Origin of the sequence: Cupriavidus pauculus, from assembly GCF_022179805.1 — a bacterium.
Lineage (GTDB): Bacteria > Pseudomonadota > Gammaproteobacteria > Burkholderiales > Burkholderiaceae > Cupriavidus > Cupriavidus pauculus_E.
The window spans coordinates 55,992-111,366 of sequence record NZ_BPUO01000012.1; the positions used below are offsets into that span (position 1 = coordinate 55,992).

Sequence of the window (55,375 nt, forward strand, 5' to 3'; positions counted from 1 at the left end):
CAAGGGCAATATCGCCGTGGCCGTGGTGCAGGGCATACTGGGCGGCGGCATATTCACGGTGCTCGGCATCCAGGGCGCATTGCTGTGGGGCGTGGTCATGGCCTTCCTGTCGCTGCTGCCAGCGGTGGGTGCCGGGCTGATCTGGGCACCCGTGGCGGTCTACTTCCTGCTGACTGGCGATGTCATCAAGGGCGGCGTGCTGATTGGCTTCGGCGTGCTGGTCATCGGGCTGGTCGACAACGTGCTGCGCCCCATCCTGGTGGGCAAGGACACGCAGATGCCCGACTACGTGGTGCTGATCTCCACGCTGGGCGGCATGGCACTGTTCGGGCTGAACGGCTTTGTCATCGGGCCGCTGGTTGCCGCGCTGTTCATTGCCTGCTGGGACCTGAACAACGGCGAAGATCCGGTCGCCCACTGACGCCATGGACAGACTGCAGGCGATGAAGACCTACGTGGCCGTCGTGGAATGCGGCGGCTTCACCCCGGCGGCGCGCAAGCTCGATGCGTCGCTGAGCGTGGTCAGCCGGGTGGTCACCGATCTGGAAACCCATCTGGGCGTGCGCCTGCTTACGCGCACCACGCGCGTGGTGCGGCCCACCGCCACGGGCGCTGCCTACTACGAGAACTGCCGCCGCATCTTGGCCGAGATCGACGAGGCCGAACTGGCGGCCACCGGCACGCACGCGGCCCCGCGCGGGCGCCTGTCGATCACCGCGTCGGTGCTATTCGGCCGGCGCTTTGTCACGCCGATCGTCGTCGAATATCTGCGCCGCTATCCCGAGGTGGACGTCGATTGCCTGTTCATCGACCGCATCGTCAATTTCATCGACGAAGGCATCGACGTGGGCGTGCGCATCGGCGACCTACCCAGTTCGTCGCTGCAGGCCGTCACGGTGGGCCGGGTGCGCCGTGTGGTGTGCGCCTCGCCTGAATACCTGGCGCGGCACGGGACGCCGGCAACGCCCGACGATCTGGCCGCCCATGCGGTGATCCTGACCACGGGTATCTCCACGGTTCCAGAGTGGCGTTTTGCGCACAACGGTGAACCCATGCCGGTGCGCCTGACGCCGCGCATGGCCACCACCACCAATGATTCGGCGATTGCCACGGCGGTGGCCAACTTCGGGCTGACGCGCGTGCTGTCCTACCAGATTGCCGACGAGGTGCGCGACGGCAAGCTCCACATCGTGCTGGAAGACTACGAGCCGCCGGCGCTGCCAATCCAGATCATCCACCGCGAGGGCCGCCATGCCATGCACAAGGTGCGCGCCTTCATCGACCTGGCCGTGGAAGTGCTGCGGTCCAACACCTTCCTGAACGGGACCAACCCGGACTGATTCTCCCGGAATCCGAAAGAGTCTCTTCGACCGGCGGCCATTTTTCTGCGATTGCCGGGTGTCTATAGTCGATCCGTAAGCAGCGTTTGCACTGAACGCCGCAACAATCGACCAAGGACACCCACCATGAAACTGTACGGCCTCCGACTTTCCGGACACTCGCACCGCGCTTGGCTCTTTTTGTCGCTGCTGGGCCAGCCTGCCGAGTGGATCGACGTGGATCTGGCGGCCCGCGCCCACAAGACCCCAGAATTCCTAGCCCTGAATCCGTTTGGACAGGTGCCGGTGCTGGTCGATGACGGCGTGGTGATCAGCGACTCCAATGCCATCCTGGTCTACTTGAGCAAGAAGCTCGGCCGCACCGACTGGCTGCCCGAGACCCCCGTGGAAGCGGCCGCCGTACAGCGCTGGCTCTCGGTAGCGGCCGGCGACCTGGCCTTCGGCCCGGCCCGGGCGCGCCTGGTCACGGTCTTCAAGGCGCAGGTCGACGGCAAGGACGCCATCGAACGTGCGCACGTCTTGCTCAAGCGGATGGACGACGCGCTGGCCGCCAGCCCGTGGATTGCCGCCAATCACCCGACGATTGCCGACGTGGCGCTGTACAGCTACACCGCTAGCGCGCCGGAAGGCTTTGTCGACCTGGCCGGCTACACCAATGTGCGCCAGTGGCTGGCACGCGTGGAAGCGCTGCCCGGCTTCACGCCGTTCCAGGCCACGGCGGTCGGCCTGGCCGCCTGACGTTCCCACCCACGCACCACACTCGCCCAGGAGCCCGTCATGACCCCGCAATCCGCCATCCACGTGGAAACCCTGCCCGGTACGCCCTGGCATACGGGCGAGCGCGTGCTGCAGGCCAGTATCGGCGTCGACGAACGCCTGGCCGAGGTGGGTTCGCGCGTGGTGCGCGACTACATGCCCGACCAGCATCGCGATTTCTTCGCCATGCTGCCCTCGGTCGTGATCGGCACGGTGGCCCCCGACGGGCGCCCCTGGGCCACGGTGCGCGCGGGCCATCCGGGCTTCATGCATTCGCCCGAGCCGCACCAGCTCGACGTGACGCTGGTGCGCGAAGCCAGCGATCCCGCCGATGCGGGCATGGAAGACGGCAACGCCATCGGGTTGTTGGGCATCCAGCCGGCCACGCGCCGCCGCAATCGCATGAACGGCACGATTCATCGCGACGGTTCGCCGACGTTCCAGGTGGCCGTGGGCCAGAGCTTCGGCAACTGCCCGCAGTACATCCAGAAGCGCGAGCCGGTGATGATGCGCGACCCGGCCGAGCCGGGCAGCGTGCCGCCCGTGCTGCTGGACGGGCTCGACGACCGCGCCCGCAAGCTCATTGGCCGCGCGGATTCGTTCTTCGTGGCGACCTACGTGGACCTGCCCGGCGGGCAGCGCCAGGTGGACGTGTCGCATCGCGGCGGCCGGCCCGGGTTTGTGCGCGTGGATGCCGACGGCGGCCTGACGATCCCGGACTTCCAGGGCAACATGTTCTTCAACACGCTTGGCAACATGCTAGTCAATCCGGTGGCCGGGCTGGTGTTCGTGAGCTACGCCACGGGTGACCTGCTGCAACTGAGCGGCCGCACCGAGGTGCTAATCAACTCACCGGACATCGCCCGTTTCGAAGGCGCGCTGCGGCTGTGGCGCTTCATGCCGGAAGTCATCGTGCGCCGCGACTTCGCGTTGCCGCTGCGCTGGGACATCGACCCCGACGGCGCGTCGCCGCAGGCGCTGGCCACGGGTACTTGGGGCGCCTGAGCGGAATTTTCATCGGGGTGACCGGGGGCTGTGCCACAATCGCGCCAGTTTTTGGCCCGACCGGATGCTGCCCATGTCCCTGGAAGCCCTGCAGAACATCAATCCACAGTCCCTGCTCGATACCGCCATCAGCCTTGCCTCCGCCTTTGTGCTGGGCGGGATGATCGGCTTCGAGCGGCAGTACCGCCAGCGCACCGCCGGCCTGCGCACCAATGTGCTGGTGGCCGTGGGCGCAGCGATCTTCGTCGACCTGGCCAACCATATCGCCGGGCACGATGGCGCGGTGCGGGTGATTGCGTACGTGGTATCGGGTATCGGCTTTTTGGGCGCCGGCGTGATCATGCGCGAGGAAGGCAACGTGCGCGGGCTCAACACGGCCGCCACGCTATGGTGTTCGGCCGCCGTGGGCGCGTGCGCCGGGGCCGACATGATCGCCGAAGCCGCCATCGCGGCACTGTTCATCCTGGCGGCCAACACGCTGCTGCGCCCCGTGGTGGACCGCATCAACCGCCAGCCGCTGGACACCACGGCCGTGGAAGTCACGCACACCGTGCACGTGATCACCACGCGCGACCACCAGAAGACCGCAATGCGCCTGCTGGAAGAAGCACTGGAAGCCGCGCAATATCCCACGCGCGACCTGGAGGTGCGTGCATTCGGGGAACAGGATGTGGATATCGAGGCGGCACTGGCGGCCACGTCGGTAGACGGCGACGTGCTGGATGAGATCGTCGCGCGGCTGGGTGGGATCAGCGTGGTGGGGCAGGCGTTCTGGAGTGCGAGTACGAGGGAGTAGTGGGACGTTGGCTCTCCCTGCTCGGTTTCCCCCTCTCCCGCGTTGCGGGAGAGGGGAGCAAAACAGAGCGGGAACGCAGACGCCTCAGCCTCAACCTCGAACCCCAGCCCGCCCCAGCCTCAACCTTCGCTCAATTCCCTCACCGCCCCCACCGCAAACTGCCCCAGCACCCGCAACGCCGTAATATCCTCGGCCGTCCACGTATCCACCCCAGCCAGGTAGTTGAACGTACCGATCACGCGCCCGCCATGACACAGCGGCACGTTGACCACGCCGTTCAACCCCAGGCCGCGAATCGTGGCGATGTCGTCGAACACGGCGGTCAGCGCCGCATCGCCCTCGCCCACGAAGACTTCGCCGCGTTCCAGCAACTGGCGGGTCCAGGCGGTATCGCCCTTCACCTTCTTGCCGCCTACCGGATAAGCCGCCAGGTCCGACGACCAGAGCCGACGGATCTCGCGGCTGGGCGCATGCCAGGCGTTGATCGTCAGCAGACCCGGCCCGACGATGTTCAGCGTGGCCGCGCCAATCGCGTCCAGCACCACCCGCGGCGTGGCGGCGGCGCGCAGGTGGTCGAACAGTGGATGCAGGTGGGTCTGCCAGTGGCCCAGCGTGTCGACGCTTGCCATCGTCATTCCCCGTGGATGCCCAGGTCCTTGATCAGCTTGCCGTAGCGGTCGGCGTCGCGGCGCAGGATCTTGCCGAATTCCTGCGGCGTCGAGGTAGCCGTTTCCACGCCGATCGAATCCATCTTGGCCTTCACTTCCGGCAGCGACATCACGCGGTTGATTTCCTTGTTCAGACGCGCCACCAGGTCGGCCGGCATGTTCTTCGGGCCGAACGCGCCATACCAGACCGACAGCTCATAACCAGGAATGGTCTCGCCGACGGTGGGCACATTGGGCAGCAGCGGCGAGCGCTTGGCCTCGGTCACCGCCAGCAGCTTGAGCTTGCCGGCCTTCACGTGCGGCAGCGTCTGCGTGCCGGCCGAGAACAGCAGTTGCGTCTGGCCCGCGACGGTATCCACCACAGCCGGGGCACCGCCCTTGTACGGCACGTGCAGCATCTGCACGCCGGCCATCTTCTCGAACAGCACGGCGCTCAGGTGGTTGGTGGAGCCAGGGCCGGCGCTGGCGTAGGCCAGCTTGCCCGGATTCGCCTTGGCGTAGGCGATCAGTTCCTTGACGTTGTTGGCCGGCACCGACGGGTTCACCACCATCGTGTTGGTCACGTAGGCCAGCAGGCCCAGCGGCGTGAAGTCGTCCACACCCTTGAACGGCATGTTGGCCATCAGCGCCGGGTTCATCGCGTGCGTGCTCATCGAGCCGATCAGCAGCGTGTAGCCGTCGGGCTGGGCCCGTACGACCATCGCCGAACCAATGTTGCCCGACGCGCCGGGCTTGTTGTCGACGATCACGGGCTGGCCCAGCGACTTCGTCAGGTGTTCGGACAGCACGCGCGCCAGGATGTCGGTGGAACCGCCGGCCGCCCAGGGCACGATCAGCGTGACCGGCTTGGTCGGATAGGCGTCGGCAGCGTGGCCGGCGAACGACATGGCCAGTGCGGCGGCACCGCACAGCAGGCTTTTCAAAACGGACCTCATGATGCAACTCCCCTTCTGTCTTTGGACTGTCTGATGTGATCGGGCTTCAGCGGCCCACTGCGTAACCTTGCATGCCCCGCGCATTGGCGCCGGCGCGCAACACCAGGCGGCCACGTCCGTCACGCTCGCGCGTGCAGGCCGACATGCGGCCTTCGGACCAGTCTTCACCCACGCGAACTTCGTGCCCGCGTGCACGCAGCGCTTCGATGGTGGCAGCCGGAAAGCGCGATTCGACGGTGATGCGGTTGAGCGTGGTCTGGCGCGGCCAGAACGATTGCGGGAAATGGTCGATGTGCCATGCCGGTGCGTCGATGGCCTGCTGCAGGTTCATGCCATGCACCGCGTGGCGCATGAAGAACGCCAGCGACCACTGGTCCTGCTGGTCGCCACCGGGCGTGCCGAACACCATGTACGGCTCGCCATCGCGCATGCACAGCGACGGCGACAGTGTGGTGCACGGGCGCTTGCCCGGTGCCAGAGAATTGGGCAGGCCCGGCTCCAGCCACGTCATCTGCAACCGCGTGTTCAGCGCAAAGCCCAGCGACGGGATGGTGGGGCTCGACGACAGCCAGCCGCCCGACGGCGTGGCCGCCACCATGTTCCCGTGGCGGTCGATCACGTCGATATGGCAGGTATCGCCGACAAATACTTCGCGCTCGGCCCACTCGGATACCGGCGGCAGCGCGGCGAACGTGGGCTCGCCGATGCCGAAGCGCGTATCGGCCACGGACAGCGTGCGATCGGCCACGGACAGGTCCGGCATGCGCGGGGCGATGCCCTTGAGCGTGCCCGGCTGCATCGTGATGGACGCGTGGTCACCAATCATGGCGGCACGCGACGCCAGGTAGTGCGGATTCAGCAGCGCGCAGAGGTGGCTGTCCTCGAACAGCGGATCGCCATACCAGGCGGTGCGGTCGGCCATGGCCAGCTTGGCGGCCTCGGCAATCTTGTGGACGAACTCGGGCGAGGTCGGCGCGTGGGCTTCCAGTCCGGCATGACGCAGCATGCCAAGCTGCTGCAGGAACATCGGGCCCTGGCTCCAGATATCGCACTTGGCCACCGCGTAGCGGCCGAAGTCGAGCGTGACCGGCGCTTCCACCGTGGGCTGCCAGCCGGCCATGTCGTCATAGCGCAGCAGGCCCGTGTGCTTGTCGCCAGTGGTGTCACGTACCGGCGTGTTGCGGCAGTACTCGTCGATGGCCTCGGCCACGAAGCCGCGATACCAGCAGTACATGGCCGCGTCGATCTGGCCTTCGCGGCTGTCGCTCTTCGACTGCGCGGTCTCGACAATGCGTGTGTAGGTATCGGCCAGCACCGGCAGCGTATGCAGCGTGCCGGGGCGCGGCACGCGGCCATCGGGCAGCCAGGTATCGGCCGAGCTGTGCCATTCGTCGCGGAACAGTGCCTGCACGGCCAGGATGGCCTGCGAAATGCGCGGCACCAGCGGAAAGCCGTCGCGCGCATAGCCGATGGCCGGCGCCAGCACATCGGCCAGCGACCACGTGCCGTGATCGCGCAGCATGGTCAGCCACGCGCCAAACGCGCCGGGCACCGTGGCGGGCATCAGGCCGATGCCAGGCATCAGTTCCATGCCCTGCTTGCGCAAGGCCTCGGGGTCAGCCAGCGCCGGTGCCGGGCCTTGCCCGCACACCGAGCGCACCGCGCGGTCTTTTTCGCTCCAGAACAGGATCGGCACCTCGCCGCCGGGGCCGTTCAGGTGCGGCTCCACTACCTGCAGCACAAAGCCCGCCGCCACCGCCGCATCGAACGCATTGCCGCCACGCTCCAGCACGCCCATGGCGGTCTGGGTTGCAAGCCAGTGGGTGGAAGCAGCAACGCCGAACGTGCCGACGATCTCCGGGCGGGTCGTGAACATGGGGTAATGACTCCTTTTGCATGCATTTACCGTGTGAATTGAGTATAGGCAGATGGAATAACTGCCAAGATCGAATTTCTTATCGTTGTATTACCATTCGGTTATATCTCTCTGCCCACCCGAAACGCCATGCCGATTGCCACCGACAAGCTGCTGCACCAGATCGTGTCGCGCCTGCGCCTGCGCCACTTGCCGCTGCTGCTGGCGCTGGAGCGGCAGCGATCCGTCTCGCGCGTGGCGGCCGAGATGAACCTGTCGCAGCCGGCCGTGACCAAGGCGCTGCGCGAGATCGAGGACATCTTCCTGACCCCGCTGTTCACGCGCACCCGCAACGGCCTGGAGCCAACCGCCACCGGCGCCGCCGTGCTGAGCCACGCTCGCATGACGATGGCCGACGCCGAGGCGCTGGGGCGGCAACTGGCCGTGATCGAGGCGGGCAAGCGCGGACGGCTGCGGATCGGCGTGATTCCGTACACCGCGCGCGCGGTGCTGGACGCCGCGCTGGCCTACGGACTCAACCAGCAGCCACGCATCGCGGTGCTCGTGCGCGAAGGCACGACCGACGAACTGGTGGGCGCGCTGCGGCAACACGAACTCGATTGCGCGATTGCGCGGTCGTTCTACCTGGCCGGCGAGGACATCGCGCAGCAGCCGCTGTATCGGGAAGAGCCAGTGCTCGTGGTACCTTCGCGAGCCAAAGCACGCCTGTCACGCGGCGGGCTCGACTGGAAGCGTCTGGCCGAACTCGACTGGATTTTGCCGCCGCCGCATACGCCAGTACGCCGCACGATCAATACGATGTTCGCGGTGGCCGGCGTGGCGCCACCGCTGCCCATCGTCGAAACGTATTCGATCAAACCCATGGCCACGCTGCTGCGCAGCCAGCCCGACGTCATCACCATCGTGCCCCGCGCCGTGGCGGCCGAACTGGTGGAACTGGGCGATGCGGCGACGCTACCGTTCTCGCTGAGCTGGGATCTGCCACCGGTGTGCGTGATGTGGCGGCGGGAGACTGAGGAGAATGAATTGATTTTGCCGCTGGTGGGGGTGTTGAAGGCAGCGGCGGGGTGAGCAACCTCCACCGGTCTTTCGCACCCCTCTCCCGCAACGCGGGAGAGAGGTGAAACCAAGAGGTCATCAACCAAACAATGAAAACCGTAGCCCTTTACTTCCTGACCGCGCTAGCCGAAATCCTAGGCTGTTACCTGCCCTATCTCTGGCTACGCCAGAACGCCAACCCATGGGTCCTGATCCCCGGCGCCGCGTCGCTGGCCATCTTCGCCTGGCTGCTCACACTTCACCCTGACGCCTCGGGCCGGGTCTATGCCGCGTATGGCGGTATCTATATAGCAGTGGCCATCGCCTGGCTCTGGCTCGTTGACGGCGTGCGGCCAAGCGTCTGGGATATGACAGGTGTCACAATCGCAGTCGCCGGCATGGCTGTGATAGTGTTTCAGCCTCGCTAAAGTCAGAATTAAGGGCGATTTAAGCGCCACTTTCGCTGACAAAAACCGTCACTTTGTGCTTCTTTAGCCCTACCCTCCCAGAGTAGGGTGACAGGTTTTGGCAGATACATCTCGTTACAGGTGACAAGAAATCTCACATTTCTACGAAATTGGCCGGTTTACGGGCTGGCACACCTGTTGCTCTATATGCACCCGACAGCAACTGCTGTTCTCTATTAATTCAAAGGGGTCAATTCCATGAAAAAAGCACGGATGGGAATCCACCAACGGGTACAAAAGGGCTTCACGCTGATCGAACTGATGATCGTGGTCGCGATCATCGGTATCCTGGCTGCTATCGCGATTCCGCAATACCAGGCTTACGTGGCCAAGTCGCAGGTTAGCCGTATCGTCGGCGAAATGTCGGCGCTGCGTACCGCTGCCGAGGCATGCTTTAACGAAGGTCGTACGACGCTGGCCAAGGATGAAGCGGCTCCGGCAGCAGGCGAATGCGCAATGGGCCGTACGGTTTCGAGCCTGGTTGATGTTGCCGTGAACAAGGGCGGCTTCGCAGACGTCAACTTTGCAGCGGTCAACGGCACTATCACTGCCACGATGGGCAATACCGCCTCCAAGGCTGTGGCAGGTGCTGTGATCAATTGGAATCGCGACGCAAGCGGCAGCTGGACGTGCACCATCACGAAGAGCAAGGACGGCGGCTGGAAGGATACCTTTGCTCCGGGCGGTTGCGCGGTGAGCTAATCCGCTTCGGCGGTACAAAAACCCCTGGCCTTTCCCCAGGGGTTTTTTCTTTTCAGCACCACCAAAGCAGCACCGCCTTACTCCCCCCGCATCCCAATCTCCCCAATCAGCTTCCCATACCGCGCATCGTCCGCCGCCACCATCTGCGTGAACTGCGCCGGCGAATCGCTCTTCCTGATCTCCCCCGCATTCGCCTTCATCGTCGCATCGAGCTTGCCGCTGGCCTGCAACCTGGCCACCGCGTCGAACAGCCGCTTGGCGATGGGCGTCGGCAGCCCGGCCGGCGCGAACAGGCCGCTCCAGTTGTCGAGCACGAACCCTGGCGGCAGCGCTTCGGCCAGCGTCGGCACGTCCGGGAAGTAGACCGAGCGCGCGGCTGACGACACCGCCAGCGGGCGGATCTGGCCGTTGCGCAGGAACGGGGCCGCCGTGGACAGCACCGGCATGCCAAACTGCGTCTGACCGCTCAGCATCGCCGTCAGGATCTCGCTGGCGCCCTTGTACGGGATATGCACGGCCTTGGTATGGGTCTGGTGCAGCAGCGATTCCACCGCCAGGTGCGACACGCTGCCCTTGCCGCCCGAACCGTAGTTCATTGCGCCGGGCCGCTGCTTCATCGCGTCGATCAGGTCACGCGCGGTCTTGATTGGGGACGATGCCGGCACGGCCAGCACCACGGCGCTGCCCGACAGCGCGGTGATCGCCACGAAGTCCTTGGCCGCGTCGTAGGGCGGCTCCTTGTACAGGTGGACGTTGATCACGTGCTGGTTGGCCAGCACGCCCAGCGTATAGCCATCGGGCTCGGCACGCTTGAGCGCCCGCGCGCCAATGATGCCACCCGCGCCGCCGATGTTCTCCACCACCAGCGGCTGGCCCAGCACCGGCGCCAGCTCCGCTGAAATGGTGCGCGCAATCGAATCGGGCGAGGTGCCGGCGATAAACGGCACGATCAGCCGGATTGGGCGCGACGGATAGGGAGCGGCAGCCAGGGCCACGCGGCCCATCGTGCCGCCAAAGATGGTGACACCCGCAGCAGCGCCCGCAGCGGAGCCCGCCCTGGCAAGCCATTGACGTCGATTCATGTTGTCTCCTTGTCTTTTTCTAATGGGTCACGCACCGGCCGGATCGAGGATCGCCTTGGCGATGGTGTTGCGCTGGATCTCGCTGGTGCCGGTGAAGATGCGGAACATGCGCAGCTTGCGCCAGGTCTGCTCCACCGGATGTCCGCGCGTGACGCCCAGATTGCCGTGGATCTGCACGGCCTTGTCGGCCACCTCGAAGCAGCGTTCCGAGACGAAGAGCTTGCACGCCGCCGCCTTCATGCGCAGGTCGGCGCCCGCGTCGGCCTGCAGCGCGGTCTGCGCGATCATCGACTCGCACGCCCAGAGCGCGGCCGCCATATCGGCCAGCATATGCTGGATGGCCTGGAAGCGCGCAATCGGGCCGCCGAACTGCCGTCGCTGGCCCGCGTATTCGAGCGACGCCTGATACGCGCGCGTGGCCAGCCCCAGCATCGACGGGCAATGCAGCAGCCGGTTCACGTTGATGCGCGACATCCCCAGCTTGAAGCCCCTGCCCTCGCCGCCAAAGATGTTGGCGCGCGGCACGCGCACGTTGTCGAAGCGGATGTCGGCGTCGATATGCTGACCCGACATCGGCACGTATTCCGTGCTGACCGTCACGCCCGGCAAATCGAGGTCCACCAGCACGGCCGTGATCGACGGCGGCGACGTGGTGGCATCGGTCACGCACATGACGATCGCAAAATCCGCGAACGGCGCGCCGCTGATGTAGTGCTTCTCGCCGTTGATTACCAGGTCGTCGCCATCAGCCACGGCGCTTGTGCGGATGCTCATCGCATCAGAGCCCGAATGCGGCTCGGTCAGCGCGAAGCAGGTGGACTTCTCGCCGCGGATCACGGGCTGGAAGTAGTGGTGCAGTTGGTCTGGCGTGGCGTACTTGAGCATGTTGCCCACACGCGGCGGGCCGCCCAGGTCGCCCAGCACGTGCGGCGCCAGCACCGCGCCGCTGGCGGCCAGATCGGCCTTGAGCGCGCACTGCTCGGCGATATTGAGGCCCTTGCCGCCCAGTTCCACGGGCAGGCAGGCCGCGTACAGCCCGAGTTCGCTGGAGCGGCGCCAGACGTTGCGCAGCACCTCGCGCGGCCAGGCGTCCTCGCTGCCCAGGCCTAGCTCGCGTTCCAGCGGCCGCAGTTCTTCATCGATGAACCGCTGCACGGCAGCGCGCGTTTCGATCAGCACAGGATTGGTCAGGTGGTCGAACATGTTGGCTCCCGGATCAGTTCACACGGCGGCTGGCGCCCAGCCAGTACTGCTCGCGCACGAGCTTGCGGGCCAGCTTGCCGCTGGCGTTCTTGGGCAGTTCGGCCACGAAATCGACCGAGCGTGGCGACTTGTAGTCGGCAATGCGCGCGCGGCAATGGCCGATCAGCTCGGCCGCACTGGCCTGCCGGCCCGGCCACAGCGCCACTACGGCCTTGACGCTTTCGCCCCAGGTGTCGTCGGGCACGCTGATCACGCACGCCTCCATCACATCGGGATGTTGGTACAGCGTGGCCTCCACCTCGTTCGGGTACACGTTGAAGCCACCCGAGATGATCATGTCCTTCTTGCGGTCGACCAGATACAGATAGCCCTCGGCATCCACGCGCGCTAGGTCGCCGGTGCGCAGCCAGCCATCCACCAGCACTTCGCGCGTCAGTTCGGGCTCGCCCCAGTAGCCTTGGAACACGTCGGCGCCACGGATCACCAGTTCGCCAACCTCGTCGCCACTGACTTCCTCGCCGCGCTCGTTGACCACGCGCACCTCGGTTTCGCCAAGCGCTCGGCCGCAGGACGCCAGCCGCTCGGGGTGCTTGTCGATGGCCAGCGCATGGTCGGCCGTCGACAGCCGCGTGACGCCCGACGTCGACTCACTGGCGCCGTAGCCCTGCGACAGGATAGGACCAATCCGCTGCCACGCCTCGCGGATGCGCGCGGGCGCCATCGGTGCGGCGCCGTAGGCCAGCGTCTTGAGGCTGCTCAGGTCCGCGGTGGCCAGCGTCGGCTCGGCCAGCAGCATGTTGATCATGGCGGGCACCATGAACACGTGCGTGAGCTGCAGCCGCGCCACATCGGCCAGGAAGGCGGCTGGTTCGAATTTCTCGAACAGCACGAGCGCGGCGCCCAGGAACAGGTAGGGCTGCATCAGCATGCCCGACGCATGCGTGATCGGGCCGATCAGCGCCAGCCGGTCGCCGGGGCGCGCGGGACGGTCCATGGTCAGGATCATCTTGCGCATCGACGCCAGCCGGTTGCCATAGGTCTGCATGGCCGCCTTGATCTTGCCGGTGGAGCCCGACGAGAAATGCAGCACGGCTAGGTCGTCCGGTTGCGGCACGTAGTCGATGGCGGCATGCGCGCCGCGCTCGACCAGCGACTCGTAGGCGTCATACCCGCCCGGCGCCGGGCCGGCAATCGCGAAGAAATGCTCTACGCAGCCAAAGCCGCGCGTCTCGGGCGTATAGCCCGCGTAGCCCGGCCCCGCGATCATCACGCGCGGCGTGCAGTTTTCCACCACGTCGGATGCCTCGTTGGCCGTGAAGCGTGGGTTCAGCGCGGCCTTGACCAGCCCAGCCTTGTACAGCGCACATTCGATCTCGACGATCTCGGGGCAGTTGCGCGACTGGATTGCCACGCGGTCGCCCTTCTGCAGCCCCAGCGCCAGCAGCGCGTTGGCCAGGCGCGTGGAGCGCTCGTCGAGCTGGCGGTAGGTCAGCACGCGATCGCGGTACAGCACGGCGGGGTTGTCACCCCAATAGCGTGCCGCGCGCCTGAGGAAGTAGGCGAATGTCATCGGTGTCTCCGTTGTTGGTGTGATGGGCCCAAGTCTGTAAGATGCCGGGCATCACCACAATGCCTCAACTGGAATCAAGTCATAACAAACAGGAATGAGCGATGGAGACACGCGATCTGGAATATGTGCTGGCTGTGGGCGCGCACGGCGGCATTGGCCGCGCGGCCGAGGCGCTGGGCATGACGCAGCCGGCGCTGACCAAGGCCATCCAGCGGGTGGAGGCCCAGCTGGGCGTGCCGCTGTTCGAGCGCACGACGCTGGGCATGCGCGTAACCCAGGCCGGCACGGTGTTCCTGGAGCGGGCGCAGCGCATCCGGCTGGAATACGACGATGCGATCAAGGAGATGCGTGGCATCCAGACTGGCGAGCAGGGCCTGCTGCGGCTGGGTTACTCGCCGTCGATGCCCAACGCGCTGGTGCTGGGCGCCTGCCAGCAACTGCTGCGCGAGCGGCCCGTGGCGCGCCTGCGCATGACGATGCGGGTGGCGCGCGAACTGATGGACATGGTGCAGGCCGGCGAGCTTGACCTGGCCGTGGCACCGCTGCCGCGCCAGTCAAACCCGGCGCTGGCCACCCGCGAGCTGTTCACCGACCGGTTGGCCGTGGTGGCCGACGAGAACCATCCGCTGCAGCGCCGCCGCAACCTGACGCTCGAAGACCTGGTGGGCCAGCAATGGCTGTTGCCGACCACACACGTGCTAATCCGCCAGCAAATCGACACCGCGTTTGCCAGCATCGGCCTGCCCGCGCCGATCCTGCGCGTGGAGACCGATTTCGGCAGCGCCACGCTGTTCGACCTGGTACGCGGCACCGACATGCTCTGCATTGCGGGCTCCACCACCAACAGCAAGCGCATGGGCCTGCGGCCGATTGCGCTGCGCGCCGATGCGCTGGACCTGGGCCGCCGCGTGGGCGTGATCACGCGCGCGGGCGCCTACCTGTCGCCGCTGGCGCAGCGCATGATCGACATCCTCGAAGCCCACATGGAGTAACGGCTACTGGTAGTTGCGCAGGTAGGCCAGCAGGTCGTCGATCTGCCGCGCGTTGCTCATGCCCCAGAAGCGCATTTTCGTGCCGGGCACGACCTTGGCCGGCGACTGCAAGAAGGCGCGCAGCGTGTCGCCGGTCCACACCACGGTGGACAACTTCATGGCGTCCGAATACCGGAAGTCGTCGGTGCCGCCGGCCTTGCGTCCGAACACGGCGTTGAGCTGCGGCCCGAATGCGCCGCGCGCCGTTGGGCCCACCTGATGGCACGAGGCGCAGCGCGTGGTGAAGATATCCTTGCCGGACTGGACATCTCCGGCGTGGGCATTGGTCGCGCCGAGCAGCGCCAATGCCGTCAATACTGCGTATTTCATTGCAAATCGGATATCAGATAGTCAGTCGTTGCCCGCCGGATAGCTCGCCACTTCAATCAGGTTGCCATCGGGATCGCGGCAATATACCGAACTGATCGGGCCCAGCGCTCCGGTACGCTGCGCCGGCCCGGCTTCCACCGCTACCCTGTGTGCCAGGAAATGTGCCACCACTTCCTGTGGCGGCATCTTCGTGATGAAGCACAGGTCGTCGCTGCCGGACGTGGGATGCACGCCCGTGAACCACGCCACGGTATCTTCACCGACAGGCCGCAGGTTGATCTTCTGCTGCCCGAATTTCACCGACACACGCTTGCCCGTACGCGATTCAAAGTCTTCGCGCCGCATGCCCAGCACCTGTTCGTACCAGGCCGCGCTGGCCTCCACATCCTTCACGTTGAGCACGATATGGTCGAAGCGTTCGATCGCGAGCGTCATGGCGGTCCTTTGTGATCCAGAGGGGTACGTTTTATGTAACAGCATGTGTAGCTGTGCAGTGCAAGGCGTAATGTACACCGGCCCATCGGCGGGCCGCTTTTATACTGCGCGGCCGGTCAACCACCGCGCCCCCCGTCATGCGCCGAATCTTCTGGCTCGTCATGAGCCTGGTCATCGCGGCCCTGTTCCAGGTGTCCGCCGTATCCGCAGCCGAATCGGCTTCGCAGGCCGAAGCCCAGCAAATCCCGGTGCTCACGCACGCCGAAGCCGTCGCCGAACTCAAGCGTCTGCAATCCGAGCAGGATCGCGTGAAGCAGCAGGCGTCCAGCGCCTCTGGCAACGTCAAGACTGGCGACCTCAATGACGCGCTCAAGCAGCTCGACGAGGACGTCGACAAGCTCACCGCATCGCTCACGCCGCAGCGCGCCCAGTTGCAAGCACAGGTCGACCTGCTGGGGCCCCCGCCCGATAACAGCAAGTCGACGACTACCGCCAAGGAGGCGCCAGCCGTTGTGAAGCAGCGCGCCGAACTCAACGCGCGCAAGGGCCAGCTCGACGACGAACTGAAGCAGGCCGCCGACAGCAAGGACAACATCGCCCATCTGCAGGACCAGCTCGCCAAGCTCCAGCGCAGCCGGCTGAAGGATCAACTCGCGCTGCGTTCGGACAGCATCCTGAACCCAGCGTTCTGGACGCCACTGTTCAAGGTGTCCGAGGAAGACCGCGAACGACTGGGCAACTTCACCGACGACATCGGTCCGATGATCCGCCTGGCGTGGGAGCCGTCGCAACGAGGCAAGACCATCATCCTGCTGGCCGTGGCGCTGGCGGTGTGGTCGCTGGGCCGCCGCCTGCTGGAGCGCGGGCTGGCGTGGTTCTGCCTGACCCAGTTGCCCGAGACCCGCCTGCGCCGCAGCGCGCTGGCGCTGGCCACCGCGCTGACCACGGTGGTCACCACGGCGCTCGCGGTGCGCATCGTCTATGCGGCATTCACAGGCGGCGACGAGATCTCGCCCGCACTGCAAGACCTGATGAGCGAGATCGCCAAGCTGACCATGACCAGCGCGCTGATCGCCGGCCTGGGGCGCGCGCTGCTTTGCACGCGGCATCCAAGCTGGCGGCTGCCCGCGCTGGCCGATCCGGTGGCGCTGGCGATGCGGCCGTTCCCGACCGTGCTGGCCGGGATGTTGCTGCTGGCGGGCACGCTGGAGCAGCTCAACCGCATGGCCGACACCACGGTGCAGGTGACGCTGCTGGGCCGTGGCCTGGTGTCGCTGGTGGTGGTGCTGACCATCGGCGCGGCGCTGCTACGCGCCAACCGGGTGCGCAGCGAGCTGGTGGCCGCAGGCGAGCGCCCCGAGGAACGGGCCACGCTGGCGGGCCTAATCCACGCGGCCGTGACGATCATCGTGACGGTGTCTTTCGGCGCGCTGCTGATCGGCTATATCAGCTTTGCGCGCTTCCTGACCTACGAACTGGTGTGGTTCGACATCGTGCTGTGCAGCCTGTACCTGCTGACGCAACTCACCCGCGATATCTGCGAGGCGCTGTTTTCGGCGAATCACCGCAGCGGACGCGTGATCAAGCAGTTGTTTGGCGTAGGCGACTCGCACCTGGAGCAGGTATCCACCGTGCTGTCGGGCATCGGCGCCAGCGTGCTGCTGCTGTTGGCTGTGCTGGCATTGCTGACGGGCGGCTTCGGCACCACGCCGGCCGACCTGCTCAACAGCCTGCTGACCGTGCTGGGCGGCGAGCGGCTGCGCAGCATGAACATCATGCCGGAGCGCATCCTGAACGCGTTGATCGCGCTGACCGTGGGCATCTGGCTGCTGCGCTCGGTGCGCCGCTGGCTCGACGCCGAACTGCTGCCGAAGCTGTGTTCCGAGCCCGGCCTGCGCGCGTCGCTGATCACGCTGTTCAGCAACGTCGGCTACGTGCTGCTGGTGCTCCTGACGCTGTCGCTGCTGGGCGTGAAATGGGAAAACCTGGCGTGGATCGTCAGCGCGCTGTCGGTGGGTATCGGTTTCGGCCTGCAGGAGATCGTCAAGAACTTCGTGTCGGGCCTGATCCTGCTGACCGAGCGCCCCGTCAAGGTGGGCGACATGGTCAGCCTGGCCGGCGTGGAAGGCGATATCCGACGCATCAACGTGCGCGCCACCGAGATCCAGCTTGGCGACCGCTCCACGGTGATCGTGCCCAACTCTCAGTTGATCTCGCAGAACGTGCGCAACGTGACGATGAGCAACAGCACGCAGGGCGTGGCCACGCTGCAACTGACCTTCCCGCTCAACACCGACCCCGAACAGGTACGCGACCTGCTGCTGGACGTCTACCGCGAGAACGAGAACATCCTGGACATTCCGGCGCCGTCAGTCACGTTCAGCCAACTGGCGCCGAACGGCATCACGCTGAGCGTGACCGGCTACGTGAGCAGCCCCCGCATCGCGGCCGGCACCAAGAGCGACCTGCTGTTCGAGATCCTGAAACGGCTGCGCGCCGAGAACATCTCGCTTTCCGAACCGCAGACACTACGCGTGGAAAACATGGCGGCGGCGCTGGGCACCTGACCGGTGGGTCATCAGACCTTGCCCGGGTCGTGGCTGCTCCAGTAGTCGGCACCATCATCGTGCGTGGACAGAACGATCCTTTGCCGGCAGTGCTGGCATGTGTAGACGAAGATGTGATGGCCGGCGTGCATCTGCGTATCTCCTGACCGCATCAAGCGCGGATGAGGCGGAACGTAACCGGGACGACCCAGCAGGCTCTTGCAAAGTTCGCAAGGAACCATCGTGCTCTCCCAAGTCTGACTTCAGGCCCTGCAACAACCATGTCCGCTTGTCTTGCAGACATTGCTGCAACGCAACAGAGCCAGTATAGGCGCACGATCGTTCGATCGCCACGGGCTTTCCGGTGGATAGCCAGAGGCTACCTTCCTGCAGCAAAGCGGTCCGTGGCGTTCAGCAACTGGTCCATGATGCCGGGCTCGGTCCAGGCATGGCCGGCGCCCTCGATCAGGTGGAATTCGGCGTCGGGCCAGGCCTGGTGCAGCGCCCAGGCATAGCGCGCCGGGCACGGCATGTCATAGCGGCCGTGCACGATCACGCCGGGAATGCCCGCGAGCTTGTGGGCATCGCGCAGCAGCTGACCGTCTTCGAGCCAGCCGGCGTGGGTGAAGTAATGGTTCTCGATGCGGGCGAAGGCCAGCGCGAAATGGCCCTCGTCATGCTTCGTTGCAATATCGGGATTGGGCAGCAGCGTGATGGTCTCCGCCTCCCACACGCTCCACGCGCGCGCGGCCTCGATCTGCTTGTCGCGGTCGGCGCCGGTCAGCAGCTTGCGATACGCCGCCATCATGTCGCCGCGTTCCGCCTCGGGCACCGGCGCCTGGAAGCGCGCCCACTTGTCCGGGAACATCTCCGAGACACCGAACTGGTAGTACCAGTCGAGTTCAGCCTGCGACACCGTGTACACGCCGCGCAGCACCAGCTCGCTCACGCGCGCCGGATGCGTCTGCGCATAGGCCAGCGCCAGCGTCGAGCCCCAGGACCCGCCAAAGACCAGCCATTGGTCCACGCCGATCAACTGGCGCAGCCGTTCGATATCGTCGACCAGATGCCACGTGGTATTGGCCTCCAGCGATGCATGCGGGGTTGATTGCCCGCAGCCGCGCTGGTCGAACAGCAGCACGTCGTAGCGCGCGGGATCGAACAGCCGGCGATGGTCGGCCGAGATGCCGCCGCCCGGGCCGCCGTGCAGGAACACGGCCGGCTTGGCGCCGCGCGTGCCCACGCGTTCGTAGTACAGGACATGACCATCGCCCACGTCGAGCGTGCCGGTCTCGTAGGGTTCGATTTCTGGATAGAGCGTGCGGGTGCCGGTCATGAAATGTTTCGTATCGAGAACAAACGAAACAAAAGTGTAGCCCCGCGCGAGCCGAGTTGGCTTTAAGTTTCGTTTAAGTCTTCGGCCCTAGATTTGAGCCGTACCGCAACCGAACCCGAGAGGTGATGCCATGACCCCCCAAGACGTGCAAGCACTGGAAGCCTTCCTGAGCCAACTGACCCAGGCGCGCGTGGACACCAAGGACCCGCAGGCCGCGTCGATGATTGCCGAGGCCGCGGCGCGTCAACCGGATGCCGCCTACCTGCTGGTGCAGCGGACCATGCTGCAGGAACGCGCGCTGCTGAACGCGCAGACGCAGATCGCGTCGCTGCAGAACCAGCTCCAGGCTGCCCAAGCCGCGCAGACTGCCGCCGGCAACGGCGGGCGCGGCTTCATCGACGACAATGCCTGGGGCCAACACGCCGGGCGCGCGCCGCAGCCCGCCCCGACGCCGTACCAGCAGGCACCGCAGTATCCGGCTCCGCAATACCCATCGCCGCAATACCAGGCCGCTCCCCAGCAGCCCGTGCAACAGGCGGCACGCCCGGGCTTTCTGAGTGGCGGATTCGGCAGCACGCTGGGCACCATCGCCACCACCGCTGCGGGCGTGGCCGGCGGCGCGATGCTGTTCCAGGGCATCGAGAACCTGTTCCATCGCGGCGGCGGCAGCGGTTTCCTGGGCGGCGGGCAGCCGGCGGCCGGGTCTGAGACCGTGGTCAACAACTTCTACGGCGATGACAATGGCGCCGGCCAGCGCGACAACACGCTGCTGGCCGACAACGGCAGCCAGGACAACGGCAACCTCGACAACGGCCTGGACGACTACGTGAACGCCGACCAGGACGACGATTCGGCGTTCTTCTGATCCGCATGACGGTTCGCCGCTCCGGCCACACGGGAGCGGCGCCGGCCGTGTAGGACGACGACCGGTTGCAGGCGCTGGCACACCAAGGCAGGATCACCGAAACCGGGTCGGAGCCAGGCGCCATGAAGACGTTCCACTGCAATCGTTGCGAAAACCTCGTGTTCTTCGAGAACGTCGTCTGCGAACGCTGCCAGGCGACGCTGGGCTTCATCCCCGCGCTGTCGCAGGTGGCGGCGTTCGAGGGTGACGATGCCAACGGCTGGCGCAGCCTGCATCCCGACGCCCACGGCGCGTTGTTCCGCCGCTGCCACAACTACCAGGTGGAGGCCGTCTGCAACTGGATGGTGCCGGCTGAGGATCCCGGCACGCTATGCGACGCCTGCAAGCTCACACATACCATCCCGAACCTGGACACCCCCGAGAACCGCCTGTACTGGTACCGGCTGGAAACCGCCAAGCGGCGGTTGCTCTATACGCTGCTGTCGCTGGGGCTGCCGGTGGTGTCGCGCGACGACGATCCGGTATCGGGCCTGCAGTTCGACTTCCTGGCCGACACCGGCCCGCACGACCCCGCCATGACCGGCCATGACAATGGCCTCATCACCATCAACATCGCCGAAGCCGACGACGCGCACCGCGAAAAGACCCGCGCCGAGATGGGCGAGGCCTATCGCACGCTGCTGGGACACTTTCGGCATGAGGTGGGGCATTTCTACTTCAACCGGCTGATTGCCGGCACGCGGCGCATCGAACCGTTCCGCAAGCTGTTCGGCGACGAGAGCGTCGACTATGCGGCGGCGCTGCAGCGCCACTACGACCAGGGCGCGCCGGGCGACTGGCAGGCGTCGTATATCAGCAGCTACGCCACCATGCATCCTTGGGAAGACTGGGCCGAAACCTGGGCCCACTACCTGCATATGGTCGACACGCTGGACACGGCCGTGTCATGCGGGCTCGTACTCAAGCCGGACAGCCCGCAGGAGCCGACGCTGACCGACCAGACGCCGGTGGAGGACGCCAGCTTCCGCAGCCTGATGAACCGCTGGTTTCCGCTGACCTACGTGCTGAACAGCCTGAACCGCAGCCTGGGCGCGCCGGACAGCTATCCGTTCATGCTGTCGCCGGCCGTGGTGGCCAAGCTGGAGTTCGTGCATCGCGTGATTGATGCCGCGGCGCGCGAGCATGTGGAACCAGCGCCTGCGCCCACCCCTGCCCCCGCGCCGGCGGCGCCGGACATCAAGCCGTCACGGTAACGTCACGGCGCGGTACGCCGGCCAGCGACCACGCAAATACCACCAGGCCGCCAAGCGCCAGCAACGCGCCAACCCAGCCCGTGGACGTCCAGCCCATGCCGGCGGCGATGGTCACGCCGCCGAGCCAGGCGCCCAGCGCATTGGCCATGTTGAACGCAGAATGGTTGAGCGCGGCGGCCAGTGTCTGTGCATCGCCAGCCACGTCCATCAGGCGGATCTGCAGCGGCGGGCCCAGCGCCACGGCCGTGCCCACCAGCATCACGTTCAGCGACGCCAGCCACGCATGGTGCGCCGTGAACACGAACGCGCCCAGCACCAGCGCCGACCACACCAGCACGCCGCCCACGGTGGGCATCAGCGCGCGGTCGGCCAGCTTGGCGCCCGCCAGGTTGCCCGCCACCATGCCCACACCAAACAGCGCCAGCACCACCGGAATGCCGCTGGCCGGCATGTGCGCCACTTCGAGCATGGTCGGCTTGACGTAGCTGAACACGGCAAACATGCCGCCAAAGCCGATGGCACCGATGCCGAGCGTGAACCACACCTGCTTGCGCGCCAGCGCGGACAGCTCGCGCAGCGGGCTGGCATGGCGGTCCGCCGGCACGAACGGCACCCAGCGCCAGACCAGCAGTACGGTCAGCGCGCCGATAGCGCCCACGATCATGAACGCGGCACGCCAGCCCAGCCACGTACCGATACCGGCCGCGATCGGTACACCGACCAGCGTGGCAGAGGTCAGGCCCAGCATGACTAGCCCCACCGCCTGGGCGCGGCGCTCGCGCGCCACCAGGCTGGCGGCCACCAGCGCCGCCACACCAAAGTAGGTGCCGTGCGGAAAGCCGGTCAGCAACCGCAGCAGCAGCATCGAGGCGTAGCTCGGTGCCAGCGCGCTGGCGACATTGCCGATGGCAAAGAAGGCCATCAGCGCGATCAGCAGGTTGCGGCGCGGCCAACGCGCACCCAGCACCGCCAGCAGCGGCGCGCCCACCACCACGCCCAGCGCATAGGCGCTGATCAGGTGGCCGGCTTCGGGGATGGTGATTGCCAGATCGCGGGCGGCGTCGGGAAGCAGGCCCATGATGACGAACTCGCCAGTGCCGATGGCGAAGCTGCCCACGCCAAGCGCCAGCAGCGCGCGGCGGTCGGCTGCGCGGTTGCGGGGCGTGGTGGTGTGCGGGTCGGAGGCGAGTTCGGGAAGGTTGTCAAAATTTCCGGAAGGAGCGGTCATGAGCAGAGAAACGCGAGACTTTTTTATAACGATGCGCCGCGGCTGGCGGGCGGGATCTTGCGTCCGGCCTCGGGGGCTCCAGCGTGCTCCGGGTGCGGCGTGATGCGGCATGCAGCGAGTTTGTTGCCTGGGCTGCTTGGTGATCCTTGGCGATGCTTGGTATTGCGTACTACTACGCAACCGGTTGCCTTGAATGGCGGGTTGCGCGAGGACGCCATTGTGAAGCAAAACGGCGCAGCCTGCCGGGCACGCTGCAATGCCCCTTCGCGCCAGTCCTGTATCCGCTGGTATTCAATCGACTTCAAGGACGAACGGGCACTGTGGGATAGGGCACAACGAGCATTGCAGGCTATGCGGGCGCCGCCCTATGCTGAAGACATGCGGCGCCAGGGTACCGTACCCACGAAGCACGGCGCCGGTGCCGCGCGTATCGTCGTGTGGGAGGGGATATGTCCCTGCGTAATGCTCTGCTCTTTTCGGCCATCGGCCTGGCCTGGACACTGCCCGCCTACGGGCAAGGGTGCCAGCATGACATGCAGTGCAAGGGCGACCGAGTCTGCAACGCGGGTGTATGCATGCCGCCCGATGCCGACGGCACCGAGGCATCGGCCTCATCGCCTTCGAACAGCAAATCGCTGCCGACGCTCAAGCTGTCTCCGACCCCGCAGCCTCCGCAATCCTCCCCGCAGCCTTCGCCGCAATCCACGCCCCGTTCGACGCCGCGATCGGCGCCGCCGCCCCCACCCGAGCCGCTACAGCAGGATCAACCGCAGCAACAGCATGTCAGCGTGCCGCGCAATTGCTGCACGGTGGCCGGCAAGCTTCGGCTGGTGCCGCAGCAATCGGGCGATGCCGCGCTGATGGCTGGCGACGCCTGCCAGGGCCTGACGAATTCAGGCAAGCCCGTGCCGGGCACCGCGTGCAACTAGCCGGCGCATGGCCTACCACGTGTACTTGACGCCCAGGCGGCCAACCAGCGCGTGGTAGGACTGCGAGCCGAACTGGTAGCCCAGGTTGGTCCAGCCCGTCCATCCCTTGCCGCCCTGCACGCCCAGGCCGAGCTTGAACTCGTAGCGGTTTTGCGGATAGACGTCGCGCATCGACACGCCGTTGAACGCCATGGCGTTGCCGGTGCCGTCGTGCCACCAGTTGGCGGTCAGGTAGGGCTGGAAGCGGCGTCCTTTGCCATCGATTCAGGTCCGATGCACGCGTACGCCCAGCCGCGTGATGATGCCGTTGCCATTGGCGCTGTCCACGCGCGTGCCGGTGGCCGGCTTCGTGAAGGCACCCTGATAGCCGCGCACGTAGACCAGCTGCGCCGGCGGCTCCACCGCCCAGGCGCGCCTCGCGCACGTAGAAGGCGTAGCCGGTCTCGGCCGACAGCGCCAGCACCTGCGAGTCGTAGCACGCCCGGCGCAGCTGGCCGTTCACGTAGTTGGTATACCAGCCGTACTGCGCCCAGAGATCGGTGTACCAGCCCAGCCGCGTGGCGTCGTTCTGGAACCACGTGCCGTAGATGCCTACGTTCACGCCCTGCACGGCCCTATCGGTATGAAACGGGTTGCCGACGGCACGGCTGGTACTCGACCCCCAGCTATAGCCGAGGATGCCGCCCAGGTGCAGGCGGTCTTCGGGGCGGAAGACCGACCACTGCGCCACGTCGCCGCCGCCCTGCAGCATCCACGCCGTGCTGTCCACGCTGAACGTGCAGTCTCGGCTGTTCGATCCGATGTCCTTGCCCACCACGCGCAGCCAGCCTGACATGCGACGCTCGTTGTCGTTGTCGAACGTCTGATGCTCGGCCCACTGCGGCTCGCCCAGGCGGTCGTGCAGGCTGTGCACCAGAAGCCCGCTGGTTGGCCAGGTAAGCAGCTACTTCCGGTCGCAACAGCGGCTCGATGCCGTCGGGATTCGGTGTGGGTGGCCAGGCGGCCCAGGCGGCGTGGGCAGGTTGGGGTTGGGGTTGTCGCTTTCCGAGCGCAGATACCACGCCTGGTCGTTGCTGCCATCGCGCGCCCCACGATACTGGCGGTACTCGTAGATGCCCGCCACCGCGCGACCCGATTGCGTGAACGCATTCGCCGCCGTGGTCCCGCCATTGGTGGCGTCCACCACGAGGATGCCGTTCTGATTGGTCAACGCGTCGGCACCGTCGGCATTGACCACGGTGATGCCGGTGGAACCGCTGGCGCTGCCGCCGTTGACGACCAGCCGGTCCGATGCCGCGCGTCACCCGCCAGCACCGTGTTCACGCGCAGGATGCCGCCACGCCCTTGCTGCTATTGGCGCTGGTGCCGCTGCTGCCCGGCAGGCTGACGGTCAGCGCGTCCGGGCCGGTCACACCCTGAGTGGCATCCACGATCAACCCATTGCTGGCTTTGCCGTTCAGGTTCAGCGTTGTGCCTGTCGGCAGCGCAACCGTACCGCCGCGATGCATGTAGACGCCCACGTCGCTGACACCAGACGTGGTCACTGCTGGCGTGCCCGTCGCCGTCAGCGTGCTGCCCGCCTCCGAGGCGCCCAACGCAATGACGCGATGCCGGTTCACCGTAATGCTGCTGGCGCCGGCCAGACCGACGGTACCGCCGTTCTGCGCGACCACGCCATTGCCGAACTGCGCGCCTGCGCCACCGATGACCGTGACGTCCACGTCCGTGGCCTGGAGACTCCCCACGCTGAAAGCGGCCATGCCCGTGCCGTTGCCGGAGACGGCCACGCGCACGCCGCCCGGCAGCACGAAGATGCCGGTGCCCAGCGCGCCGCTGCCCGCCATCAGACCAATGCCGTTGACGGCGTTGACGACGATTTCACCGGGCGATGGCCCCGCGCTGGGATCCAGCGTCAGCGTGGACGAATAGGCGACGGCGCCGGGCGTGGTACCCGACGTAGTGATCGTGGTCCCGCCCACCACCACGGTGGGCGTACCAAACACGCCGACCGCCGGCACATTGCCTGGCCCCACCGTCGCCTGCGCCCACGCCGCGGACACATGCAGGGTGGCACATGCCGCCACGGCCAGTGCAGCCAACCGGCGCGCGGGAACAAGAGGTTGCTGCCGCGCCATGGTCCGGCCAGCACGTTCGCGGTAGATGAATCCGGCAATCATCGGGCCCCTTCACAGTTGATGCGCCCTGCCTCGCGATGCGGCGCCCGATCCACTGTAGAGGGCCATCCCGGTCAAGCATCCTGAATTGTTTTCCTACCAGATATGAACGATAGGCACAAATCATCACTGTTAGATTCGACAGTGACTCTACGTTTTCTGGCTCGATCTGACAGCGTCCGCACCCACGCCGATCGAAATCCGGGCCACCTCAGCCCGCCTTGGCTTTGGCAGCAATCAGCTCCCGCAGCCACCGGTGGGCCGAGTCGCGGTGCGACCGCTCGTGCCACAGCATCGACATCTCGTATCCGGGCACCTCCACGGGTGCCTCCACGGCCTGCAACGCGCCATTGCCCGCCACCAGGCGCGCCGGCAGCATCGCCACCAGATCGGTGCTGGCAACAACCGACGCAACGTAGAGAAAGTGGGGAACCGACAGCACCACGCGCCGCGTCAGGCCTACGGCGGCCAGCGCCTCATCCGTGACGCCGAAGAAGCCGCCGCCGTCGGGCGACACGATCACGTGCTCCAGCGCGCAGAATTGCGCGGGCGTGGGCTTGCGTTTCAGGCGCGGATGGCCGGCCCGGCCTACCAGCACGTAGCGCTCGGTGAACAACGCCATGCGGTGCAGCGCGTCAGGCGAGTCTTCGGTGATGTGGAACCCAAGATCGATATCGCCCTGCTCGGCCTGACGCGCCAGCCGGGGCGGCACCATTTCCACCACGGCCACACGCGTGCCGGGCGCGGCCTGCCGCAGCGCACCGAGGGCCGGCAGCAACACAGTTGATTCGCTGTAGTCGGTGGCGGCGATGCGCCAGGTGTGCGTCGCCATCGACGGATCGAAGGGTTGTTCGGGCGACACCGCCAGTTCCAGCGCGGCCAGCGCCTCGCGCAACGGTTCGCGCAGCGCCTCGGCACGGGCGGTCGGCCGCATGCCGCGCGGCCCCGGCAGCAGCAGCGGATCGTCGAAGATCTCGCGCAGCCGGGCCAGATGCACGCTGACCGACGGCTGCGAGTAATGCAGGCGCTCCGCCGCACGGGTCACGTTGTGCTCGGACAGCAGCACGTCCAGCGTGACCAGCAGGTTCAGGTCGAGGCTGCGTAGATTAGTCATGACAATACCTGGCATCTTGGATATTCATTTCCAATATACCGGAGCCGGTCCTATCCTGCCTTCATCGATGATGCTCAATCCAATGGACCGCGCCATGAACGTACTGATCGTCTACGCCCACCCCGAACCCATGTCGCTGAACGGATCGCTCAAGGAACTTGCCGTGCAACGGCTAGAAGCTGCCGGGCACCACGTGCAGGTTTCGGATCTCTATGCGATGCAATGGAAGGCGCCGCTCGACGCGGGCGACACGCTGGAGCGTCGCCCCGGTGGCGCGCCCTTCCATCCATCGCTTGACTCACGCCATGCTTTCGAGAACGGCTTTCAGAGCGCGGACATCGCGGCGGAGCAGAACAAGCTGCGCTGGGCCGATGCCGTGATCCTGCAGTTTCCGCTGTGGTGGTTCTCGATGCCGGCAATCCTGAAGGGCTGGGTCGAGCGTGTGTATGCCTACGGCTTCGCATACGGCGTGGGCGAGCACTCTGACGCGCGCTGGGGCGACCGCTACGGCGAAGGCAGCTTGACGGGCAAGCGCGCCATGTTGATGGTCACCACGGGAGGCTGGGAGTCGCACTACAGCCCGCGCGGCATCAACGGGCCGATCGAGGACATCCTGTTCCCGATCCACCACGGCATCCTGTACTACCCGGGCTTCGATGTGCTGCCACCGTTCTTGGTCTATCACACCAGCAAGATGGATGCGGCACGCTACCAGGCCACGGCCGACGCACTGGGCGCGCGCCTGGACCAGCTGTTCACGACCGAACCGATCGCGTTCCGACCCCAGAACAGCGGCGCCTACGAGATTCCGGCACTGACCTTGCGGGACGACATCTCGCCGGGCCAAACCGGCTTTGCCGCGCACGTGGATGCGGCGGCCTGAGCGCCTTTCCCGGAGCGCCTTGATTTGATGCAGGGGCTTTTCTGCACCCCTCTCCCGGAAGGAGCCCGGAAGGAGAGGGGTGCAAAAAAGGGATCGCAAGCCTCATCGATCAGCGATCACGGGTCAAGCTCACGCCGGCATCGACGGTGCCATAGGCGGTAACGCTCGACTGGCGCTCGCCGGTATCGGAGACCGTGGTGCATCCGTAGCCCGAAGTCAGCAGGAAAATAATGCCGAATGTGCTGAAAATGACGCGCATGGTGTTGCCCTGAATGGTATTGACTTGAGGCTTCGACGCCTGGGCGCGCCGGGAAGTTTCAGGCGCCCGGCGCGGCGCTACAATGCGCGCTGGCCATATTCTGGGGATCGCCGTCATGTTGCCGGACCACGACGCGCTGCTGCTGCTCGTCTCGCGCGAAATGCCTTTCGGCAAGCACAAGGGCACGCTGATTGCCGACCTGCCCGGCAACTACCTGAACTGGTTTGCCCGGGAGGGCTTTCCGCCGGGCGAGATCGGCCGGTTGCTGGCGCTGATGCACGAACTCGACCACAACGGGCTGTCCGACCTGCTGAAGCCACTGCGCGGCAAGGTACCCCGGCGCTGAGGCCGGGGCTCCTGAACTACTTCACGGCTTGCGCCGGCGTCGGCTGGTTGGCCGTGCCGGGCGGAATCTGGTAGCTCCAGGTTTCGCTGATGGGCTTGCCGTTCACAGTCAAAGCCTCACGCATTTCCACCACCTTGGCCGGGTCCTTAACCTTGATGCGCAGCGTCACGCGATAGCCCTTGGTCACCGGATTCGGCTGCAGCACATTCTCGATCACCTCGGCGTTGTCGCCCACGCTGAACGCGGCCTGCACCGGAGTGTTAGCCGGCAGGTTCGCCAGCGGGCCGCCCTCGAAGTCGATCACAAACCCGAGGCTGCCATCGAGATGGCGGATCAGGTTCTTCTGCGTGATTTCCCCGGCAGTACGCAGCGTCTGCTTGACCCATGCCTGGTCCTTCGCAAACAAGCCGCGCTCGTCCATGGTCCAGTGGATCGTGTAGTCGGCCTTGATCGGCGTGCCCTTGGGCGGCAGCGTGTCGGGCGTCCAGAACGACACGATGTTGTCGTTGGTCTCGTCGGGCGTGGGAATTTCCACCAACTCGACCTTGCCACGGCCCCAGTCGCCCTGCGGTTCGATCCACGCGCTCGGGCGCAGGTCGTAGCGATCCTTCAGGTCTTCATACGACGCAAAGTCGCGGCCACGCTGCATCAGGCCGAAGCCACGCGGATTGTTCACCTGGAACATGCTCAGCGCCACATAGCGCGGATTGTTCAGCGGACGCCAGAGCCATTCGCCGTCGCCGGTGTGGATCGACAGGCCGTTGGAGTCGTGCAGCGCCGGACGGAAGTTGTTGGCGTCGCGCATCTGCTGCGGCCCGAACAGGAACATGCTGGTCAGCGGCGCAATGCCCACCTTCTTGACCGGGCCGCGCATGAACACGCGTGCCTCGACCTTCAGTACGGCATCGGAGTCGGGACGCAATTCGAAGCGGTACGCGCCGGTGGCGTTCTTCGAATCCAGCAGTGCGAAGAAGACCAGGTGCTTGTCGCCCGGCTTCGGACGCTCGATCCAGAACTCGCGGAACGCCGGGAATTCCTCGGGCTCGGAAAGCCCGGTGTTGATCGCCAGCCCGCGCGCCGACAGGCCGTAGACCTGACCCTTGCCGATCACACGGAAGTAGCTGGCGCCCAGCACGCTCATCACCTCGTCGAGCTTGTCGGCGCGGTTGATCGGGTACAGCACGCGAAAGCCCGCGTAGCCCAGCTTGTTGGTGGCAGCCTTGTCGAGCTTCAGGTCGCCGAAATCAAAACGGCTCGGCTCGTACTTGATCTCGTGTACGCGGCTGTCGACGATCTCGTTGATGCGCACCGGCGTGCTGAAATGCATGCCCTGGTGATAGAAGCCCAGCTTGAACGGCGTGCTTTGATCCTGCCATTCCACGTGGTCCATCTTCGGCTGGATCTTGATGTAGTCGCCAAACTGCATCTGCGCGAAAACGGGCGGCAGGTTGCTGGCCGGCGCCGCGTAGGGCTGCTCCGACAGCTTCTTCGCACGTGCGGTGACGTCGTCGAGCGAAAACGCCTGGGCCGGCGCGGCGCCAATCAGGCAGCCGGCAAGCGCGATGCCCGGCAAGACAATTTGCATCCTGTTACGAAACGACGCGGCAAAAACGGCAAGCACCAATCGATCTCCAGAGTTCACATCGGGAAAAAGCCACAAAGCAGCCATTCTAAGCAGTGTAAGGCTGTAAACTTGCGGCGCAGTTCAGAAAAATAACCGATTTCGCCTGACGTGCCTGTCAGACACGCGGCGACAGCGGGCGAAGCGCTCTTGCCGCACCATGGCGGGCGACGATCCCGGCAGTCCGCCCATCCGAGACAACGAATAATGCGAATGCTTTCCACGCTGGCGCTTGCCGCCAGCCTTGCCTGCGCGCCCCTGTTTGCCGGCGCTGCAACTGCCGCACCCGCCGCTCCGGGCGCAGCCAACGTGACGCCGCCTGGTGCGCCAGCCGCCGACAAGCAGGCGTTCATCGCCAACCTGGTCGCCCGGATGACGCTGGACGAGAAGATCGGGCAGCTCCGCCTGATCAGCATCGGCCCGGAAATGCCTGCGCCCAAGCTGATGCAGGAACTGCAGGCGGGCCGCGTGGGCGGCACGTTCAACTCGATCACGCGCAAGGACAATCGCCCGTTGCAGGAGGCCGCCATGCGCAGCCGCCTGAAGATTCCGATGTTCTTCGCCTATGACGTGGTGCACGGCCATCGCACCGTGTTCCCGATCAGCCTGGGGCTGGCATCGAGCTGGGACATGGGCGTGGTGGAGAAAGCCGCGCGGATTTCGGCGCTGGAGGCGGCATCGGACAGCATCGATGCCACGTTCGCGCCGATGGTCGATATCTCGCGCGATCCGCGCTGGGGGCGCACGTCCGAGGGCTTCGGCGAAGACCCGCTCCTGGTGTCGCAATGCGCGCGTGCCAGCGTCAAGGGTTACCAGAGCGAGTCGGCGGCCAATCCGGACAGCCTGATGGCATTCGTCAAGCATTTCGCGCTCTACGGCGCCGTGGAAGGCGGACGCGACTACAACACCGTCGACATGAGCCCGCAGCGCATGTACAACGACTACCTGCCGCCCTACCGGGCCGGCCTGGAAGCCGGGGCGGGCGGCGTGATGATCGCGCTGAATTCCGTCAACGGGCAGCCCGCCACGTCGAACAAATGGCTGCTGCGCGACCTGCTGCGCAAGGAATGGGGCTTCAAGGGCGTGACCGTCAGCGATCACGGCGCCATCGACGAACTGCTGCGCCACGGTGTGGCCGGCAGCGGCCGTGACGCCGCGCGGCTGGCCATCGAGGCCGGCGTGGACATGAGCATGGCCGATACGCGCTACCTGGAACAGCTACCCTCGCTGGTCAAGTCTGGCGCGGTGCCGATGACCCTGATCGACGAAGCGGTGCGCGAGGTGCTGGGCGCCAAGTACGACATGGGCCTGTTTGCCGACCCGTTCCGCCGCATCGGCAAGGCCACCGACGATCCGGCCGATGTCAACGCCGAAAGCCGCCTGCACCGTGCTGAAGCACGCGAGGCCGCGCAGAAGTCGATGGTGCTGCTGGAAAACCGCAACCGCACGCTGCCGCTGAAGAAGAGCGGCACCGTCGCCGTGATCGGCCCGCTGGCCGACGCGAAGATCGACATGATGGGTAGCTGGTCCGCCGCGGGCGTGCCCAAGCAGTCCGTCACCGTGCTGCAGGGCATGCGCGATGCGCTGGCCGGCAAGGGCCAGGTGGTGCACGCGCGCGGCGCCAACATCACCGATGACAATCGCGTGGTGGACTATCTGAACTTCCTGAACTGGGACGACCCCGAAGTGGTGCAGGACAAGCGGTCCGACGGCGACATGATCGAGGAAGCCGTGCGCGTGGCGCGTGGTGCCGATGCGGTCGTGGTGGCGGTGGGCGAAACGCGCGGCATGTCGCACGAAGCATCGAGCCGGTCCAGCCTGGGGCTGCCCGGCAACCAGCTCGCGCTGCTGAAGGCGCTCAAGACCACGGGCAAGCCGCTGGTGGTGGTACTGCTGAACGGCCGTCCGCTGACGATCAACTGGGAAAAGGAAAACGCCGACGCCATCCTGGAAGCGTGGTATCCGGGCACCGAGGGCGGCCATGCCGTGGCTGACCTGCTGTTCGGCGATGCCAACCCGTCCGGCAAGCTGCCGCTCACGTTCCCGCGCTCGATCGGCCAGATCCCGTCCTACTACAACGCGCTGCGCATCGGCCGCCCATTCACGCCAGGCAAGGCGGCCAACTACACGTCGCAGTACTTCGAGGAAGAGTACGGTCCGCTGTACCCGTTCGGCTACGGGCTCAGCTACACCACGTTCAGCATGTCGGACGTGCGCTTGTCCGGCACGAAACTGGCGCGCAACGGCCAACTGACCGCCAGCGTGACGGTGCAGAACACCGGCGACCGCGCGGGCGAGGCCGTGGTGCAGCTATACCTGCAGGATGTGATGGCGTCGACCGTGCGGCCCGGCAAGGAGCTCAAGGATTTCCGCAAGGTCATGCTGGCGCCCGGCGAATCGCGCGAGATTGCGTTCCCGATAGGCGAGGACAAGCTGAAGTTCTACAACGCCAGGCTCGAATACGTGGCCGAGCCCGGCGACTTCAACGTCCAGGTGGGCTTTGACTCCGCCGCCGTGAAGGAAGCGAAGTTCACGCTGGAGTGATGCCGGAATGCGCTCGGGTACGTCAGCGGTTGCCGTCCAGCAGGTCGTTGAGCACCTCGTCGAAGGCGGCCTGGGCGTCTTCCAGCGCCTGCAGCGCGGCGTCGAAGGTCTGCAACGCGATCTTCGACGGCTTGCCGCTGCCTTCCGGCGGATACTGGCTCTGCAGCGCGGTGAAGGCCACCTGCACCTGGCGCGTGGCATTGACCACGCGCTCCATGGTCTGCGCCTCCTCGGCGCGTTTCTTTTCGTCGCTCATGCAACAGCCCCCCGATGGCCGTGGTTCGATATGCGGCATATCGTACAAGAACTTGCGGGCACCCTGCCGGGTCCAATGCCCCATCGCCATAAATTCGGGTAGGCTGGACACGCATGTCCGACACTGTCCGTGACCCTTCTAGCGCCCTCATGTCTTCGTCGTTATTGCGCAGGACGCTGGCCGCCACGCTTGTGACGGCTGGCGGGTTCGCCTGCTATTGGTCCTATCTTTCCGTCAACCAGGAGCGCCTGCTGTTCGATGCGCGCCGCCGCCCGCCGCGCGATCTGCCCGAAGGTATCGATGCGTATGCGCATCCCGTGCCTGGCGGACTGTTCCGTGGCTACACCTACCACGCCGACCACGAAGGCGTGCGCGACCTGCTGTTCTACCTGCCCGGCCGCGGCGAGGACGTACTGGAAACGCTGCAGTTCATGAAATGGCTGCCGGCCGGCATGGGCTTCGCAACCTTCGACTATCGCGGGCTTGGCCATTCGGACGGCATGCCGTCCGAGGCCGCCGCCGTGGCCGATGCCAGCCAGTTCCTGCTACATATCCGCCGCGCGTTTCCGGGCGTGCGCGTGCACGTGGTGGGCCGCTCGCTGGGTACCGGCGTGGCGATCCAGCTGGCCGACCTGCAGGATTTCGAAAGCCTGCAGCTGATCACCCCCTACGATTCGCTGCTGGAAATCGTGCGCAAGCGCTTTCCGCTGGTGCCGCTTCGCCAGCTCATGCGCCACCACTTCGATTCGATCTCGCATTGCAAGAAGGTGGTGCAGAGCACCAAGGTACTGCTGGCCGAGCACGACGACGTGGTGCCGCACGAGTGCTCGGAGCGGCTGATGGCCGCGTGGCCGGGCCCCGTGTCGGTGCAGACGATCTCAGGTGCCGACCACCACACGATCGTCGAGCGCCCCGAAACCTGGCTCGCGCTTTGCGAATTCGCCCAGCAGGTGCCGTTTCAGCCGCCCGAGCGCGTGCCTCAACCGCCGCCGGCCGACGTGACCGAGGCCGGTGTGCCCTTGCCGCTGTCCGCCGCCCGCTAGGGGCGCGGTAGAATGCGCGCCATGAAAAAAATCGTAGTCAAGGCCGCCGGGCTGACCGCCGCGCTGGCTGCGGCGGGCGTGCTGCTGGCCGGTTTCGCGGCTGTGATCAGCCTGCGGCAACTGCCCTCCATCGACGTCCTGCGCGATTATCGCCCCCAGGTGCCCTTGCGGGTCTTTACCCGCGACGACGTGCAGATCGGTGAATTCGGCACCGAACACCGCGAGTTCATTCCGATCGAGCGGATGCCGAAGCCGATGTCCGACGCGCTGCTGGCAGCCGAGGACGATCAGTTCTACGAACACGTCGGCGTGGACATCCCCGGCCTGGTACGCGCCGCGCTGGCCAATATCGGCGAAGGCTACGCGCAGGGCGCGTCGACCATCACGATGCAGGTGGCACGCAATTTCTACCTGTCGCGCGAGAAGACGCTGGCGCGCAAGTGGTATGAAATCCTGCTGGCCTTCCAGATCGACCGCTCGCTGCCCAAGGACCGCATTCTCGAGCTGTACATGAACCAGGTGTACCTGGGCGAGCATGCCTACGGCTTTGGCAGTGCGGCGCAGACCTATTTCGGCAAGCCGCTGGCGCAGCTGTCGCTGGCGGAGACCGCCATGCTGGCGGGCCTGCCCAAGGCGCCGTCGACGATGAACCCCGTGGTCAACCTGCCGCGCGCCAAGCGCCGCCAGGAATACGTGCTGGGCCGCATGCTGGCGCTGGGCATGATCACGCAGGACCAGTACCGCGAGGCCCGCAACGCACAGATCGTGGTCAAGCACGATGCCAACGGGCGCTTTGACGGGCATGCCGAGTACGTGGCGGAACTGGCGCGCCAGCTCGCACACGACCGCTTTGGCGATGAAGCGTACACGCGCGGCATCAATGTCTACACCACGGTGTCGTCCATGCACCAGACGCAGGCCTACGATGCCGTGCAATCGGGCATCGAACGCTACGGCAAGCGGCACGGCGCGGCCAAGGCCGCGGTGGCGTTGCCCCAGGCGGCGCTGGTATCGCTGGACGCGCGCACCGGCGCGATCGAGGCCCTGATCGGCGGCACCGACTTTGCCACGAACCGCTTCAACCACGCCACGCAGGCGCAGCGTCAGCCGGGCTCGACGTTCAAGCCGTTCATCTATTCGGCGGCACTGGAGCGCGGCATTTCGCCGGGCACGCTGATCAATGACGCACCGCTCGACAATTCGCCGCGCTGGCAGCCGTCGAACGATGATGGCCGCTTCGTGGGGCCCATCACCGTGCGCGATGCGCTGGCCGAGTCGCGCAACCTGCCGGCCATCCGCACGCTGCAGGCCATCGGCATTCCGTACGCGATCGACTTCGCCGGCAAGTTTGGCTTCTCGACCAAGCGCCTGCCGCCGTACCTGCCGCTGGCGCTGGGCACGGGCACCACGTCGCCGCTGCGGCTGGCCGCGGCCTATGGCGTGTTTGCCAACCAGGGCCATCGCATCGAGCCGTACCTGATCCAGAAGATCACGGACGGCGAGGGCAACGTGCTGTTCTCGGCGGAATCCAACGATGACGCCGCGCCGACGCGCGTGATTTCCGAGCGCAACGCCTTTGTCATGAACAGCCTGCTGCAAAGCGTGGTGGACGAAGGTACGGGTACCGGGATCAAGCGCTACCTGCGCCGCGATGACGTGGCCGGCAAGACCGGCACCACCAACGATTCGGTCGATGGCTGGTTCGCGGGCTACGCCGGTCAGGTCGTGACCGTGGCCTGGATGGGTTTCGACGACAACCGCACGCTCGGCCGTCACGAATTTGGCGCCACCACGGCCCTGCCCATCTGGGCGGCCTACATGGAAGGCCGGCTGGCCGGTGTGCCCGATGCCGGCTTTGTCGCGCCGCCGCAGCTGGCCAAATTCAACAACGACTGGGCCTATGCCGAGAATGCCGACGGTACGCATGGCATCGCCGCGCTGGGCTTCCCGCCGCCGCCCGCCGTGCCGGACACCCCGGTCGATGGCGTGACGCCGATGGCGCCCACGCCCGCCGCGCTTGACGTACCGGCATCGGCCAGCGCGCCGCGCGCCAGCAGCGGCGCCCTATGACATCGCTGATGCCCGCCTACGCCACGCCGCTGATCTGGGCGGTTGCCGCCCTGGCGACCATGGGCGTGCTGTTCCGCCCGTTCCGGCTGCCCGAGCCTTTCTGGGCCATGGCGGGCGCACTGCTGCTATGCCTGGCCGGATTGCTGCCGTGGCGCGACGCCCTCGCGGCCGTGGCGCATGGCAACGATGTCTACCTGTTCCTGGCGGGGATGATGCTGATCTCCGAACTAGCGCGCAAGACCGGGCTGTTCGACCATGTTGCCGCGCTGGCCGTGCGCGGCGCACGCGGATCCGCGCGGCGGCTGTTCGTGCTGGTCTATGGCTTTGGCATCGCGGTAACAGCCTTCATGTCCAACGATGCGACGGCCGTCGTGCTGACGCCGGCCGTGCTGGCCGCCACGCGCGCCGCCCGCGTGAAGCATCCGTTGCCGCATCTCTATGCCTGCGCGTTCATCGCCAACGCGGCCAGCTTTGTGCTGCCGATCTCGAACCCGGCCAATCTGGTGCTGTTCGGCGAGCGCATGCCCGCGCTGACGGGCTGGCTGGCGCGTTTCACGTTGCCGTCGATCGTTGCCATCGTCATGACGTTCGCGGTGCTTTACTGGACCCAGCGCAAGGCGTTGGCGGAACGCATTGCCGATGACGTCGAGACGCCGCCGCTGTCGTTGCAGGCGTGGCTGACCACGGCCGGCATCGTGCTGACCGGCGCGGCGCTGCTGACGGCATCGATGCATGGGCACGACCTGGGATGGCCGACCTTCATTGGCGGCGCCGCGACACTGCTGGCGGTCTGCGCCACCCAGCCGCGCCTGCTGCGCCCGGCGCTGGCCGAGGTGTCCTGGGGCGTGCTGCCGATGGTGGCGGGCCTGTTCGTGCTGGTGGCGGGCCTGTCGCAGACCGGCTTGACCGATCAACTTGCGCACTGGGTGCGCGAACTGTCGATGCGGCACGGCAGCGACGCGGTGGTGGGCGCCGGCATCGCCGGGGCGCTGGTCGGCCTGGTAAGCAATGTGGTCAACAACCTGCCGGCAGGGCTGTTCGCCGCATCAGCGCTGGCCGCGGGCCATGCGTCGGAAACAGTGACGGCGGCGGTACTGATCGGGGTGGACCTTGGGCCCAACCTGTCGGTGACGGGCTCGCTGGCTACCTTGCTGTGGCTGACCGCGCTGCGGCGCGAAGGCCACCACATCGGCGCCGGGACGTTCCTGAAAACCGGCGCCATCGTGATGCCGCTGGCCCTGCTGCCCGCACTGGCTGTCCTGCGCTGAATGCGCGGCCGCGGATTTCGCTTATAGTGAAGCACCGCGCACCGCGCCCCTATTCCAGGCCGACCTGTCGGCGTACTACATGTCACACAAGGATCACCCCGAAGGGGGCAAGCCCCCCGCGCATACGCCGGTTTCCGACCGGATCCGCGCCCGGATCGCCGAGGCCGGCGAGCGCTTCCATGCGAACGACAACATCGCGCACTTCATCGAACACGGTGAACTCGATGCGCTGCAGGCCGAAGTCGAAGCCCGCATGGAAGAGGTACTGCGCACGCTGGTGATCGACGTCGACCAGGATCACAACACGCGCGAAACCGCGCGCCGCGTGGCCAAGATGTACCTGAAGGAAATCTTCGCCGGTCGCTACGCCAAGCCGCCCGAAGTGACCGAATTCCCGAATGTCGAGCAGCTCAACGAGCTGATGATCGTCGGCCCGATCCGCGTACGCAGTGCCTGCTCGCACCATCTCTGCCCGATCATCGGCAGCCTCTGGGTGGGCGTGATGCCGAACCGGCATTCGAACCTGATCGGCCTGTCCAAGTATGCGCGGCTGGCCGAGTGGATCATGTGCCGTCCGCAGATCCAGGAAGAAGCAGTGGCCCAGGTGGCCGACCTGCTCCAGGAAAAGATGAACCCGGACGGCCTTGCCATCGTGATGGAAGCCGAGCACTTCTGCATGCACTGGCGCGGGGTGCGTGACACCGACGCCAAGATGACCAATAGTGTGATGCGGGGGTCGTTTCTCAAGGACGACAAGCTGCGCCGCGAATTCCTGACGCTGTTGAATCTGAATCGACGGTGATGCGCCGTTGATCCCCGGTTGATCCGATCCCCCGGAACCGCAAGAGGAACCCATGCTAGTTCGCCTGCTATATGCCAGCCGCGCCAGGGAACCACTGGCCGCCGATGTGCTGGACGACATCCTCGACACGAGCCTGGCGCAGAACCCGCGCCACGGCATCACCGGCGTGCTGTGCCACAGCAACACCGTCTTCCTGCAAGCGTTGGAAGGCAGCCGCGAAGCGGTGTCGCACCTCTTCCTCAATATCGGCACGGACCGCCGCCATCACGACGTGGTTCTGCTGCACTACGAGGAAATTGCTGAGCGTGCGTTTTCCGGCTGGTCAATGGGGCGCGTCAACGCCAGCAAGATCAACGCTGCCACGTTGCTCAAGTATTCGGCGCAGGGCGAACTCGACCCCTACCGCATGCAAGGTGCTGCATCCCTGGCCTTGCTCAAGGAATTGATTGCCGGAGCGTCGATAGTCGGACGCAGCCAGGACCGGGGTCGGAACTAGTTTCGTCCGGAAGGTGCCCTCAGGAGGAAAGCTGGCCGAAAAGGCCGCATTCCAGGTCGCTTTCCAGTTCTTCCACCCATGCCGTGCCGGGCCCGGCATCATAGACGCTTTCCGCGCCGGTACGCTGCCTGCGCACCGTCACCTGCCGCGCCGTCGTGCCGTTGACGTCCGAAATCTCGAACTCCTGTACGGCAAGACCCACCTGCCTGAATACGGCCTCCACGTCGTGCCGTTCGTCCGGGGAAAATTCGTCGAATTGACGCATCGTCATGGCACACCTCCATACAGGATTGCGCGGCGCAGGGTCCTGGCGACTTCCGTCATGAGGACTGCGCGCGCGCATAGAATGCCATCTTTCCGCGGCGTTCGTGATGCACTGCGAAAGACCATAACGACCGCGAATGTATTGGCTCTCTAACGCCCCACCACTTCGAAGGCGCCGCCGGTGGTTCCATTGGCGTGCGGCTGCGGACGCGTGCCGCGTCGGTCGGCATACTGTCCCCGGCAGTGGTTGTCGATCCAATCGGCCGTCGTGTCCATCGTCGTGTCCGACAACGATCGGTAGCCCGACGATTGCTGGGTTGCCGACCCGTTTATTGAGAACACGCTGCCGAGTGCGCTCTGGAAGGAGCCGGTCAATTGCGTCCCTGGTGCCCTTCGCGCGAGGCATCGGAATGCAAGGTGCGGATGCTCAGGCTGGTGGTGTTGGCGAACACGCGGGCATCAGCCCCCGAGTTCAGGCCCCTGATACGGTGTGCCGATCATCAGCCCGCCCGTCGCACTGACGTTGCGGGCCACGCGCCATGTGCCGGTACCAGTCGCCATACACGGCTTGACCTGCACGTCGTCGCCAAGCTGGCCCAGCTTGGCGACGACAAACGCATACCCGGGCGTCACGCCCAGCGGGCCGGCATTCAGTTGCGCGGCCGACACCGTAAACCGGCGAGACTCCTCGGTTGCCTCGATCACGCTCACCTCCACGTCGTTGCTGCCGTTCAACAGCGTGAAACGCATTTGGCCCGGGAGGCACCATTGTCGTAAAGATCAGGGCGCCGGCCTGGCGCACCGCGATTCGCGCTTGGGTCTGGGCAATCCCCTTGATGACCGCGCCCGAGCCGGTACTGCGTTTCAACGCGTGTTCGGGCGCCCATTGCACGCTGTACACGGCCGGCCCCGAGAACGAATGGCAGCGAACTGATTGGTGCGCTCACCCAAAAACCCGTGGATCGCCATCACGGACTTCAGCATGGGGCGCGGCGGTACATTGCTGGACGGGTTCAACCTGCTGCGCAGGCTGGCACGGCTCTGCTCGGAAACGCGCATCGTCATCGTCAGCGCACGGACCAATCCTGGCATCGCCGCGCGGGCCAAGAAGCTCGGCGCCCGCGCGTTCGTCAGCAACGAGGACGACCTCGACGAAATCGTCTGCACCTGCATCCAGGTCACCCTCAGCCATGGCAATTTCCTTTCCCCTATCCATCCACGCGGTGCTGGACAGCGTCGCATCAGCCGCGCCGGTTGCCATCTGCGCGAAGCTGACGGAATTGATGAGTGGCCATATCACCGTCGAAAGCGTGGAGGGCGTGGGCAGCGCCTTTACGGTAGTGGTGCCGCTGGAGAAGGCCGAAGCAGCCGTGGCGGAGCCCTTGACGCGCGGGACACGCGCGATGATCCTTTGCCAGGAGGCGGGATCGGGCGCCATGTTGCAGGCCTGGCTCGAGCGTGCCGACTGGCGCTGTGACGCCTTCCACAACTTCGGCGCCGCTCAGGCGTGGCTGCGGGCGAACCGGCCGCATATCCTTGTCGTCACCGGCGAGCATGACGTCGATGTCATCGCCGCTCTCCGGCAACTGCATCCGGCGAACGTGGCATAGGTCACGCGGGATGGGCCAGAGCACCCGGTCCGACGCGGACATGGCATTTGCGAGGTCTCGACGTTCAGCCACCACTCCATCCTTGCCGGCGCACTTGCGGCCTTGAATGCCCCGCCGTATGGCGGCGGGAGTGCCCTACCGGCTGCCATCGAATCCCCACCGGCGCGTAACGTCAGCAACAAGGGCGTTGGCAATCAGCCTGCGAATACCGGGCCATGCACTTCCCTGAGTGCCGTCCGATTCTGGTGGCAGAGGGCAATGCCCCGAACCAGACGCTCATCGCCGAGCAGCTATGCATGCTTGGCTGGGATCCGCTCGTGGTCGGCGACGGGCGCCTGGCACTCGCGGCCTACGAACACGGGGACTTCGACACCGTCCTGACTGACGTCCATATGCCCTTGATAGACGGCTATGAACTGCTCGTCGCCATCCGCGCCATCGATCCCGATATTCCGGTGCTGGCGATCAGCGCGGTGACCAACAACGAAAAGCCGGCGAATGGAACGCACGCGAATTCTCTGGTCATATCGCCAAGCCAGCCTTGCTGGAATCGCTAGAACAGGCGCTGCGTTCCATTCCAGATCCAGCAACACCCGATTCGACGCTTTCCAACCACATGAAGCTACCTCACGACAACCCCCCAATTCCGGCCTCTGAAATTGCGCGATACACGGCCATCTTGCGCGAACACCTGCAAAGCGACGAGCCCGATCTGTCGAGCATCGTGCAGCGTCGGGACCTGGCCGGCATGTGCCATTGGGTACACCGGTGTGCGGGTGCGTTGCTGATCGTCAATGCGCTCGATATGGTGAAGCTGCGCCGCCACGTGAAATCGCTGGGCGACCAAGGCAATAGCTGGAGACACCGGAAATTGCTGAGAGTGCGGCGGCACTGCAATCTGCCGTGCACGCATTCCGCATGGCAGAGCAACCTTCCGAGAGCTTGGGGTAGGCGGACGCCCTCCGTTGGACCGGCGACACATGCAAGAATTTGCGCAGGCCGGTTGACCAGACGATAATGTCGCGTCCGAATCTGACTTGGCAAGCAGCCGGGCCAGATTCAGGGCTTTCGCACATCGCCAAGCCGTCCGTCATCGCCCTCATGCAGTCCCATCAAGGTCTTCCGCGGCCCCAGCGTACCTGGGCAATCCTCACGGTGTTTTTCGGCCTGATCATGGCCGTGCTCGATGGCTCGATCGCCAACATCGCCCTCCCTTCGATCTCTCGTGACCTCAATAGCGATCCCGCCCGCACCATCTGGGTCGTGAACGCCTATCAGCTATCGGTCACGGTTTTCCTGCTACCGCTTTCGTCACTCGGGGAGATCCTGGGATACAAGCGCGTCTATCGCGTCGGACTGGCCACGTTCCTGATGGGGTCTATCCTTTGTGCGCTATCGCCCAACCTGCCAGTGCTGGTGGCGGCGCGGATCATCCAGGGTATCGGTGGCGCCGGCATCATGAGCGTCAATACCGCGCTGGTGCGCTATATCTATCCGCCGACCCGGCTCGGACGCGGCATCGGCCTGAATGCGCTGGTGGTTGGGGTGACCATTGCCATCGGGCCTTCACTGGGGGCGCTGATCCTGGCGATCGGTAACTGGCCCTGGCTATTTGCGATCAACATTCCCGTTGCCATCGGCGCGCTGGCAATTTCGCGCCGGGCATTGCCCGAGACGCCGCCGCAACCGCGCGCGTTCGACTATCCCAGCGCGGTGCTTTCCGCCGTGGTGATCAGCCTGTTCGTCCTGGGCGTGGACGGACTGGGACACGCGCCCTTGCGTATCGCGGGCTTGTGCGGACTGGTTCTGGCCATCGTGCTGGGCTGGCTGCTGGTACGCCGGCAGCACGGCCAGCCTGCCCCACTGGTGCCGGTGGATCTGTTTTCGAGCCGCGCCTTCACGCTGGCGGTCGGCACCTCGTTCTGCTCGTTCATGACGCAGATGCTGGCCTTTGTGTCGCTGCCCTTCTATCTGGAATATCAGCTCGGCCGCAGTCTGCAGGAAACCGGGCTGCTCATTACGCCGTGGCCATTGATGGTGGCGCTGATGGCCACCGTGTCGGGAAGATTGTCTGATCGCTATCCGGCGAGCATCCTGGCCGGTGCGGGATTGGTAATGCTGGCCAGCGGCCTGGTAGGCCTGGCCGTGCTGGGGTCCGATGCAGGCAGCCTGGACATTGCCTGGCGTACCGCACTCTGCGGCATTGGCTTTGGCTTCTTCCAATCGCCGAACAACCGCGCGATGATCAGTGCCACACCGCACGAACGCAGTGGCGGGGCAAGCGGGGCCCAAGCCACAACGCGACTGCTGGGACAAACCACCGGCACGGCCGTCGTGGCACTTCTATTCAGCCTCGATCAGGGCGACGCCGCGCGCACCGCGCTGTATGTGGCGGCAGCCGTGGCCACGACTGGCGCCGCCATCAGCTTCAGCCGGTTACGGGATCACTAGCCGAATGCGTCGACGGGTCAGCGCTGGGCACCCTTGTGCGGAAGCCCGAGGGCGCGTTCAAACCGTTCAATCGGTTCGATCCGCTCGATCCGTTCCAGCCACGTCTCCGCATCGCTCTGTTCGGGCAATGCCACGCTGCCATGGCCGTCGACGTCGCGAATATGGTTGTGATCGTCATCCACCGCGATCACGGTGCAGGCCGCCAGCGATGCACCGTGCACCGCCATGCCGCATCCCATGCGCCAGGTCGTAATCCGATCCTCGCAAAGGCCCATGCACCAGTTAAAAGACCGGGCAACGCGGCGTTCTGCCTGACGTCCCGCGCTGCCCGGAACCGCTACCGGTCCACTGGCGGGCCGGGTACTACCGGCGTGCTATCAGGCCGGACCCAGGTCGAGCCAGGGCTTGGAGTCGCCGGCAGACGTCGTCGTATAGGCGGGATCGCCCGGCTCCTGTTCCGCACCCACCCACCACTTGGCACGGTACATATGCACACTGGTAGCTGTGTGGTCACCTCGTCGCCACCGTTATAGGACCGCGCACCCCACGTGCCTTCGGTGTCCAAATTGCCGCCGGCACAGGATGTGCAGCACCGAAGTGGCATCGGTATCGCCGGTACCAGCCCGCCCCTTGGCCACCAGCGTGAACTGGATCGTGGTATCGCGGTCGACCACCGGCGCGTTGGCATTGACCGACACGACGACAATCCCGGCTCCGTCCACGCGAACATCAGCGGCGGCGGGCCGCTCGACTCGCTGGCCGAGAGCTGGATCGGTGCGCCGCTCTCGAACTGGTTGCGTACTGTGATGTGCGCCACCACCGAGGTGTCTGTCGACTCGCCCGGCACCAACGTGAGGAAGATGGCGCTTTGGTCCAATTCGGTACCGTCATTCGCGGTCAGCTTGATCCAGTAGTCGGTGGCCGTGGTCACGGACGGTGCTGTGCCCTCCACCAGTTCAGCAGTGCTGCCGTCGAAAGCCAGGTCGGGAGCGTCCCCGCTATACGTCAGCGCGTTATCGCCCGGGTCGAACGAGGCTCCGGCAGACAGCACGAACGGCGTGCCGGACTCCAGCATCACGGTGATACGCGATGTGGGCGGCTCCTGCGTGCGGGTCTTGATCACCAGCGTCTGGCTGGCCGTGGCCGACTTGTTATTGGCGTCGGTCACCGTGAGCGTGATCGTGTACGAGCGCGCCGCCTGCGGCAGCAGCTAGTGTCGCGCCTGCGGCGTGCCTTGCATCCGCTGGGGCTCGACACCTGCGTATCGGCAGTGCCCAAGGTGGGGAACCGCTTTCGTCAGCAGGCTGGCGCGGCGGCGCGCGCGCTCTGAGCGCTAAGCGCCGAAGGATACCCCCCGCTACTCGGCCTTGGCGCCCGATTCCTTGACCACCTTGGCCCACTTGGCGATCTCGGCGCGCTGATACTCAGCCAACTTCTCCGGCGTGCCAAGCACCGGGTCCAGGCCCAGTGTCTTGAGCTTGGCTTGGACATCGGGCTGGGTGAAGATGCGGTTCAGCTCGGTGTTGAGCTTGGCCACTACATCCTTCGGCGTATTGGCCGGGGCGAAGATCGCGAACCACGACGTGGCCTCGTAGCCAGGCAATCCCTGTTCCGCGATGGTGGGGATATCCGGCGCCGATGCCGACCGCTGCGCGCTGGTCACGCCGAGCGCGCGCAGCTTACCTTCCTTCACCACGGGCAGCGCCGACGGCAGGTTGTCGAACATCATCGTGATATGGCCACCGAGCAGGTCCGGAATGGCCATGGCGCGGCCCTTGTAGGGCACGTGCACGATCTTCGTTCCCGCCATCGTGTTGAACAGCTCGCCGGCCACGTGCAGCGAGGTGCCGACGCCCGGCGTGCCGAACGTCAGTTGTCCCGGTTTCGACTTGGCCAGCGCAATCAGCTCCTGCACGTTCTTCGCCAGCACCGACGGATGCACGACCAGCACGTTCGGCGTGGACGCCAGCAGGATCACGGGCACGAAGTCCTTGACCATGTCGTAGGGCATCTTGCTGTAGAGTGCCCCATTGATCGAATGGGTGCCCACCGTGCCCAGGGCCAGCGTGTAGCCGTCGGGCGCGGCGTGTGCCACCGCCTCGCCGCCGATGTTGCCGCCCGCGCCGGGCTTGTTGTCGACCACCACCGGCTGGCCCAGCGAGATTTTCTCGGAAAAGATGCGTGCCAGGATGTCCGGCGCACCACCGCTCGGAAATCCCACCACGATACGAATCGGCTTGGCGGGGTAGGCATCGGCCGCCTGCGCGGCGGGCAAGGCGCCAAGGGTGGCCGTAGCGACCAGCATTCCCAGCACAGCGCGGCGCCGGAACATTCGAGCACGCATCATTGTTATCTCCTGGATCGTTTTTATGACAAAACTAAAAAATGCGGCTACACGGCGATGTTGCCGAACTCCTTCGTGACCTGGTCGTGCAGCCGGCGCATGCCGCGCAGCCAGCGGTCATAGTCCTGGCCCTTGCGGCGGTAGTATTCCAGCACCTCCGGATGCGGCAGCACCAGGAAGCTTTCGGCCGCGATGCCTTCCAGCGTCTTCTCGGCAACATGCTCGGCGGTCACAGAGCCCTCTTGCAGGAAGCCCTTGCGCTCACCTTCCTCGCCGAACAGCATCTTGGTCTGCACGCCTTGCGGGCAGATACAGCTCACCTTGATGCCACGCTCGCCGTACGTGATCGACAGCCATTCAGCAAACCCGATCGCGGCGTGCTTGGTCACCGCATACGGTGCGGAGCCGATCTGCGACAGCAGCCCGGCGGCCGACACCGTGTTGACGAAGTAGCCATCGCCACGCTCCAGCATCTGCGGCAGCACCGCCTTGGCGGCGTGAATATGGGCCATCACGTTGATTTCCCAGATCCGCTGCCAGTCTTCGGCCGACGCTTCCAGTCCCTTGCGCAGGATGATGCCGGCATTCGAACAGAACACGTCCACCTGCCCGAAGCGTTGCGTGGCGGTGTCGACCAGGCCCTGCACGGCCGCGGCATCGGCCACATCCACGCGCTGCGAGAACACCTGGCACTGCGGCGCCGCGGCGGCAGCCTCGGCGGCCACCTGCGCGGCACCGGCCGCGTCGATATCTGCCACGGCCACGCCACGGGCACCCGCCTTGGCGAATGCCAGCACCAGTGCACGCCCGATGCCCGTGCCACCACCGGTCACAATCACGGTCCTGTTGCGAACTTCCATGAATCTCTCCTTCTCGTTTCCAAAATTCCGGTCACGCGGGTTGCCACAACCGCGTTGCAAGTGTGTCGGCCAGTTCACGAATGCGCGGCCCGAGGTTGCCTTCGAGCACCTCCGGCGACAGCCGCGTGGCCGCGCCGCCGATATTGAGCGATAGCACCTCTGAGCCATCGGCCAGCCGCACCGGCGCTGCCGCGCCGCTGACCGCGCGATCCCATTCTGCATGCGCCACGCAGAAGCCCCGGCGCGCGTGCTCGCGCATAGCGCGGTCCAGCTTGCTGCGCAGGCTTGGCCATCGGGCGCCATGCTGGCGTTCCAGTTCCGCGAGCACCGCCGCGCGCCTTGGTGCGGGCAGTCCGGCCAGCCAGGCGCGTCCGATGGCCGATGTCGCCATGGGCAGCCGCGACCCGGGCGTGAGCCGCATCACCAGTGCGCCGCGCGGCTGGCAGACCTCCAGGTACAGCATGTCGAAGTGGTCGGGCGCCGCCAGCGCCACGGTGCACCCTGTGGCAAATGCAAGAGACTGCATTAGCGGCTGGGCAATTTCGCGGATGCCCGCACCAGACAGATAGCGTTGTCCAGGCAGCATCGCGCCCTGCCCGATGCGGTACTTCTCCTGCTCTTCCACATAGACCAGGTAGCCGAGGCTGGTCAGCGTGTAGGTGAGCCGCGAGACGCTAGGTCGGGGAATACCCGTACGACGCGACAGTTCCGCGTTGCCCAGGAAGTCGTCATCGGGGCCGAATGCGCGCAGCAGTTCCAGCCCGCGCGCCAGCGCCGTGACAAAGTTGCGATCCTCGCCATCGAGCGGATGCGCGGTCTCGCCCAATACCAGGGCGGCATCCAGCGGCTGCGGAATCGAGGTCTTGCGCTTCATGTGCGATTGATATCAGTTTCCGTGCCCGGCGCGCCTTGCTATGTAGCGAAATCATTGGGGCCATACGCGCGGTAAATATGCCCCACGTCCATCGTCACCGAGCCACTTGCACGCTGAAATCAGGGAATTCACGGACGAAGCGAGGCCGTTTGCGGGAAGTCTATTTCGCTACGCGGAATACTATGTCCGATTGCTTGACGCTCGCTGAAACGCTATGCAAAGTCGCCGAAAACGAACGACCGTGCGAGAACGCGACACGGCGTCAGACACAGCGCGGGTGCCGTCACGGCACACCACCGCAAGGAGACAACGCATGGCACCGTTTTTCCAGCAGTTCCTCAATGGTTTGACACTGGGTGGCGTCTATAGCCTGGTGGCATTGGGGTTGACCCTTGTCTACGGCATCCTGCACGTGCCCAACTTCGCGCATGGCGCGTTGTACATGGCCGGCGCCTACGTGTCGTATTTCGCGATGACCACGCTCGGTCTGAACTACTGGCTGGCAATGCTGGGCGCCGCGGCCGTGGTGGCCGTGCTGTCGATGCTGGCCGATCGCCTGGTCTTCCATCCGCTGCGCAACGCGCCCGAGATCCACGACATGATCGCCGCCATCGGCATCCTGCTGTTTCTCGAAGCCGGCGCGCAGGCACTGTGGGGCGCCGACTTCCATCGCATGCCCACGCCGTATGGCCAGATGGTGGAAGTCTTCGGCCTTACCGCGCCGTTGCAGCGCCTGCTGATCATCGTGGCCGCGTTCGGTCTGATGGTGCTGCTGCACCTATTCCTCACGCGCACCGTCATCGGGTCCACGATCATGGCCATGGCGCAGAACCGCGAGGGCGCGGCGCTGGTCGGCATCGATGCCACGCGCGTCACGCTGCTGGTGTTCGCCATCTCCGGTGCGCTGGCCGCGATTGCCGCCACGCTCTACGCGCCGATCAACCTCGTGTATCCGAGCATGGGCAATTTGGTCATCACCAAAGCGTTCGTGATCATCATCCTGGGCGGCATGGGCAGCATTCCCGGCGCCATCGTCGGCGGGCTGATCATCGGCATGGCCGAGAGCTTCGGTGGGTTCTACGTCTCCACCGACTACAAGGACATCATCGCTTTCCTGCTGCTCGTGATCATCCTGTCGGTGCGTCCGCAGGGCCTGTTCGCCGGCAAGGCCGCCTGAGGAGGACACCGACATGAAAGCACTGCAAGGCAAGACGGGCTGGATGCTGCTGCTGGCCGCCGCCATCGCGTTTCCGCTGGCCGTTCCCAACAGCTACTTCCTGACCGTGATGACGCTGGCGTTCATCACCGCCATCGCCACGCTGGGCCTGAACCTGCTGACCGGCTACACCGGCCAGCTCAACCTCGCGCACGGCGGCTTCATGGCCATTGGCGCGTACACGCTGGGCATCCTCACCGTCGATCATCAGTTGCCGTTCTGGCTCGCGTTCGCGCTGTCCGGCGTGGTCTGCATGCTGCTGGGCGTGGTAATCGGCGTGGTGTCGCTGCGTCTGAAGGGCCACTACTTCTCGATCTTCACGCTCTGCGTGGGCTACATCATCTATCTCGTGATCGAGAAGTGGGAAGGTCTGACCCACGGCGCGGTGGGCCTGATCGGCATTCCGGTACCGGCCGCGATCGGCCCCATCACGTTCGACAGCGTGCAGGCGCAGTACTACCTGGTGCTGTTTTTCCTGGTCATCGGCACGTTCGTGATGCACCGCATCGTCGGCTCGCTGCTGGGCCGCAGCTTCATGGCCGTGCGCAACAGCGACGCGCTGGCCGAGGCGCTTGGCATCAACCTCATGCGCACCAAGGTGCTGTCGTTCGTGCTGTCGGTGGCCTATGCCGGCTTTGCCGGCGCGCTCTACGCCGGCCAGGTGCGTTTCCTGGGGCCGGACATCGCCCGCACCGACCTCACGTTCGACATGGTGATGTCGATGCTGGTGGGTGGCACGGGCACGCTGCTTGGGCCGCTGCTGGGCGCGGTGCTGGTGCCGTGGGTCACGCAGACGCTGCAGTTCCTGCAGGACTACCGCATGCTGGTGTTCGGGCCGGTGCTGATCCTGCTGATCATCTTCGTGCCGGACGGCATCGTCGGGTCGTACCTCAAGCGCCAGGCCCGCCGCGCCGCCGCGCAGCGCCGTGGCCAGATGGCCGCCGCACGCAACGCCCAACCAATCGCCACCACTCGCCCGGGAGCCGAGAATGCTTGAGATCCGCAACCTGACGAAGAAGTTTGGCGGCCTGACCGCAGTGCACGACGTCTCCGTGACGCTGGAGACGGGCCATATCAACGCCATCATCGGCCCCAACGGCGCGGGCAAGACCACGTTCTTCAACCTGATCGCCGGCACGCACGCGCCCACCTCGGGCCAGATCGTGTTCAAGGGCCAGGACGTGGCCGGGCTGCGCGCGGACCAGATCGCCCGGCTTGGCGTGGCCCGCACGTTTCAGGCCACGGCGCTGTTCGACCGCGCCACGGTGCTGGACAACCTGATCGTGGGCCACCGCCTGCGCACGCATTCCGGGCTGGCCGACGTGCTGTTCAACTCGCGTCGCCTGCGCGAGGAAGAAAAGCTGTGCCGCGAGAAAGCCGAGGCCGCGCTGGATTTCGTGGGCCTGTCGCATCTGGCGCATGAAGTGGCCGCCGACATCACGCAGGAAGCCCGCAAGCGTGTGGCCTTTGCGCTGGCGCTGACCACCGAACCCGACGTGCTGCTGCTCGACGAACCGGCCGGCGGCGTGAATCCCGAGGAAACCGTGGGCCTGGCCGAACTGATCCGTAAGATGGTGCGCCATGGCAAGACGGTCTGCCTGATCGAACACAAGATGGACATGATCATGCGGCTGGCCGACAAGATCATGGTGCTCAACTACGGCGAAAAGATTGCCGAGGGCACGCCCGCGCAGATCCAGCAGGACCCGCGCGTCATCGAAGCCTACCTGGGAGCCGACCATGTTGCAGCTTGAACGCGTCTCGCTGTCGTACGGCAGCTTCCGCGCGCTGGACAACATCACGCTGCACGCCAAACCCGGCGAACTCGTGGTGCTGCTGGGTGCCAACGGCGCCGGCAAGAGCTCGATCTTCCTGGCCATGAGCGGCATCCATCGCACCAGCGGCGGCAGCATGCGCTTTGACGGCCGCGAACTGGGCGGCATGAAGCCGTCGCAGATCGTGCAGGCCGGGCTGGTGCATTGCCCCGAGGGCCGCAAGCTGTTTCCGGCCATGACCGTGGAGAAGAACCTCACGCTTGGCGCCTACGTGCATCGGCGCGACCGCGCGGGCATCCGCAAGACGCTGGAAGAGGTCTACGAGATGTTTCCGATCCTGCGCCAGAAGAAGGACGATCCGGCCGGCTCGCTGTCGGGCGGACAACAGCAGATGGTGGCGCTGGGCCGCGCGCTGATGGGGCGGCCGCGCACGCTGCTGCTGGACGAACCTTCGCTGGGCCTGGCGCCGCTGGTGGTGAAGCAGATGTTCGAGGTGATCCAGCGCATCAACCGCGCCGGCACCACGGTGCTGCTGGCCGAACAGAACGCCTATGCGGCCCTGAGCATCGCCCACCGCGCCTATGTGATCGAAAGCGGCCGCATCGTGATGGAAGGCGACCGCGACACACTGCTGAAGGACGAAGGCGTGCGACGCGCGTACATCGGCGGTTGATTTGTGTTTGTGATTTTGTTTTTGTTTTGACTTTCTCCCCTCTCCCACCGGGAGAGGGGCGGGGGAGAGGGCAAGCGTTTCGTCCTGGCAAACGCTTCGACATAGCACAGGCCTGCCCTCACCCCCAACCCCTCTCCCGCGCCGCGGGAGAGGGGAGCTAGAAACAGCGAGATGGAAAAAGCGCAGTCATAAAATCCAAAGGAGACAGCACATGCAACACAAGACGTTGGGTCGTTTCTTCACGCTGGCCGCGTGCGCCGCGGCTGCCTGCATCGCATCGTCGCCGGCTCTGGCGCAGGAAGTGGTCAAGATCGGCTACACCGGTCCGCTGTCGGGCGGCGCCGCGCTGTATGGCAAGAACGTGCTGTCCGGCATCCAGATGGCCGTGGACGAGATCAATGCCAGCGGCCTGCAGGTCAGCGGCAAGAAGGTGAAGCTCGAAGTGGTGGCGCTGGACGACAAGTACGCGCCCGCCGAAGCCGCCATCAACGCGCGCCGCCTGGTGCAGCAGCACAAGACCCCGGCCGTGTTCGTGCCGCACTCGGGTGGCATCTTCGCGCTGCAGGCATTCAACGAGCAGGAGAAATTCCTGGTCATGGCCTATTCGAGCGTGCCGCGCATCACCGACGCCGGCAACAAGCTCACCATCCGCATCCCGCCGGCCTACACCGGCTACATCGAGCCGTTCATCAAGGCGCAGATGAAGCGCTACGGCAAGAACGTGGCGATGGTGCCGGCCGACCACGACTACGCCAAGGCATGGGTGCAGGCGTTCGTGCCGGCCTGGGAAGGTGCGGGTGGCAAGGTGGTGGGCAACATTCCGATGTCCTACACCAAAGCCACGGACTTCTATACCGGCGTCTCCCGTGCCATCGCGGAAAAGCCGGACGTGATGTTCGTGGGTGGCCCGTCCGAGCCGACGGCCCTGGTGGTCAAGCAGGCGCGCGAACTGGGCTTCAAGGGCGGCTTCATCATCATGGACCAGGCCAAGATGGATGAAATGGCCAAGATCACCAGCGGCCTGGGCATGCTGGAAGGCTCCATCGGCGTGATGCCGCTGGTCAACGATGCGCGTCCGGTGGCGCAGGCCTACAACGCCCGCTACAAGAAGCTGCACGACGGCCGCGATGCGACCACAGAAATGTCGCTGAACTACACCATGACCTGGGCGCTGGCCAATGCGATGAAGCTGGCCGGCACCACCACCGACGCCACCGCGATCCGCGCCAAGATGCCCGATGCCATGAAGGCACTGCCCAAGGACGTGAATCCGAACGAGGTCGAGGGCATCGACGCCAAGGGCGGCTCGGTGGCCGATACCGTGGTGGGCTGGGTGCAGAAGGGCAAGATCGAACCGGTGCGCCTGTCCGAACTGGCCAAGTAAGCACGGCAGTACCAGAGACCGGGAAAGAGCAAGAGAGAGAGAGAGAGGCGGAGGGGGCGTTACCCCGCTGGCGGGCAGCCAGCATCGAAGTGGCAGTCAACAAAAAAAATCGTAGTGGAGAGAAACGAAGGGCGTCCGGCACAACCGGACGCCCTTTGTCCTTCCCGAAGCCCCGTGCGTCAGCGCCGCTCTTCGTTGCGCGCCTGCTGCGCGCGTTGCTGTTGCTGCTGCTGGCGCTGCTGTTCCTGGCGCTGGTGGTCCTGCTGCTGGCGCTGCTGTTCCTGGAACTGCCGCTGCTGCTCCTGCGCCTGGCGCTGCTGGTGCTGTTGTTGTTGTTGCTGCTGTTGTTGCTGCTGTTGTTCCTGCACGCGCCGCTGCTGTTCCTGCATCTGGCGCTGTTGCTCCATCTGCTGCTGGCGCTGCATGGCCTGCTGCCGCTGCTGCTCGAACTGCTGACGCTGCTGTTCCTGGAACTGGCGGGCCTGCTCCAGTTGCTGCCGCTGGGCGGCCTGCTGGCGCTGCTGGTCCATCTGCTGGCGTTGCTGCTCCTGTAACTGCCGCTGCTGGTCCTGCGCCTGACGCTGCTGATCGAACTGCCGTTGACGATCCTGGGCCTGCCGCTGCATATCCTGCTGCTGCCGCTCCTGCGCCTGGCGCTGCTGCTGGTCGAACTGTCGCTGACGATCCTGGGCCTGCCGCTGCGTGTCCTGCTGCTGGCGTTCCTGGGCCTGGCGCTGCTGGTCGAACTGCCGCTGGCGATCCTGGGCCTGCCGCTGCAAATCCTGCTGCTGCCGCTCCTGGGCCTGGCGCTGCTGGTCGAACTGCTGGCGGTTCATCGCATCACGCCGCTGGTCGTCAAGCTGACGCTGCTGCTCGAACTGCTGGCGGCGCTGCAGGTCCTGCGTCTGCCGCTGCTGGTCCTGCATCTGGCGTTGCTGGTCGTTCATCTGCCGCTGCAGCGCCTGCTGTTGCTGGCGCTGCGCGTCCGCAGTCTGCCGTTGCTGGTCCTGCATCTGGCGTTGCTGCTCGAACTGCTGGCGCTGCGCATCGGACACACCGTTGCGCAGCGAGTCGCCCCGTTGCCCTGGTCCGCGTCCCGCCTGGGCGGCCTGGCTCATGCGCACATCGGGCTGCCAGGACATGCCCTGTGCCGGCTGCGGGTGGCGTCGTCCGTCGTCCCCGCGGTTGTTGCCACGGTTGTCCGCACCGGGCGCCGGACCGCGCCATGGCTGGCCCGCGCCGGCCGTTCCGCCCTCGCGGGCAAAACGGCGCGCCAGGTCGTCGGCGCCAACCCGTCCGGGCGGATGCGCCGCAATGGCCTGGCGGTCGAAACCCTGCCGCGCCATCGGCGGCACGCCGTGCGGCCGTGCATCGCCACCGATCAGGCTCGACTTGACCGGCGCGATGATCGGGCCGCCGCGATTCTCGCCCGCCGGGATATGGCGCCACTCGTCGCGGTAGCTGCCACGCGGTACGGGGCGGCCCTCGACGAAGTTGCGCGACGGCATGCCCGAGATCGCGCCCGGCACATTGCGGTTCACCCAGCGATCGCGGTCGCCGCCGCGCATCCACGTGTTGTTGACCGTGATGTTGTTGATACGCGTCACGTAGTGTGGGCTGGCCCGATACACAGGGCGGTACGTGTCACGCGGCCCCAGCGGATACCAGGCCACGCCCGGACCGCCGCCGATGCGGATCGATGTGCCGCCGATAAAGCCGACCACGGCCGGCACGTAGCAGGGCCGAACCGCCACCGGCCCCGGCACCCAGCCCCAACGGTTGCCGAAATGCGCCCAGCGCCCGTAGTGCGACGGCGCGAAGCCCCACGGCGCATCGTCGATCCACGTCCAGCCCCACGGCGCCACCCAGGCCCAGTGGCCCGCGCTGTACGGGGCCCAGCCGGCCGACACGGCGCGCGGAAACCACACCGCGCCGTAGCCGGGGTCCTGCTGCCAGTCGCCATAGTCGTCCAGCGCCGTGTAGCCGGTCATATCGGGCGGCACGTAGCGTGCGGACGGCGAGGCATCCTCACGCGCGTCGCGGGCCGCCGTCCATTGATCGAAACCGTCGGGGGGCGGATAGCTGCCCGGTCCCGCATCGGCCAGGTCGGTCCCGGCAAACCGCATGCGCTGGCCGCGGGTCAGTTCAACCGAGCGCGAATCGCCGTACAGCACGGCGCTGCCGTGCCGCATGGTCACGAGCGTGGTGGTGCCGTCGGGCGCGACGTCGATCCGGTAGTCACCGGGTTCGCGCGGCACGAAAGCCAGGTTCGGCGTATCTACCTCTACCTGCTGGTCGGCCGGCAGCGACCGCACGCGCAGTTGCAGCGAGCCCTGGGTCAGCTTGACCTGGGTCGCGCGGTCGTCAAGGTTCAGGATCGTGGCGGCCGTACCGCCGCCCAGACGCACCGCCGTGGTGCCGGCATGCAGTTCGGCGCGGCCGCCCGGGTCTACCCAGATGCGGTCGCCCGTGGTGAGCGGCCGGTTCAGCCCCACCGCCGCCCATTCGTCGGAGCCCGCCGGCGCGAAGCTGAGTCCGCCGGCCATGTCGGTGACAGTGGCGATGCGGGCTGGCGGATCGGCCGCCATCGCGGACGGATCGCCCAGCACGTTGGCATCGGCCAGGTCCTGCCCGGCATAGCCGGGTGGCACGCCGGGGTTGTAGCCCTGGCTGTAGCCGGGGTTGTAGTCCTGCGCCAGGGCCAGGCCCTGGGAAAACAGCGCGACCAGGGCCAGGGCGGCGGGCACACGCGCGAAACGATGACGGGGTTGCATGATCAATTACCTGAGTCCGGCGGGCCGTGCCGGCGACCATGGCGGCACGCACCCGCTTGCCACCGTATATCGGATAACGGCGGAAAGACCGATCTGTGCACCACACTTTGTAAGCACTTATTTCCGCGCCCACCCGCCACGGCTTGCGAGACAAAGGCGGATACAAATCTTGCAGATGACTGGGGAAATGGCCTCGATACGGGCCTGTTGGCGGCCAATGCTGCGTCGCAGCACCGCGCCTGGTACAAGCCCTAGCGCGGCTGGTTGCGCAGGAAGTCGGTCAGCCGGTCGGCCGGCATCGGGCGGCCGTAAAGATAGCCTTGCGCCTCCACGCAGCCGTTGGCCAGCAGGAAGTCGCGCTGTTCGCGGGTTTCCACGCCTTCGGCCACCACGCCGATCTGCAGGCTCTGGCCGACGCTGATCACCGACCGCACGATGGCGGCATCCACATTGTCCTGGGTGACGTTGCGGATAAACGACTGGTCGATCTTGAGCCGATCCACCGGGAAGGTCTTCAGGAAACTCAGCGACGCGTAGCCGGTGCCAAAGTCGTCGCACGTCAGCGTCACGCCATCGCGGCGCAACGCCTGGAGCTGGTCCGACACCTCGTCGCCCTGCTGCAGGGCGATGGTCTCGGTGATTTCGATCTCCAGACGGTCGGCCGGCAGCTCCAGCGCGCGCAACACGTGCCGAACCTCGGTCAACAGCCGGCTTTCGGCCAGTTGGGCCGCGAACAGGTTGATCGCCACGCGCGGCGCATCGGGAAACGTCAGCGACCATGCCCGGGCCTGGGCACAGGCCGTGTGCAGCAGCCACATGCCCACGTCGGCGGCCACGCTGCTGGCGGCCAGCGCGTCGATGAACGCGGCCGGCGTCAGCAGGC

Annotated in this window: 56 protein-coding genes and 3 pseudogenes (2 of these 59 only partly in view); 31 read left to right on the forward strand and 28 right to left on the reverse strand. The window is 65.9% G+C overall.

Annotated features, from left to right (window positions below; translation table 11 throughout):
• The 5 genes from MFF62_RS22625 to MFF62_RS22645 form a co-directional block, all read left to right on the forward strand.
• On the forward strand, positions 1–421 hold the 3' portion of the coding sequence (locus tag MFF62_RS22625; protein WP_238265349.1) for an AI-2E family transporter. It extends 638 nt beyond the left edge of the window; the window shows 421 of its 1,059 coding nt (coding positions 639–1,059); the start codon falls outside the window, past its left edge; it ends in the stop codon at positions 419–421.
• Between the two features lie 4 nt (positions 422–425).
• The gene (locus tag MFF62_RS22630) at positions 426–1,340 is read left to right on the forward strand and encodes a LysR family transcriptional regulator (protein ID WP_238265350.1); all 915 of its coding nucleotides are present in this window, start codon (positions 426–428) and stop codon (positions 1,338–1,340) included.
• A gap of 126 nt (positions 1,341–1,466) precedes the next feature.
• Complete coding sequence (locus MFF62_RS22635; RefSeq protein ID WP_238265351.1) at positions 1,467–2,078, forward strand: glutathione S-transferase family protein; 612 nt, start codon at positions 1,467–1,469, stop codon at positions 2,076–2,078.
• 39 nt (positions 2,079–2,117) lie between these two features.
• The gene (locus MFF62_RS22640) at positions 2,118–3,101 is read left to right on the forward strand and encodes a pyridoxamine 5'-phosphate oxidase family protein (protein ID WP_238265352.1); all 984 of its coding nucleotides are present in this window, start codon (positions 2,118–2,120) and stop codon (positions 3,099–3,101) included.
• Between the two features lie 73 nt (positions 3,102–3,174).
• Positions 3,175–3,897 carry an MgtC/SapB family protein gene (locus MFF62_RS22645; protein ID WP_238265353.1) on the forward strand — a complete coding sequence of 241 codons (723 nt, stop codon included), beginning with the start codon at positions 3,175–3,177 and terminating at the stop codon, positions 3,895–3,897.
• Between the two features lie 119 nt (positions 3,898–4,016).
• On the opposite strand, the gene MFF62_RS22650 is transcribed toward MFF62_RS22645, so the two are convergent.
• The 3 genes from MFF62_RS22650 to MFF62_RS22660 are packed head-to-tail and all read right to left on the reverse strand — an operon-like array spanning position 4,017 to position 7,376.
• Complete coding sequence (locus tag MFF62_RS22650) at positions 4,017–4,526, reverse strand: GAF domain-containing protein (protein WP_404990822.1); 510 nt, start codon at positions 4,524–4,526, stop codon at positions 4,017–4,019.
• A gap of 2 nt (positions 4,527–4,528) precedes the next feature.
• Entirely contained in the window at positions 4,529–5,500 is a 972-nt protein-coding gene (locus tag MFF62_RS22655; RefSeq protein ID WP_238265355.1) for a Bug family tripartite tricarboxylate transporter substrate binding protein, read from the reverse strand.
• Positions 5,501–5,546: 46 nt separating this feature from the next.
• A complete protein-coding gene (locus MFF62_RS22660) occupies positions 5,547–7,376 on the reverse strand; it encodes a gamma-glutamyltransferase family protein (protein WP_238265356.1) in 1,830 nt (609 codons plus the stop codon).
• A gap of 129 nt (positions 7,377–7,505) precedes the next feature.
• Here MFF62_RS22660 and MFF62_RS22665 point away from each other — a divergent pair, with 129 nt between their 5' ends.
• The 3 genes from MFF62_RS22665 to MFF62_RS22675 all read left to right on the forward strand — a co-directional run bounded on the left by MFF62_RS22665 (position 7,506) and on the right by MFF62_RS22675 (position 9,583).
• Positions 7,506–8,447 carry a LysR family transcriptional regulator gene (locus MFF62_RS22665; protein ID WP_238265357.1) on the forward strand — a complete coding sequence of 314 codons (942 nt, stop codon included), beginning with the start codon at positions 7,506–7,508 and terminating at the stop codon, positions 8,445–8,447.
• Positions 8,448–8,524: 77 nt separating this feature from the next.
• A complete protein-coding gene (locus tag MFF62_RS22670; RefSeq protein ID WP_238265358.1) occupies positions 8,525–8,842 on the forward strand; it encodes a YnfA family protein in 318 nt (105 codons plus the stop codon).
• A gap of 237 nt (positions 8,843–9,079) precedes the next feature.
• Positions 9,080–9,583, forward strand: coding sequence for a pilin (locus MFF62_RS22675; protein ID WP_283205368.1), 504 nt, complete (start codon positions 9,080–9,082; stop codon positions 9,581–9,583).
• A 77-nt stretch (positions 9,584–9,660) separates the two neighbouring features.
• Here the strand turns inward: MFF62_RS22675 and MFF62_RS22680 are convergent, their stop codons facing one another.
• Genes MFF62_RS22680 through MFF62_RS22690 form a run of 3 tightly spaced genes read right to left on the reverse strand, consistent with a single transcriptional unit; the run spans position 9,661 to position 13,438 of the window.
• Positions 9,661–10,665: a tripartite tricarboxylate transporter substrate-binding protein gene (locus MFF62_RS22680; RefSeq protein WP_238265359.1), complete on the reverse strand. Its 1,005-nt coding sequence runs from the start codon at positions 10,663–10,665 to the stop codon at positions 9,661–9,663.
• 27 nt (positions 10,666–10,692) lie between these two features.
• The gene (locus MFF62_RS22685; RefSeq protein WP_238265360.1) at positions 10,693–11,868 is read right to left on the reverse strand and encodes an acyl-CoA dehydrogenase family protein; all 1,176 of its coding nucleotides are present in this window, start codon (positions 11,866–11,868) and stop codon (positions 10,693–10,695) included.
• A 13-nt stretch (positions 11,869–11,881) separates the two neighbouring features.
• Positions 11,882–13,438, reverse strand: coding sequence for an AMP-binding protein (locus MFF62_RS22690; RefSeq protein ID WP_238265361.1), 1,557 nt, complete (start codon positions 13,436–13,438; stop codon positions 11,882–11,884).
• A gap of 101 nt (positions 13,439–13,539) precedes the next feature.
• Between MFF62_RS22690 and MFF62_RS22695 the strand changes: the two genes are divergently transcribed.
• Entirely contained in the window at positions 13,540–14,430 is an 891-nt protein-coding gene (locus MFF62_RS22695) for a LysR family transcriptional regulator (RefSeq protein WP_238265362.1), read from the forward strand.
• A gap of 3 nt (positions 14,431–14,433) precedes the next feature.
• On the opposite strand, the gene MFF62_RS22700 is transcribed toward MFF62_RS22695, so the two are convergent.
• Complete coding sequence (locus tag MFF62_RS22700; protein WP_238265363.1) at positions 14,434–14,799, reverse strand: c-type cytochrome; 366 nt, start codon at positions 14,797–14,799, stop codon at positions 14,434–14,436.
• Between the two features lie 21 nt (positions 14,800–14,820).
• Positions 14,821–15,234: a VOC family protein gene (locus tag MFF62_RS22705; RefSeq protein WP_238265364.1), complete on the reverse strand. Its 414-nt coding sequence runs from the start codon at positions 15,232–15,234 to the stop codon at positions 14,821–14,823.
• Between the two features lie 137 nt (positions 15,235–15,371).
• Here MFF62_RS22705 and MFF62_RS22710 point away from each other — a divergent pair, with 137 nt between their 5' ends.
• Positions 15,372–17,801, forward strand: a complete 2,430-nt coding sequence (locus MFF62_RS22710) for a DUF3772 domain-containing protein (protein ID WP_238265365.1) — start codon at positions 15,372–15,374, stop codon at positions 17,799–17,801.
• A 358-nt stretch (positions 17,802–18,159) separates the two neighbouring features.
• Here MFF62_RS22710 and pip read toward each other — a convergent pair whose 3' ends face one another.
• Positions 18,160–19,116, reverse strand: coding sequence for a prolyl aminopeptidase (gene pip / locus MFF62_RS22715; RefSeq protein WP_238265366.1), 957 nt, complete (start codon positions 19,114–19,116; stop codon positions 18,160–18,162).
• A 130-nt stretch (positions 19,117–19,246) separates the two neighbouring features.
• Between pip and MFF62_RS22720 the strand changes: the two genes are divergently transcribed.
• Together MFF62_RS22720 and MFF62_RS22725 are read left to right on the forward strand one after the other, a co-directional pair.
• Positions 19,247–19,981 (forward strand): DUF2076 domain-containing protein, encoded by a 735-nt coding sequence (locus MFF62_RS22720; RefSeq protein WP_238265367.1) that lies wholly within the window; start codon positions 19,247–19,249, stop codon positions 19,979–19,981.
• 122 nt (positions 19,982–20,103) lie between these two features.
• A complete protein-coding gene (locus tag MFF62_RS22725) occupies positions 20,104–21,234 on the forward strand; it encodes a zinc-binding metallopeptidase family protein (RefSeq protein WP_238265368.1) in 1,131 nt (376 codons plus the stop codon).
• On the opposite strand, the gene MFF62_RS22730 is transcribed toward MFF62_RS22725, so the two are convergent.
• Complete coding sequence (locus MFF62_RS22730; protein ID WP_238265369.1) at positions 21,218–22,462, reverse strand: MFS transporter; 1,245 nt, start codon at positions 22,460–22,462, stop codon at positions 21,218–21,220. The two genes, MFF62_RS22725 and MFF62_RS22730, sit on opposite strands and share 17 nt — an antisense overlap.
• 449 nt (positions 22,463–22,911) lie before the next feature.
• On the opposite strand from MFF62_RS22730, the gene MFF62_RS22735 reads away from it, so the two are divergent.
• Positions 22,912–23,391: a hypothetical protein gene (locus tag MFF62_RS22735; RefSeq protein WP_238265370.1), complete on the forward strand. Its 480-nt coding sequence runs from the start codon at positions 22,912–22,914 to the stop codon at positions 23,389–23,391.
• A 12-nt stretch (positions 23,392–23,403) separates the two neighbouring features.
• Here the strand turns inward: MFF62_RS22735 and MFF62_RS30815 are convergent.
• From MFF62_RS30815 to MFF62_RS22750, 4 genes and pseudogenes are all read right to left on the reverse strand, one after another.
• Positions 23,404–23,793 (reverse strand): annotated as a pseudogene (locus tag MFF62_RS30815) (autotransporter outer membrane beta-barrel domain-containing protein).
• A 70-nt stretch (positions 23,794–23,863) separates the two neighbouring features.
• Positions 23,864–24,628 (reverse strand): annotated as a pseudogene (locus tag MFF62_RS30820) (autotransporter outer membrane beta-barrel domain-containing protein); the annotation flags it as partial.
• Positions 24,629–24,710: 82 nt separating this feature from the next.
• Positions 24,711–25,568, reverse strand: coding sequence for a hypothetical protein (locus MFF62_RS22745; protein ID WP_238265371.1), 858 nt, complete (start codon positions 25,566–25,568; stop codon positions 24,711–24,713).
• A 208-nt stretch (positions 25,569–25,776) separates the two neighbouring features.
• The gene (locus MFF62_RS22750; protein WP_238265372.1) at positions 25,777–26,679 is read right to left on the reverse strand and encodes a LysR family transcriptional regulator; all 903 of its coding nucleotides are present in this window, start codon (positions 26,677–26,679) and stop codon (positions 25,777–25,779) included.
• Positions 26,680–26,773: 94 nt separating this feature from the next.
• Between MFF62_RS22750 and MFF62_RS22755 the strand changes: the two genes are divergently transcribed.
• The gene (locus MFF62_RS22755; RefSeq protein ID WP_238265373.1) at positions 26,774–27,562 is read left to right on the forward strand and encodes an NAD(P)H-dependent oxidoreductase; all 789 of its coding nucleotides are present in this window, start codon (positions 26,774–26,776) and stop codon (positions 27,560–27,562) included.
• A 109-nt stretch (positions 27,563–27,671) separates the two neighbouring features.
• Here the strand turns inward: MFF62_RS22755 and MFF62_RS22760 are convergent, their stop codons facing one another.
• Positions 27,672–27,938, reverse strand: a complete 267-nt coding sequence (locus MFF62_RS22760; protein ID WP_238265374.1) for a hypothetical protein — start codon at positions 27,936–27,938, stop codon at positions 27,672–27,674.
• Here MFF62_RS22760 and MFF62_RS22765 point away from each other — a divergent pair.
• Complete coding sequence (locus MFF62_RS22765) at positions 27,937–28,167, forward strand: DUF3820 family protein (RefSeq protein WP_238265375.1); 231 nt, start codon at positions 27,937–27,939, stop codon at positions 28,165–28,167. The genes MFF62_RS22760 and MFF62_RS22765 overlap by 2 nt on opposite strands.
• Positions 28,168–28,183: 16 nt before the next feature.
• Here MFF62_RS22765 and MFF62_RS22770 read toward each other — a convergent pair whose 3' ends face one another.
• Positions 28,184–29,752: a glucan biosynthesis protein G gene (locus tag MFF62_RS22770; protein ID WP_238265376.1), complete on the reverse strand. Its 1,569-nt coding sequence runs from the start codon at positions 29,750–29,752 to the stop codon at positions 28,184–28,186.
• Positions 29,753–30,001: 249 nt separating this feature from the next.
• Between MFF62_RS22770 and bglX the strand changes: the two genes are divergently transcribed.
• On the forward strand, positions 30,002–32,332 hold the full coding sequence (bglX, locus tag MFF62_RS22775; RefSeq protein WP_238265450.1) for a beta-glucosidase BglX: 2,331 nt from the start codon (positions 30,002–30,004) through the stop codon (positions 32,330–32,332).
• A gap of 22 nt (positions 32,333–32,354) precedes the next feature.
• Here the strand turns inward: bglX and MFF62_RS22780 are convergent, their stop codons facing one another.
• A complete protein-coding gene (locus MFF62_RS22780) occupies positions 32,355–32,588 on the reverse strand; it encodes a hypothetical protein (protein WP_238265377.1) in 234 nt (77 codons plus the stop codon).
• Between the two features lie 149 nt (positions 32,589–32,737).
• Here MFF62_RS22780 and MFF62_RS22785 point away from each other — a divergent pair, with 149 nt between their 5' ends.
• From MFF62_RS22785 to MFF62_RS22805, 5 genes are all read left to right on the forward strand, one after another.
• Entirely contained in the window at positions 32,738–33,631 is an 894-nt protein-coding gene (locus MFF62_RS22785; RefSeq protein ID WP_238265378.1) for an alpha/beta hydrolase, read from the forward strand.
• Between the two features lie 21 nt (positions 33,632–33,652).
• Positions 33,653–35,701, forward strand: a complete 2,049-nt coding sequence (locus MFF62_RS22790) for a penicillin-binding protein 1A (RefSeq protein WP_238265379.1) — start codon at positions 33,653–33,655, stop codon at positions 35,699–35,701.
• Between the two features lie 8 nt (positions 35,702–35,709).
• Positions 35,710–36,969 carry an arsenic transporter gene (locus tag MFF62_RS22795; protein WP_238265451.1) on the forward strand — a complete coding sequence of 420 codons (1,260 nt, stop codon included), beginning with the start codon at positions 35,710–35,712 and terminating at the stop codon, positions 36,967–36,969.
• A gap of 79 nt (positions 36,970–37,048) precedes the next feature.
• Positions 37,049–37,771 carry a GTP cyclohydrolase I gene (gene folE / locus MFF62_RS22800; RefSeq protein WP_238265380.1) on the forward strand — a complete coding sequence of 241 codons (723 nt, stop codon included), beginning with the start codon at positions 37,049–37,051 and terminating at the stop codon, positions 37,769–37,771.
• A 52-nt stretch (positions 37,772–37,823) separates the two neighbouring features.
• Positions 37,824–38,267: a BLUF domain-containing protein gene (locus tag MFF62_RS22805; protein ID WP_238265381.1), complete on the forward strand. Its 444-nt coding sequence runs from the start codon at positions 37,824–37,826 to the stop codon at positions 38,265–38,267.
• Between the two features lie 19 nt (positions 38,268–38,286).
• On the opposite strand, the gene MFF62_RS22810 is transcribed toward MFF62_RS22805, so the two are convergent.
• From MFF62_RS22810 to MFF62_RS22825, 5 genes and pseudogenes are all read right to left on the reverse strand, one after another.
• The gene (locus MFF62_RS22810) at positions 38,287–38,538 is read right to left on the reverse strand and encodes a hypothetical protein (RefSeq protein ID WP_238265382.1); all 252 of its coding nucleotides are present in this window, start codon (positions 38,536–38,538) and stop codon (positions 38,287–38,289) included.
• A gap of 143 nt (positions 38,539–38,681) precedes the next feature.
• Complete coding sequence (locus MFF62_RS22815; protein ID WP_238265383.1) at positions 38,682–38,906, reverse strand: hypothetical protein; 225 nt, start codon at positions 38,904–38,906, stop codon at positions 38,682–38,684.
• 84 nt (positions 38,907–38,990) lie between these two features.
• A complete protein-coding gene (locus MFF62_RS22820; RefSeq protein WP_238265384.1) occupies positions 38,991–39,281 on the reverse strand; it encodes a hypothetical protein in 291 nt (96 codons plus the stop codon).
• Positions 39,282–39,315: 34 nt separating this feature from the next.
• Positions 39,316–39,432: pseudogene (locus MFF62_RS30950) on the reverse strand (hypothetical protein); the annotation flags it as partial.
• A 42-nt stretch (positions 39,433–39,474) separates the two neighbouring features.
• Complete coding sequence (locus MFF62_RS22825) at positions 39,475–39,723, reverse strand: hypothetical protein (RefSeq protein WP_238265385.1); 249 nt, start codon at positions 39,721–39,723, stop codon at positions 39,475–39,477.
• Between MFF62_RS22825 and MFF62_RS22830 the strand changes: the two genes are divergently transcribed.
• From MFF62_RS22830 to MFF62_RS22840, 3 genes are all read left to right on the forward strand, one after another.
• Positions 39,722–40,141 carry an ATP-binding protein gene (locus tag MFF62_RS22830; protein WP_238265386.1) on the forward strand — a complete coding sequence of 140 codons (420 nt, stop codon included), beginning with the start codon at positions 39,722–39,724 and terminating at the stop codon, positions 40,139–40,141. The genes MFF62_RS22825 and MFF62_RS22830 overlap by 2 nt on opposite strands.
• Before the next feature lie 215 nt (positions 40,142–40,356).
• Positions 40,357–40,698: a response regulator gene (locus MFF62_RS22835; protein WP_238265387.1), complete on the forward strand. Its 342-nt coding sequence runs from the start codon at positions 40,357–40,359 to the stop codon at positions 40,696–40,698.
• Positions 40,699–41,242: 544 nt separating this feature from the next.
• Entirely contained in the window at positions 41,243–42,592 is a 1,350-nt protein-coding gene (locus tag MFF62_RS22840; protein WP_238265388.1) for an MFS transporter, read from the forward strand.
• 17 nt (positions 42,593–42,609) lie between these two features.
• Here the strand turns inward: MFF62_RS22840 and MFF62_RS22845 are convergent, their stop codons facing one another.
• The gene (locus MFF62_RS22845; protein ID WP_238265389.1) at positions 42,610–42,819 is read right to left on the reverse strand and encodes a hypothetical protein; all 210 of its coding nucleotides are present in this window, start codon (positions 42,817–42,819) and stop codon (positions 42,610–42,612) included.
• Between the two features lie 330 nt (positions 42,820–43,149).
• Between MFF62_RS22845 and MFF62_RS22850 the strand changes: the two genes are divergently transcribed.
• Positions 43,150–43,506, forward strand: coding sequence for a hypothetical protein (locus tag MFF62_RS22850; protein WP_238265390.1), 357 nt, complete (start codon positions 43,150–43,152; stop codon positions 43,504–43,506).
• A gap of 144 nt (positions 43,507–43,650) precedes the next feature.
• The gene (locus MFF62_RS22855) at positions 43,651–43,806 is read left to right on the forward strand and encodes a hypothetical protein (protein WP_238265391.1); all 156 of its coding nucleotides are present in this window, start codon (positions 43,651–43,653) and stop codon (positions 43,804–43,806) included.
• Positions 43,807–43,949: 143 nt separating this feature from the next.
• On the opposite strand, the gene MFF62_RS22860 is transcribed toward MFF62_RS22855, so the two are convergent.
• Genes MFF62_RS22860 through MFF62_RS22870 form a run of 3 tightly spaced genes read right to left on the reverse strand, consistent with a single transcriptional unit; the run spans position 43,950 to position 46,670 of the window.
• Complete coding sequence (locus tag MFF62_RS22860) at positions 43,950–44,936, reverse strand: tripartite tricarboxylate transporter substrate binding protein (RefSeq protein ID WP_238265452.1); 987 nt, start codon at positions 44,934–44,936, stop codon at positions 43,950–43,952.
• A 47-nt stretch (positions 44,937–44,983) separates the two neighbouring features.
• Positions 44,984–45,796 carry an SDR family oxidoreductase gene (locus tag MFF62_RS22865; protein ID WP_238265392.1) on the reverse strand — a complete coding sequence of 271 codons (813 nt, stop codon included), beginning with the start codon at positions 45,794–45,796 and terminating at the stop codon, positions 44,984–44,986.
• Between the two features lie 31 nt (positions 45,797–45,827).
• The gene (locus MFF62_RS22870) at positions 45,828–46,670 is read right to left on the reverse strand and encodes an IclR family transcriptional regulator (RefSeq protein ID WP_238265393.1); all 843 of its coding nucleotides are present in this window, start codon (positions 46,668–46,670) and stop codon (positions 45,828–45,830) included.
• Between the two features lie 313 nt (positions 46,671–46,983).
• Between MFF62_RS22870 and MFF62_RS22875 the strand changes: the two genes are divergently transcribed.
• The 5 genes from MFF62_RS22875 (at position 46,984) to MFF62_RS22895 (ending at position 51,718) form a co-directional block, all read left to right on the forward strand.
• Positions 46,984–47,847 carry a branched-chain amino acid ABC transporter permease gene (locus MFF62_RS22875; RefSeq protein ID WP_238265394.1) on the forward strand — a complete coding sequence of 288 codons (864 nt, stop codon included), beginning with the start codon at positions 46,984–46,986 and terminating at the stop codon, positions 47,845–47,847.
• A gap of 13 nt (positions 47,848–47,860) precedes the next feature.
• Positions 47,861–48,883, forward strand: a complete 1,023-nt coding sequence (locus tag MFF62_RS22880) for a branched-chain amino acid ABC transporter permease (protein WP_238265395.1) — start codon at positions 47,861–47,863, stop codon at positions 48,881–48,883.
• Positions 48,876–49,640, forward strand: a complete 765-nt coding sequence (locus MFF62_RS22885; protein ID WP_238265396.1) for an ABC transporter ATP-binding protein — start codon at positions 48,876–48,878, stop codon at positions 49,638–49,640. The genes MFF62_RS22880 and MFF62_RS22885 overlap by 8 nt, the downstream gene beginning before the upstream one ends.
• Positions 49,627–50,334 carry an ABC transporter ATP-binding protein gene (locus tag MFF62_RS22890; RefSeq protein WP_238265397.1) on the forward strand — a complete coding sequence of 236 codons (708 nt, stop codon included), beginning with the start codon at positions 49,627–49,629 and terminating at the stop codon, positions 50,332–50,334. The genes MFF62_RS22885 and MFF62_RS22890 overlap by 14 nt, the downstream gene beginning before the upstream one ends.
• Before the next feature lie 211 nt (positions 50,335–50,545).
• A complete protein-coding gene (locus MFF62_RS22895; RefSeq protein ID WP_238265398.1) occupies positions 50,546–51,718 on the forward strand; it encodes an ABC transporter substrate-binding protein in 1,173 nt (390 codons plus the stop codon).
• A 179-nt stretch (positions 51,719–51,897) separates the two neighbouring features.
• Here the strand turns inward: MFF62_RS22895 and MFF62_RS22900 are convergent, their stop codons facing one another.
• The gene (locus MFF62_RS22900) at positions 51,898–54,492 is read right to left on the reverse strand and encodes a DUF6600 domain-containing protein (RefSeq protein ID WP_238265399.1); all 2,595 of its coding nucleotides are present in this window, start codon (positions 54,490–54,492) and stop codon (positions 51,898–51,900) included.
• Positions 54,493–54,743: 251 nt separating this feature from the next.
• Positions 54,744–55,375 carry the final stretch of a putative bifunctional diguanylate cyclase/phosphodiesterase gene (locus MFF62_RS22905; protein ID WP_238265453.1) on the reverse strand. Its footprint extends 694 nt past the window's final position, so only the last 632 of its 1,326 coding nucleotides appear in the window; the start codon falls outside the window, past its right edge; its stop codon occupies positions 54,744–54,746.

Coding starts and splice junctions, on each gene's coding strand:
- MFF62_RS22645 (WP_238265353.1), top strand. CDS start 3,175: ATGTCCCTGGAAGCCCTGCAGAACATCAATCCACAGTCCCTGCTCGAT.
- MFF62_RS22825 (WP_238265385.1), bottom strand. CDS start 39,723: ATGGCTGAGGGTGACCTGGATGCAGGTGCAGACGATTTCGTCGAGGTC.
- MFF62_RS22730 (WP_238265369.1), bottom strand. CDS start 22,462: ATGACCGCTCCTTCCGGAAATTTTGACAACCTTCCCGAACTCGCCTCC.
- MFF62_RS22830 (WP_238265386.1), top strand. CDS start 39,722: ATGGCAATTTCCTTTCCCCTATCCATCCACGCGGTGCTGGACAGCGTC.
- MFF62_RS22745 (WP_238265371.1), bottom strand. CDS start 25,568: ATGATTGCCGGATTCATCTACCGCGAACGTGCTGGCCGGACCATGGCG.
- pip (WP_238265366.1), bottom strand. CDS start 19,116: ATGACCGGCACCCGCACGCTCTATCCAGAAATCGAACCCTACGAGACC.
- MFF62_RS22695 (WP_238265362.1), top strand. CDS start 13,540: ATGGAGACACGCGATCTGGAATATGTGCTGGCTGTGGGCGCGCACGGC.
- MFF62_RS22665 (WP_238265357.1), top strand. CDS start 7,506: ATGCCGATTGCCACCGACAAGCTGCTGCACCAGATCGTGTCGCGCCTG.
- MFF62_RS22820 (WP_238265384.1), bottom strand. CDS start 39,281: ATGCGTTTCACGCTGTTGAACGGCAGCAACGACGTGGAGGTGAGCGTG.
- folE (WP_238265380.1), top strand. CDS start 37,049: ATGTCACACAAGGATCACCCCGAAGGGGGCAAGCCCCCCGCGCATACG.
- MFF62_RS22785 (WP_238265378.1), top strand. CDS start 32,738: ATGTCTTCGTCGTTATTGCGCAGGACGCTGGCCGCCACGCTTGTGACG.
- MFF62_RS22720 (WP_238265367.1), top strand. CDS start 19,247: ATGACCCCCCAAGACGTGCAAGCACTGGAAGCCTTCCTGAGCCAACTG.
- MFF62_RS22805 (WP_238265381.1), top strand. CDS start 37,824: ATGCTAGTTCGCCTGCTATATGCCAGCCGCGCCAGGGAACCACTGGCC.
- MFF62_RS22795 (WP_238265451.1), top strand. CDS start 35,710: ATGCCCGCCTACGCCACGCCGCTGATCTGGGCGGTTGCCGCCCTGGCG.
- MFF62_RS22660 (WP_238265356.1), bottom strand. CDS start 7,376: ATGTTCACGACCCGCCCGGAGATCGTCGGCACGTTCGGCGTTGCTGCT.
- MFF62_RS22860 (WP_238265452.1), bottom strand. CDS start 44,936: ATGCGTGCTCGAATGTTCCGGCGCCGCGCTGTGCTGGGAATGCTGGTC.
- MFF62_RS22770 (WP_238265376.1), bottom strand. CDS start 29,752: ATGCAAATTGTCTTGCCGGGCATCGCGCTTGCCGGCTGCCTGATTGGC.
- MFF62_RS22735 (WP_238265370.1), top strand. CDS start 22,912: ATGTCCCTGCGTAATGCTCTGCTCTTTTCGGCCATCGGCCTGGCCTGG.
- MFF62_RS22810 (WP_238265382.1), bottom strand. CDS start 38,538: ATGACGATGCGTCAATTCGACGAATTTTCCCCGGACGAACGGCACGAC.
- MFF62_RS22875 (WP_238265394.1), top strand. CDS start 46,984: ATGGCACCGTTTTTCCAGCAGTTCCTCAATGGTTTGACACTGGGTGGC.
- MFF62_RS22725 (WP_238265368.1), top strand. CDS start 20,104: ATGAAGACGTTCCACTGCAATCGTTGCGAAAACCTCGTGTTCTTCGAG.
- bglX (WP_238265450.1), top strand. CDS start 30,002: ATGCTTTCCACGCTGGCGCTTGCCGCCAGCCTTGCCTGCGCGCCCCTG.
- MFF62_RS22650 (WP_404990822.1), bottom strand. CDS start 4,526: ATGGCAAGCGTCGACACGCTGGGCCACTGGCAGACCCACCTGCATCCA.
- MFF62_RS22880 (WP_238265395.1), top strand. CDS start 47,861: ATGAAAGCACTGCAAGGCAAGACGGGCTGGATGCTGCTGCTGGCCGCC.
- MFF62_RS22845 (WP_238265389.1), bottom strand. CDS start 42,819: ATGGCGGTGCACGGTGCATCGCTGGCGGCCTGCACCGTGATCGCGGTG.
- MFF62_RS22885 (WP_238265396.1), top strand. CDS start 48,876: ATGCTTGAGATCCGCAACCTGACGAAGAAGTTTGGCGGCCTGACCGCA.
- MFF62_RS22655 (WP_238265355.1), bottom strand. CDS start 5,500: ATGAGGTCCGTTTTGAAAAGCCTGCTGTGCGGTGCCGCCGCACTGGCC.
- MFF62_RS22840 (WP_238265388.1), top strand. CDS start 41,243: ATGCAGTCCCATCAAGGTCTTCCGCGGCCCCAGCGTACCTGGGCAATC.
- MFF62_RS22670 (WP_238265358.1), top strand. CDS start 8,525: ATGAAAACCGTAGCCCTTTACTTCCTGACCGCGCTAGCCGAAATCCTA.
- MFF62_RS22640 (WP_238265352.1), top strand. CDS start 2,118: ATGACCCCGCAATCCGCCATCCACGTGGAAACCCTGCCCGGTACGCCC.
- MFF62_RS22900 (WP_238265399.1), bottom strand. CDS start 54,492: ATGCAACCCCGTCATCGTTTCGCGCGTGTGCCCGCCGCCCTGGCCCTG.
- MFF62_RS22765 (WP_238265375.1), top strand. CDS start 27,937: ATGTTGCCGGACCACGACGCGCTGCTGCTGCTCGTCTCGCGCGAAATG.
- MFF62_RS22755 (WP_238265373.1), top strand. CDS start 26,774: ATGAACGTACTGATCGTCTACGCCCACCCCGAACCCATGTCGCTGAAC.
- MFF62_RS22895 (WP_238265398.1), top strand. CDS start 50,546: ATGCAACACAAGACGTTGGGTCGTTTCTTCACGCTGGCCGCGTGCGCC.
- MFF62_RS22705 (WP_238265364.1), bottom strand. CDS start 15,234: ATGACGCTCGCGATCGAACGCTTCGACCATATCGTGCTCAACGTGAAG.
- MFF62_RS22750 (WP_238265372.1), bottom strand. CDS start 26,679: ATGACTAATCTACGCAGCCTCGACCTGAACCTGCTGGTCACGCTGGAC.
- MFF62_RS22685 (WP_238265360.1), bottom strand. CDS start 11,868: ATGTTCGACCACCTGACCAATCCTGTGCTGATCGAAACGCGCGCTGCC.
- MFF62_RS22760 (WP_238265374.1), bottom strand. CDS start 27,938: ATGACGGCGATCCCCAGAATATGGCCAGCGCGCATTGTAGCGCCGCGC.
- MFF62_RS22690 (WP_238265361.1), bottom strand. CDS start 13,438: ATGACATTCGCCTACTTCCTCAGGCGCGCGGCACGCTATTGGGGTGAC.
- MFF62_RS22870 (WP_238265393.1), bottom strand. CDS start 46,670: ATGAAGCGCAAGACCTCGATTCCGCAGCCGCTGGATGCCGCCCTGGTA.
- MFF62_RS22630 (WP_238265350.1), top strand. CDS start 426: ATGGACAGACTGCAGGCGATGAAGACCTACGTGGCCGTCGTGGAATGC.
- MFF62_RS22835 (WP_238265387.1), top strand. CDS start 40,357: ATGCACTTCCCTGAGTGCCGTCCGATTCTGGTGGCAGAGGGCAATGCC.
- MFF62_RS22680 (WP_238265359.1), bottom strand. CDS start 10,665: ATGAATCGACGTCAATGGCTTGCCAGGGCGGGCTCCGCTGCGGGCGCT.
- MFF62_RS22790 (WP_238265379.1), top strand. CDS start 33,653: ATGAAAAAAATCGTAGTCAAGGCCGCCGGGCTGACCGCCGCGCTGGCT.
- MFF62_RS22635 (WP_238265351.1), top strand. CDS start 1,467: ATGAAACTGTACGGCCTCCGACTTTCCGGACACTCGCACCGCGCTTGG.
- MFF62_RS22710 (WP_238265365.1), top strand. CDS start 15,372: ATGCGCCGAATCTTCTGGCTCGTCATGAGCCTGGTCATCGCGGCCCTG.
- MFF62_RS22675 (WP_283205368.1), top strand. CDS start 9,080: ATGAAAAAAGCACGGATGGGAATCCACCAACGGGTACAAAAGGGCTTC.
- MFF62_RS22865 (WP_238265392.1), bottom strand. CDS start 45,796: ATGGAAGTTCGCAACAGGACCGTGATTGTGACCGGTGGTGGCACGGGC.
- MFF62_RS22700 (WP_238265363.1), bottom strand. CDS start 14,799: ATGAAATACGCAGTATTGACGGCATTGGCGCTGCTCGGCGCGACCAAT.
- MFF62_RS22780 (WP_238265377.1), bottom strand. CDS start 32,588: ATGAGCGACGAAAAGAAACGCGCCGAGGAGGCGCAGACCATGGAGCGC.
- MFF62_RS22890 (WP_238265397.1), top strand. CDS start 49,627: ATGTTGCAGCTTGAACGCGTCTCGCTGTCGTACGGCAGCTTCCGCGCG.